The following is a 57,671-nucleotide window of genomic DNA, read 5'->3' as shown; positions in this document are numbered from 1 at the left end:
TCATCATCAATATTTTGAATTTGTGCATTGTCATCAAAGTAATATTGTGATAATGTATGTGCCACAATCACTTGTTCATCAATTTCTTTTAACATGTAGTAAGGATATACACCTTTATCAGTTTCTGACGCGTCGATATCCAAATGAAATGACTCACGTGTCACTTCATGACCCTGTACGTCAAACAAACGAACTGCTTTTTTATCAATAATTGCAACGTCACCATCTAATAATTCAATAAAATCTTGCGTCACATCAAGCATTGCTGCTGCATCTGATGTCACAACATTGCCCTGATCTGCCACACCAATTAACAATGGTGACTTTTTCTTAGCAGCATACAATAAATCAGGTGTTTCATTATCCATTAACAAAAATCCATAAGCAGAATTATCATCCAACAAAGAAATCATTTGACGAAAAGCATCAAATGTTGACATATTATTTTCTCTTGAAAACTTATCAATCAATTGAACAGCAATTTCAGTATCAGTTTGTGAGTGTAACTTCACTCCTTGTAAGTAGGTATCGCGTAATTCATCATAATTTTCAATAACGCCATTATGAACCAAGAAAAAGCGGCCATCTTCAGACATATGCGGATGCGCATTTTCGACAGAAACGCCACCATGCGTAGCCCAACGCGTATGTGCAATACCTGCTGTACCAGTGATATTTTTGTTTTTTGTTGCAGCTTCCAATACTGAAACACGACCTTTTTCTCGTACTAGAAAGTCACCAGCATCGCCACCGTTAACATAAACACCAGCCGAGTCATAGCCACGATACTCTAGTTTTTCTAAACCCCTTAACAAACTTGGTAAAACTTGATTCAATCCTGTAGCACCAACAATTCCACACATAAATATATCCTCTTTTTTAAATTGGTTAAAATTTCAATATCGCACTAACAACCACTATTTTAAAGTAAAACAGGCTATTTGTCAACGATATATATAAATTGGTATAGGTCTAATTAACAGCTTATTTTCTTTACTAGGCAACATCTATCATTCACAAACACTAAACTGTGGTAAACTATTAAAAAATGAAAGTGGGCGTTACCGTGACAAAAAACGTGACATGGCATATTATTAATGCCAAAATTTTAGATGTATTCAATCTTAAATTTGATGAAACAGAACTTTGGATAGACAATGCCAAAATTATTTATCGTGGCCATCGCTCAGATCTACAAGCCCTACATACATATGACGCTCAGGGGCAGTATATTGTTCCCGGATTAATTGATGCTCACGTGCATATTGAAAGTTCATTATTAGCACCTAGTGAGTTTGGTAAACTAGTCATCCCACATGGCATTACTAGAATTTTTGCCGATCCACATGAAATTGCTAGTGTTTCCGGCGTTTCAGGTATTCAATATATGTTAGAGGAGGCACGTCAATCGCCTCTCCACATACACTACATGTTGCCATCATCTGTTCCAGCAACATCATTTGAGCATGCTGGTGCAACACTACACGCAGACGCGCTTAAACCATTTTATAGTGTGCCAGAAGTTAATGGTCTGGCCGAAGTAATGGATTTCCCTGCTGTTTTCAATGAAGATAATGATATGCATCAAAAAATTATGGACGCACAGGCAGCCGGCAAACATGTCGATGGCCACGCTTCAGGATTATCACGAGAACAACTCGCAATTTATCGCAAATATGGTATTGATACCGATCACGAAAGTGAAAATGCGACACAAGCACTTGAACGTTTAAATTCAGGGTTTTCAGTATTTGTACGTGAAGGCACAGTTGAACGTGACGAAGTCGCTATTCTGCCGGCAATCAATGTTGCCAATCAATCACACTTTTCATTCGCTACTGATGATAAAACAGCAAATGACATACAGCATGAAGGTTCAATTGATTTCAGCGTCAAGTTAGCAATTAAAAATTGTATGGCTCCTGCCATGGCTTTCACAATTGGTAGTTATAATGCTGCCCAAGCACAGCATCTCCAAAATATTGGCGCATTAACTGACGGTTTTGTGGCTGATTTAGTCATAATCAATCAACTAGATGATTTTACTGTGAAAAAAACGATGATAAATGGCGAATGGTATGTTGAACCAGCAACCCAAGTGACACCAATAGCCAATCAACTTCTCAATTTTACTTTGACAGCATCAGATATTGAATTACCGATTGATCCTAAAAAGCCCGCACATGTGATTAATATCATGCCTCATCATATTACGACACAGCATACTATTGAAAACGTTCCAAGTGATAATGGCTATTTTATGCCAAATGATGCTTACGCAAAAATAGTTGTCGCAGAACGATACCATAATCTTGGGCACGGTATTGGTATCATCAAAGGATTTAATCTGACATCTGGCGCAATTGCTTCAACTATTGCTCATGATTCTCACAATATCATCATTGCTGGTACAAACGATTCAGATATTATTCTCGCTGCCGATACATTACGTGAAATTGGTGGCGGACAAGTTGTTGTCAATAATGGCAAGATAACAACTTTACCACTTGCCATTGGTGGATTGATGTCTGATCAGCCATTTCAAGATACAATTTTGACCAATAACAAATTACAACAGGCTTTTTCTGATATTAGCGACATTAAGTATGACCCCTTCTTAACGTTATCCTTCATGGCACTACCAGTTATTCCAAGTCTTAAAATTACAGATCAAGGATTGTTTGATTTCAACAGTTTTTCTTTCATTCAGGTTCAAGACTAATTATGAAAACACTATGTATCGCTCCAGAACAACTCCTAACAATTCTGCTAGGTAAACCAGTAACACTCCGCATTGATTATACCGGTCTATTATTACTAGCATCAGAAAAGAATAAACAGCGTAATTTACCATCTGAAATGGCTGCCTGCATTATTTATATTGATAATCACCAAATCACATTTGTTTCCCTAGTTCACCCATTCAAGTTACACACACATTTTGACATTTTCCAAACTGACGACAATCATATTCATCGTGAACCATACAATTGGTTTGGGCCTCAATCATTAGTCATTGAAAAAAAATTAAAAGATTTTTCAATGAGCTATGATGGCCCGTTGAATAGTGATGGCAATATTCCTAGAGAATTTATTCCAGATAATATTGCAGAACCAGTTATTTTATCCGATAAATATTGGCAGGATTATACGCAATTTGTTAATGATCCTGATCATAGTTTTGCTGCACAAATTAAACCCATGTTTAAACAGCAATAAAAATACACGAACTAAGACATATCTTAGTTCGTGTATTTTTTAATAACTCGTCACCCACGCTAAATACTAAAACTAATCATGTTCGATCCCTGAAGTGCCATCAGTAATATTGACATGACGTGGTCGTGATCCGTCAGCTGGACCAATATAGCCACCAGCTTCTAAATCATCAATTAATCGCGCAGCGCGATTGTAACCAATACGAAAACGACGTTGTAGTAATGATGTTGACGCTTTTTGTTGTTCAATAATAAATTGGATAGCCTCTTGAAATAGTTCATCTTCACTATCGCCTTGACTCACACCATTGCCATTATCTTGTGAAATTTCATCATCAGTTACAGTCATTGACTCTGAGTATTGGGCCTCTTGTTGTGCTTTAACAAACTCGACAACATTAGTGACATCAGTATTACTGATGAATGCACCTTGAACTCGTTGTGTTGGTTTTCCTGGTGGCGCAAAAATCATATCTCCTTTGCCTAACAATTTTTCAGCGCCATTACTGTCTAAAATGGTGCGTGAATCGATACCTGAAGCCGTTCTAAAAGCAATACGTCCAGGAATATTACTTTTAATTGTCCCATTAATAACTTTGACATCTGGCCGTTGCGTTGCTAGAATCATATGAATCCCTGCTGCTCGCGCTTTTGCACCTAAACGGGCAATAGATACTTCTATTTCTGAACCAACTGTACTCATCAAATCTGCAAATTCATCAACAATGGCTATAATATAGGGCATTTTCTGCATAACACTAGCACCAGATTCTTTTGCTTCAGCATTTTGCTTGTCAACTGCTAAGTTATATTCACTAATATTACGTTTACCAAATTGCGCAAGTAATTTATAACGATTTTCCATTTCATCTACAACTTTTTGCAAAGACTTGGCTGCTTTTCGCGGATCAGAAACAACTGGGGTCAATAAATGTGGAATACCATTATAAATTGATAATTCAACTACCTTCGGATCGACCATCATCAATTTCACTTCACTTGGTCTTGCTTTTAGGAGAATTGAAATAATGATACTATTTAAACCGACTGATTTACCTGAACCTGTTGATCCAGCAATTAATAAATGTGGCATATCTGCTAAATTAGCCATGATAATATTGCCTGTGACATCACGACCCAAAGGAACGTTCAAAAGATGTTTATCATCTTTAGGTGCTTGTTCAATCATGTCACGGAAACCAACTGTAGCCTGGGTATCATTTGGCACTTCAATACCTACATATGGTTTACCAGGTATTGGTGCTTCAATTCGAATAGACTTTGCTGCTAATGCTAATGCCAAATCGTCGGATAAATTAGCAATGCGATTAACTTTAACACCCTGCCCTGGTTTAAGTTCATACTGCGTCACAGTCGGTCCAAGAGACACACTAGTCACTTCCGCTTCTACACCAAAGCTAAGTAGTGTATCACGCACTAAGCGCGATTTTTCAGTCAAGCTTTTAAATTCCTTCGTTTGATCAGTTGGCGTGATTTGCGTTAATAAATCAATAGTTGGCAATTGATAGTCGGGATTCTCATCTTCTATTGTGCCTGTCGCCAACTCAATCAATTCATCACTAGTTTCGGTTTGCTCGCCTACATTTTTTGCCACAACATCATTTTGTATAGCTTCTTCTGTTACAGGTCCCTGCCACTTAATTTCAGGCTTTACAAAGTCCTCAGCATTTTGTGTGTGCTGATCAGTAACAGACTGTGGTTCTTCAGATATTACCGGCTTTGTTTCTTGATGAACACCTAATGGATCATCGCCGTAATCAGTCATACGCTTTCTTTGCCGATCACGTTTTTTAAAAAGTGGTGCTCGTGGTGGCATATTTGCATGTTGTTCTTGAACATATGCAACGCCTTTTTGCGCTTTTTCAATCCCTTTTTGCGTCAAATCACGAGCAGGAATACGGAAAAAAATAACAATCCCAGCAAACAATAAAATTACCGAAACTATCCACGTGCCAATATTTGACATCAGCGTAAATAATAACTGATAAATTATAGCACCTACGCTACCACCACCCACCGGTGTATTTGATGCCTTATTAACAAAATCCTGGCCTATTAAATGGCCTACCTCTTGCGTATAACCATTGCCATTTTTCAATGAGTATGTAAAAAATAGCAAGGAGGATATGGTAAGTAATGAAATAAAGACCATAATAGCCCCTATCCAGAAATGTCCCGCAATTTTTGGTAATTTTTTAAATACAAAATAATAAATCAAAACAGCCGTCAACGGGACTAAAAATCCAAGATATAAGTTACCAAAGAAGAAGCGAACGGCATTTGCCGTATACGCGCCTAATAAACCTAGTTTAAATATACCTAAAATACCAAATAATGCCGTCATTAAAATAACGATATTTTTACTAATATTTTTATTTGTGTTTTTTCGTGACGTCGGTGTACGACGCTTTTGTGGTGTTTTTCGAGTTGCCAATTATCTTCACCTTTATAATTAATTATTACCTAAACTTTATTTTACCATGAAAGCAAAACAAACACTTGTTCGCTTGTATTCTTAAAATTGTCTTACACAATATAAAAAGTCACAACCAAGGTTGCGACTTTTTATAGCTCGTGAGAGAATCGAACTCTCGATTCCGCCGTGAAAGGGCAGCGTCTTAGCCGCTTGACCAACGAGCCATGGTCAGATGCTATTTCATTATTGAAATAACTATACCATATTAACAATTATTCCAACCATTGTCAACCGATTACTTCAATTTATCTTGTTCATAGTTATGAATTGTATCTAAATTAGGAAAATGTTGTTGACGTAACGCTTCAAACAAAACAATTGCAACGGTATTTGACAGATTTAACGACCTAATATGTGTATCGTTTTGTGGAATACGGATGGCTTTTTCAGGGTTTTGACGCATAAATACTTCCGGTAGCCCAGTCGTTTCCTTACCAAACAAGAAGTACTGATCACCCTGCATTTGCATATAATTAGGTTGTGTGTAATCCATGTTAGCAAATTTTGAAACTAAATAAAGTTGATCTTTGTCAGTCAAAGTTGCTAGAAAATCAGGCAAGCTTGCATGTTTCACTAGTTTCACATGTTCCCAGTAATCCAATCCTGCACGTTTAACATGCTTATCATCAAGATCAAAACCTAATGGCTCGATTAAGTGTAAAATGGCATCAGTACCCGCCGTGGTACGTGCAATATTACCAGTATTTGCTGGCATTAATGGTTCAAATAATACAATATGATTAGTCATTTCTATATATCTTCCACTTCATCTTTATAAAATTCTGAATTGTTGCGCCACCACATATATATCCGTATCACAATAACCTTTACAACAGCATAAGTTGGTACTGCTAAAATGATACCTAAAACACCAAAAATGTGTCCACTACTTAATAATACAACAATTACTGTTACTGGGTGGATAGATAACGCCTCGCCCAAAATTTTTGGTGCAATAACATGTCCTTCAATTGGTTGCTCGATAGCTAACACGATAATTGCCAATACGAGCATTTTTGGCCCACCTGCTATTAGCGCCACAGTCCATACTGGTACTTGTGCAATAATTGACCCAACATAGGGAATCATGTTAAACAAACCTGCTATTAATGCAAGTAGAATGCCATAGGGCAACCCAATCAATGTGAAGCCAATACTAAACATAATCATAACTGCAAAAGCAACACCCAATTGTCCACGAATGTATTGTGCAATTTGTTTGCTAATATCTGTCAGTAACTGTTGTATTGATTGTTGTGCTTGAGGTGGAAATTTTTCAGCAATAAATTCAGAAAATTTATGGCCATCTAATAACATATAATATAAAATAAAAGGCGTTGCAACAGCTGTTATGCCAACAGTTGTTAATATTGATGCAAATGAACTGATGCCAGCTACACCAGTTGTCAGGTATTTTCGACTCCAATCAATCACAGTTTGGTTAATATTGGTGTTTGTATGATTTAAAAATTCTCTCACCGGATTGAATTGATCTGATTTAAATGTTTCGTTAATGAAATTCTGACTTGTGTGCCAATAGCTCGGCCAATTATCAGTAAAAGTGACGACCTGACTGCGCAATACAAAAACAACGGTCGTTAGAATCCCTGCTATTATTGCTAATAATAATACCAAAATGATACCAATTGATATGCCACGTGGCAATCGCGTGTATTTACTAATTAAATTAACCACTGGACTTAGCAAGTAATAAAGTACACCAGCAATTAAAATCGGCGCACCCACTGCTGTAAATAGCGCACGTACTGGTTCAAATATAAAACGCACTTGCCAACCCAAAAAAATAATTAATAAGATGAGTAAAATAACAAGCAAACCTTGTAATAAATCATTTCCTGAAAACAATCGACGATACCAAGACTGTTGTTCTTTGTTTTTAGCCATGAAATCCCTCCAATAATTACGCTACTAAAATACTAAAATTCTTTTTTTACATTTAATGTTGCATTTTTGTATTATATCTATATTACCATATTTCGCACAATCCTAAGCACACAATGTTTGCCCGTTTTATCAATGAATCCTGCCTAAAAAGATTAAATATGATAATATTAAAGTAACTCATATTTCAGAAAGAATCCTTATGTCCACAACTGCAACCGCACATACGAATATTGCTCTTATTAAGTATTGGGGTAAAAAAGATCCTATCTTAAATTTACCAACTACCAGTTCAATATCCCTGACACTTGAGCAATTTTACACGCAAACAACGGTCACTCCAAATACACATAGTGATCAATTAATTTTAAACAATTTATCGGTAGACACAACAAGGACGCACCATTTTTTAAATATTTTACGCGAACAGCTTGGTCATTTTAGTCCGTTAACAGTCACATCAACAAATCATGTGCCAACCAGTGCTGGGTTAGCTTCTTCGGCTTCAGCATTTGCGGCGCTCACAGGTGCTGTCACACGTGAGCTTGGACTTATAAGGTCAAATGAGTCCCTATCACGTCTTGCACGTCGTGGTTCTGGATCCGCTTCACGATCGCTTTATGGTCATTTTGCCGTGTGGCATGAAGGTGTAGATGACATATCGTCGTTTGCTGAGAGTCTGCATGCTCCTGATATGCCAATAGCCCTTGTAGTTGCTGAAGTGTCATCTGACGTTAAAAAGGTTAGCTCTAGTGAAGGGATGCGGCGCGCGATGACATCACCAAGCTATGGTGACTGGTTAAATCAGAGTAAAAATCAATTCGTTGATATGCAAGCTGCCGTAATGGCTAAAGACATTGAGAAAATTGGTAGTATTGCAGAAGACAACGCGTTAAGTATGCATGCATTAAATCTAACTGCACGACAACAAGCTTTCACTTACTTCACAAGTGAGACACAACAAATACTAAACATCATTCAAGATATCCGCCATCAGGGCTTGTTGGCTTTTGCAACCATAGATGCTGGTCCTAATGTCAAGATTATCACAACTTTAACCACTGCCCCACATGTTGTTGCAGCCTTACATGACAAACTACCGCAACTTCATATCGAAACTGCTACAAGCGGATCAGGTATAACTTATGACTAAAGTTTTCATCCCCGGTAAACTTTTTTTAGCCGGCGAATATGCTATAACACACCCTGGTAACACAGCAATAATTGCTGCTACAACTACTGGTCTAAGCGTTGAAATAACGCCCTCAAATACAAAATCAAGTGCCTATTCAAATACCCTACCTAAGCAGTGGCATTTCGAAATTAATCACACCGAAAATCAATATACTGATGACTGGCGTTATGTTAGAGCTGCAATTAAAATTATCCATGACTATGTCAAGATTAATACAAACAATAATCATTTCAACGAAGTCATGATGACAATTACAAGCAACTTAAATGGTCCATTTGGTAAAATTGGATTAGGATCTTCAGCCGCTGTTGTTGTTGGCGTTGTTGAAGCGTTTAATGATTTTTTCCAACTCAACTTACCAATTTTGACACGCTTTAAATTAGCTAGTTTAGCTCATCTACATGTACAAAAAAATGGTTCTCTAGGTGATATTGCCGCAATTACTTATGGTGGTGTCATTGCCTATCAAAGCCCAGATTTATCTGAGTTTACACAAACTGATAAGAATTGGCTAAACCCTACTATTGTCAATAAACCTTGGTCAAAATTAGCAATTACATCACTACCTTGGCCAACAGACTGGCAACTACTGCTTGGTGCAACGCATGAGTCTGCAGACACTAAATCTGCTATCAAAAATATTAACTTAGCGCAAGAATTTTTATCTGAAAGTCAATATATCGTTCAAAATATTATTAATACAGTCATTACAGGTAACTATGTTAATTTTTCTAAGGGTTTGCGTGACAATCAGCTGCTACTCACTCATAATTTACCTGCTGGTTATATCACACCAAAATTAGCCATATTACTGAAGAGCCTAAAAAATGTTGCTGGAAAAATTAGCGGCGCTGGTTTTGGGGACAATGGCTTTGCAGTATTTAATGACAATGTTGATAATCTCATCTATTTTTGGCAATTACATCAAATCGATACACAAGTCATTGTTATTTCACCACAAAAAGAGGTTAATTATGAGTGAATCTCAGCAAGCACATCGTAAAGATGAACATTTATCACTTGGTGTCAATATCTGGCGTCAAAATCAACGACTACAAGTTGGTGCTGGTTTTAACGATATACGCTGGTTACCTAACACTTTCCCAGAAATGTCAATAGCAGATGTGAACCTTAGTACAACAATTTTAAATCATCACTTTGATTGGCCTTTTTATATCGAAGCAATGACCGGTGGTTCACATTTGACTGGCCGCATTAATGGACAACTTGCCCAAATAGCCAAAAAAACGAATTTGGCAATGGCAGTTGGTTCACAATCAATTGCTCTAAAAGAATCTGACGCAGTACCCTCCTTTAAAATTGCCCGTCACAACAATCCTGAGGGGTTTTTAATTGCCAATTTAGGTGCAGACCATCCGATAGAAAATGTTCGTAATGCTATTGATATGATTGATGCTAACGCAATTGAAATGCACGTTAATGTCGGCCAAGAACTCGTTATGGCAGAAGGTGATCGTGAATTTTATTGGCTTGAAAATCTTGCAACAATCATTGCTAAATCACCTGTTCCAGTTATCATCAAAGAAGTTGGTTTTGGTATGAGTGACCAGGCTTTTGAAATAATCAATCAACTTGGACCTGCCGCAGTTAATGTTGGTGGCGCCAATGGCACCAATTTTGCAGTCATCGAACGGCGCCGTAATCGACAGCCAGATACTTTCAACATCGATCAATTTGGCTTATCCACAGTAGAAAGTTTATTATCAGCACAATTAGTAGCTAATCAAGTACCACTAGTTGCAACAGGTGGTATTCAGTCTGCAAATGATATTGTGACCAGTTTAATGCTTGGTGCCTCCTTAACTTCAAGTGCAGGATTTATGCTAGCAACGCTGATGGATAAAGGCGAAACTGCACTTATTCAACAAATTGAAGATTGGCAACGTGCTTTGCCACGTCTGTTTACGCTACTGGGTGCCAAAAATGTGGCATCCCTACAAACTGCACAACGGCTGTATTCACCTACATTACAAAATTTTATCAATCAACGTCAAAGCGCGACTCACTAGGAGCCGCGCTTTTATAATTTATTAAAATTTTATGATCAAAAATAACTATCAAACAACAAGAACACAACCTACTTAATTAAATCCAATTTATCAAAATCCACAACAGCAATAACTGGTAAATTACGGAAAAAGTTATTATAATCCATACCATAACCAACTAAAAATTCATCCGGCACATCTAAACCAAAATAATCAACTTCAAAATCAACCACACGAGCTGCTTTTTTATCAGCCAACGCTACAGTTGTCACTGTTGCTGCGCCTTTTAAATCAAAATAATTATGCAACCATTGCATCGTTCGCCCAGAATCAATAATTTCGTCGACAATAACGACATCACGACCCGTTAAATCCATACTCACATCATGTACAACTTTAACTTGTCCTGTTGATTCAAGACCAGAATAACTTTTAACATCAATGAAATCGAAATCAACATCAAGTGGCATTTTACGTAATAAATCTGTTGCAAAAATCACCCCACCTTTAAGTACAGCAATAAATACAGGTCGCTGTAACTGATCTTCAAATTTGACTGTTAACTCGTTTGCCACACGTTGCACTTGTGCCTGAATATCAGTTTCAGTTGCCAAGACTGATTTGATAGCTGGGTGATTAATTAACGACCTCATACTAAACCTACCCTCTTAAAAATTTCATCAACATGACGTAAATGATAATGATAATCAAAGGCATCATCAATTTGGACTTTTGTTAAGTGTGATGAAATTGTACGATCAGCATCAACAAGATCACGAAACATCAGACGTTCGTCCCAAGAACGAGCCGTCAAGGGTTGTACAGTATCATAGGCTTGTTCACGAGATAATCCAGCATCAATCAAACTTAACAAGAGACGTTGCGAGTATATCAAACCATATGTACGGTCCATATTTTTTTGCATTGTATCCGGAAAAACACCCAAATTATTTAAAATACCAGTATGTCGTGTTAACATATAGTCAATAATGGCAGTTGCATCTGCTAAAATAATGCGCTCTGCAGACGAATGTGAAATATCACGTTCATGCCATAATGTCACATTTTCTAGTGCTGTAACAGCATAGCCACGCAAAACACGTGCCAAGCCAGTAATGTTTTCATCACCAATTGGATTACGTTTATGTGGCATGGCAGAAGAACCTTTTTGCCCCTTAGCGAACCCTTCTTCAACTTCATGGATTTCTGAACGTTGTAGGGCCCGAATTTCAGTGGCCAGTTCTTCCATTTGTGTGCCAATTAAAGCGATAGTTTGAACATAATCAGCATGTAAATCACGTGGTAAAACCTGTGATCCAATAGGTTGTGCAGTCAACCCAAGCTCTTGCATGGCAACTTCTTCAACATAGGGTGGCACATTCGCAAATGTTCCCACAGCACCAGATAACTTGCCTGTTTCAACTTCTGAAGCCACACGATCAAAACGTTCAATTGCTCGCGTTGCCGAAGCATAAAAACGTGCCATTTTCAAGCCAAATGTCGTTGGCTCCGCATGCACGCCATGTGTACGGCCCATCATAACTGTCTCTTTATATTTTAAGGCTAGCTTTTTTATTGATTCACGCCATTCTTGTAAATCTTCTTTAATAATGACGTTAGCTTGACGCAAACGTAATGCTTGTGCTGTATCCACCACATCTGTTGAAGTCAATCCATAATGAATCCATTTACGTTCATCACCAAGTGATTCTGAGACGTTTCGTGTAAATGCAACAACATCATGACGCGTTGACAACTCAATTTCAGCAATGCGATCAGCATCAAATTTAGCATTGGCACGAATTTTTTCAAGGTCTGCAGCTGGAATATGTCCGGCGGCAACCCAACCAGCATCAACGGCAATTTCAACATCAAGCCAAGTTTGATATTGATTTTGCATTGACCAAATGTCACGAAGTTCTTGACGAGAATAGCGTTCTATCATTTTTAGATTCCTTTATGTTCTGTCTTTAACTATAATTGTACCAGTTAATGACGTATTTGCATTCGCCATTTTATGAATTTTATCTCACAAACAGTGTGCATCGTTCGTTAATTATAAACTATACTGTTATCTCAAAAAAAGTAAGTTACACATGAAAACGTTTTATTCAATTAATGTTTGTTTTGAATCTACGAGAGTAATTGAAATGATGAAAGCAACTGCATATAATACAGCAATTACAATAAATACCATTTTATAGTCCATACCCAAACCATGGACGATAAAACTAGCCAATTGGTTCCCCGATAGTCCTGCCGCTGCCCAAGCTGTCAGCGTCATCCCATGAATTTTTGAAATTGCATGCATACCAAACCTATCTGCTAACAACGGCGGTAGTGCAGAAAATCCGCCACCATATCCAGCATTGATTAAAAAAAATGTGGTAACAATGACAATTGGCATCAAAGTAGCCTGATCAGGTAACAAATAAGCGCTTAATGCCATGATGAGAGACATGATAAAAATAACACGATAAATTGTGTTACGATCTTTTAAACGGTCTGAAAAACTAGCAAATCCCACACGACCAGCAGCGTTGAAAAAAGCATCAACACTTACAATTGTCGTTACCGCTGCAACTGAAAATATAGCCGATCCACTATTTGTTTTGAGTCCCATTAAAATATCTTTTTCTTGCGAAATAATAGCTAATCCTGCCGTAATGTTAAGATAAAACATCAACCAAATACCAATAAAATTAGGCGTTTTTATCAAGTTTAGTGGCTTGAATTTATTCTCGAGCGGCTTTTCTTGCCAATCAGCTGGTTTTTTAATTAAAATTACCCCAATCAGCATCATTATGGCAAATACAACTCCTAAAATAACAAACATTTGCCATAAACCAACATTTAGTTGCAAACTGACCATAATGGGAGAAAAAATCATTTTGGCTAAGCCAAACCCAGCTACAGCTAATCCTGTTCCAAGCCCCTTATTGTCTTTAAACCAGAGCATTAAATTTTTAACTGGCGTTAAATAGCCGATCCCTAAGCCAATACCCATAATAACACCATAAAAAATATAAATACCCAGTAATGATTTTTGATGAATACTTATGCCGGTTCCAATCATACCAACCACAAAAAACAGCGTTGATAATAGCGCAGATTTTTTAATGTCACGTTCTACAAAATGTCCTAAAGCCGCTGCTGACAATCCTAAAAATAAAATGGCAATTGAAAATGCCCATTCAATGTTTGGCACAGTCGTGCCAATATCGTCTGCAATAGCTTGTTTAAAGACACTCCATGCATAAACTGTCCCAATGCTACCATGAATAAGTAAAGCTGGTAAGGCTGCCCGAACCCATTTATTTTCCACAATAATGATTTCCCCTTTTTGTTTTAGATTATCATTTAGCCGTTGCTTATTCTTGTTCTATTTAAGATAATCTTTTTTCTTTTTTGTAATTAATTGGTAACCATTCGAGAATACGTTCAATTTTTTTATCCCAATAGTACCAATCATGTTCACCCGGACTTGTTTCAAAAGTCACATCATATCCTAATGCTTTGATTTGTGATATTGTATGTTGATTATTTTCAAACAAGAAATCTTGTTCACCAATCCAAGCATACAGTTTTGGTAACTGCTGTTTTCTAAATGATTGCTGTTGTGCTAATGTAATAATATCGTTATCTGACCCCGAAAATTTTGTTAGATTCCCAAATATGCCTTGCCAATAGGCATCGTTTTGCCAGGCATCTCGACCTGGAAAATTTGGATCTCCTATTAACGCACCAGATAAAGATGCGGCATAACTAAATTGCTGACTACTAAAAGCCATTTTAAACGCACCGTATCCTCCCATAGAAAGACCTGCAATAAAATTTTTGTCACGTTTTTTTGAAATTTGTGGAAAAAGTGTCGCAATTTTTTGGGGTAATTCATCAATTAAGGCGTCAAAATAGTTCATCCCATATTGCGTATTGGTATACCAAGCTAAATCAGTTGAAGGCATTACAATTGCTACTGGTGTCTGTCGCACTAAACGTTCAATACTTGTTCGACGCGTCCATACTGCCTGATCTCCTGACATACCATGCAATAGATACAAAACTGGTATATCTTGTAAATCCGCAGCCGTCCAACTTGGATTATGATCAGATAGTTCTGGTAGAATAACATTCATCACACGATCCATACCCAAAGTTTGCGAATAATAATTTACCTGTAAAAGTGCCATAGTCTTTCCTCTCTATTTTCAAAATCAAATTTATTTTTAAAAAAGGCCAGTAATGATGCCATTCTTATCAATATCAATATCCAAAGCTGCTGGATGTTTTGGTAAACCAGGCATTGTTAAAATTGATCCTGTCATGGCCACTAAAAACCCAGCGCCTAGTTTAGGCACGAATTCACGAATATGAATCACAAATTTTTTAGGCGCGCCTAGTTGTTTGGCATCATCTGACAGTGAATATTGTGTTTTAGCCATAATAATCGGTAATTTATCCCAACCAAGTTGCTTAAATTCTAGTAATTGCCTCTGTGCTACTTGAGATAGTTCAACCCCCTGACCACCGTAAACTACTTGAACAATGCTATTAAGTTTGTTGATAGCATCATCTGACGATTGGTAAAGTGGTGTAAAGTCAGACTCTTGCGCGCTCTTTTCAATCACTGCCGCTGCTAATGCTTTAGCGCCAACACCACCTTTTGCCCAAACTTCTGTCGTATAAGCCGTTGCCCCAAATTGTTCAGCATAATTTTTAACAACCTGTAACTCAACTTCTGTATCAGCAGTAAAGCGATTAATCGCAACAATAACTGGTACACCATAACGACCCATTGCAGTTAAATGTTGCCCTAAATTTTTTAATCCCATTTTTAAAGCGTCAACATTCTCATTGTTCAAATCTTTCAGTGCCACATTTCCGTGATGCTTCAAAGCCCTAACTGTTGCGACAATGACAATTGTATCTGGTGTTTTACCCAGCAGCGGCACCTTGACATCTAGAAACTTTTCGCCCCCTAAATCAGCACCAAAACCAGCCTCTGTTACCGCATAATCTGCTAATTGCAAGGCGGTTTTAGTTGCTAAAATTGAATTAGTGCCTTGTGCAATGTTGGCAAAAGGCCCACCATGAATAATTGCTGGTGTGTGTGCCAATGTTTGTACAAGATTAGGTTTGATTGCATCCTTTAGCAACACTGTTAAGGCCCCAGCAACTCCTAAATCACTCACTGTCACTGGTTTTTTTGTATAGGTGTAACCAATAACGATACGTGCAATTCGAGATTTTAAATCCATTAAATCAGTTGATAGTGTTAGAATAGCCATCAGTTCTGAGGCTACCGTAATATCAAAACCATCCTCACGTGGCACCCCAGAAGTTGGTCCACCCATACCAATATTGATATGTCGTAAAGCACGATCATTGATATCCAACACACGCTTCCACAAAATACGGCGCGGATCAATATTGAGTGGATTACCTTGTTGCATACTATTATCCAAAATAGCGGCCAATGTATCATGTGCTGATGTCAACGCATGAAAATCACCCGTAAAGTGTAAATTAATATCCGCCATTGGTATTACTTGTGCGTACCCACCACCGGTAGCACCACCTTTCATTCCCATAACAGGTCCAAGAGATGGTTCACGTAAAGCAATCATAGTTTTTTTACCAGCCATCTGTAAAGCATCAGCTAAACCAACAGTTACTGTTGATTTTCCTTCACCAGCCGGTGTTGGGTTAATTGATGTGACAAGTATTAATTTACCAAGTGTCTTGTCTCGTTTAACCGTTGGATCTAACTTGATTTTTGCTTTGTCATAACCATATGGTTCAATTTCATGCGCCTTTAATCCAGCAATCGCAGCAATCTCTGTAATTGGCTTAACATCGGCCGCTTGAGCAATTTCAATGTCTGTTTGCATATCTTCATACTTCCTTTTTACACTTGAACATGATAATATTTTCAAAAAAATTCAGTTACTTGATAAGAAAAGGTTAATTTTCTTCATGATTAACCGCTTGATAAGCTATGTCATGTCGATATTCTAGGCTTGTATCTAAGAGATTGATTTTATTGTACACACTTTTTTGTGCCAAAGTCGCACTGATATCATGGGCAACAACCGTTGCCACACGTCCCCCATTTGCAACACCATTTTTGACACCAGCAAAATTAATAATTAAAGGTGTTACAGCATCTACTGTTGGCACAACTGCACCTTTAACAGGTGCTTGCGGATAACCTTCTGCGGCTAAAACAACGCCGACGTAAACATCATTTTTTTGCCACTGCACTGTCGGAGTTTGACCAATCATTAATTGACTGATTAGTTCATAAAAATCACCTGTGTATTGCGGCAAAACGACTTGTGCTTCTGGATCACCAAACCGAACATTAAATTCAATGACTTTTGGCCCCTCTCGCGTTAGCATGACACCAGTGTACAACACACCAGCAAAGGGCGTTCCTTCTTTTGTCAAAGCGCTAATTGTTGGTTCTACCAGTTCTGTAATCGCGCGATTTTTAATGTCATCACTAATCCAACGAACAGGACTATAGGCACCCATTCCACCAGTATTTGGTCCTCTATTCTGATCAAAACGACGTTTGTGATCTTGTGCTAACGGTGCATGTGTTATCATCCCATTTTTTCCAACAAGAGAAAAAATAGAAAATTCAACCCCTTCTAGGTATTCCTCAATAACTAATCTTGTCGCAGGGTCTTTCGTATACAAATCCGTCAAATACGTGTTTGCCGCTATTGGATTAGTTAAAATAGTGACACCCTTTCCAAGAGCTAAACCATCAAGTTTGAATACAATTGGTAGTCCGAACGCCTGTAATACATCCGTTGCATGTTCTAGTGTTTCCACTGTCACCGATTTTGCAGTTGGAATTGCATACTTTTGCAACAAATTCTTGGTAAAAGACTTTGATCCCTCTAACTGTGCCGCCACCATAGATGGACCAAAAATAGGTAACTTAGAAGCCTCAAACAAATCAACAATTCCTAATGTCAGCGGCTCCTCGTTGCCAACAAACGTTAAATCAACAGATTCAGATATAGCTAAATCACGAAGACCTAATAAATTCGTTGCTGAAATTGTCACACATTTTAATCCTGCATCGGTCATCCCATCATTTCCTGGTGCAACAAGCACTGTTGTCACTTGTTCACTACGCAAAAATGTTTGTGCCAAAGCGTGTTCACGTGCCCCAGAACCAATAATTAATACTTTTTTCATCACAGCCTCTAAAATATTTATTTTATGTTATATCTTATTTTATCAGATTTTTTCGCGTTTTTGTTCGTTAATAAATTATCTTTTTCTCACAAAAAAATATATTGTTCGTTATTAGAATGATATTTAATTTTTATTTGTACAGAACCGTTTGTTAACCAATACACATTTATAACAACGTTATCGTTCGTTCCCCCTGATATATATCACCTAGTGCAAGCTCACTAATTTCTAGTTCATCAAATACTGGTAACATGTCTAAAAAAGTTCGCGGTGTATCCATATGGCGCAACTCATCACGTGTCGTCCAAAATATATCACCTTCCCGTCCTGCTTGAAGTGTCCCATGGTATTGTGTTGCCTTAAACAACATCACAATATAGCGTGCACCTTCAGTCAATGGCCATTCTTTGATACCAACTAGTTGCGGATTTTCAATCGTTAATCCAGTTTCCTCATACGCTTCACGAATGGCACTGGCCACCACTGTTTCGCCAGATTCAATGTGTCCACCAGGAAAGGTCACACCCGGCCAATTTGGATTTTTTCGGTTTTCAACTAGAATTTCGTGTGTTTTTGAATTTTCAATCATAATCATATTAGTCAATTCGATTGGCATTGTCCGTGTCATTTTGATTCCTCTGTGACAAATTATAGCATACAAAAAGCGCTACACTCAGCGCTTTAAATTAATTTTTAATGTTTGAAATGACGTGTACCAGAAAATACCAACACAACTCCTAGCTCATCTGCTTTTGCAATTGAGTCTTTATCCTTAATTGAGCCACCAGGCTCAACAATTGCTTTAATACCATTAGCAGCCGCATATGCCACAGAATCATCCATTGGGAAAAAGGCATCTGACGCTAATACTGCCTCGCTATAACCTGTCTTGTTTGCAGCTTTTTGTATCGCATAAACAACTGAATCAATGCGATTGGGTTGACCTGCGCCTACGCCCAGTGTTTGACCATCGCGTGCCACAACGATTGCATTTGATTTCACATGCTTGACAACTTTTTGTGCAAAGACCATTGCGCGCAATTGCTGCGCTGTTGGTTGCGCTTTTGACACAACTTCGAAGTTAGCTTCTGATTCCCCAATCAAGTCACGTTCTTGTATAACGACACCACCCAAAACAGAAGTCACTTCCAAATTTTGTGAAATTGTATTTGTAAATGGTAATGTCAACAAACGCAAGTTCTTTTTTGCTGATAAAATTTCAAATGCTTCAGGTGTGAAACTAGGTGCAATAATAATTTCCAAGAAAATACTGTGCATTTTTTTAGCCGTTACAGCATCAACTTGGCGATTCAAGGCCACAATACCACCAAAAATAGAAATATCATCAGCAGCAAAGGCCTTATCCCATGCTTCTTCTAAGTTTTCTCCTTGTCCGATACCAGCTGGGTTCATGTGTTTAACTGTGACTACAGTCGTTTCCTCAAATTCAGCAATAATACGCAAAGCGGCATCTGCGTCACGAATATTATTATAAGATAACTGCTTGCCATGCAAAATCTCAGCATTTAATACTGAATATGATTCTGATAAGGCAGTCGTGTAGGCTGCTGCTTTTTGATGTGGATTTTCACCATAACGCATATCATCAAACTTTTCATATGGCAATGTTAGATTTGTTGGAAACTCTGATACCGTTAGATAATCAGCAATTAACGCATCATAAGCAGCAGTATGTTGAAATACTTTAGCTGCCAATGACTTACGAAACGCTTGATCAACTTGATTAGTTTGCAATTTTTCAATCACAACATCATAATCAGTTGGATCAACAATTGGTAAAACTGATGCGAAATTTTTTGCGGCTGAACGTAACATTGATGGACCACCAATATCAATATTTTCAATCGCTTCTGCCTCCGTTACACCACTTTTTTGAATCGTTTCCTTAAATGGATATAAATTAACGACAACCATATCAATTGGTGTAATATTAAATTCAGCCAATGTTGCCATATGTTCTGGTACATCGCGTCTTGCAAGCAAACCAGCATGGACACGGGGATGTAATGTTTTGACACGACCATCCAGCATTTCTGGAAAATCAGTCACGTCGTCAATTGCAATCACATTTAAGCCTGCTGCCTCAAGCACTTTATGTGTGCCACCAGTTGAAACCAATTCATAACCAAGTTCAACTAATTTTTGGGCAAATGGGACAAGCCCATTTTTGTCAGAAACACTAAGTAATGCACGTGTCATTTTAAAAATACTCCTTCATTAAGTAACTGTTCTAGTGTGTTTGGATACAAAACATGTTCAACGTTATGCATGCGCGTTTCTAAATCCTGTAAGGTGTCATTAGGTAATCGGGGCACTTTTTGTTGCGCAATAATTTTACCTGTATCAATGCCATTGTCAACAAAATGTACGGTTACGCCTGTCATATCAACGCCTGCTTCATAAGCATCTAAAATACTGTGCCTACCTGGGAAATTAGGTAACATCGCTGGATGTAGATTAATAATCTTACTTGGATAAGTGTCAATTAAAGTAGGTGTTAAAATACGCATATATCCAGCGAGTAAAATACCATCGACCTCATCTGTTTTTAACTGATTCAAAATAGCTTGTTCAGCTTCTGATTTGGTTTTATACTCTGAATATTTGATGAAAGTTGCCGGAATGCCAAATATTTTTGCTAAATTCAACGCCCCAGCAGCAGATTTATCAACTATCAAACGCACAATTTTAGCATGCAAATGTCGCTGTAAAATAGCATCGTGCAATGCTTGAAAATTCGTGCCTGTCCCTGATGCAAATATAGCTAGGCGGACTGACTTTACCATGGTGCTACACCTTTAAAGACAACCCCTGCCTCTTGACGTGCAGTCATTTCACCAATGAGATAAGCCGGTTGATTCGCTTGAGATAGCTGCGACATCACCTGCTTACTTGCTTCGGCCTTAACAACGAGTACCATACCTAAGCCATTGTTGAAGGTTAATAACATATCCTCAACTGACAAGTTACCTGCTTTTTGTAGGGTATTAAAAATAGGTAACACAGGCCATGAACCCCAATTAATCTGGGCAGATAATTTATTCGTATACGCACGCGGTAAGTTTTCAATTAAGCCGCCACCTGTAATGTGTGCCATTGATTGAATGATACCTTGCGCAACTAATGGCCAAACAGGCTTAGCATATAAAGTAGTTGGTGTCATCAGTGTTTCTTGTGTCTCAGCATCCAAGTGGTTAAAATCAGTATCAGTTTGAATACCTAAAACATGGCGAACCAAAGAGTATCCATTTGAATGAATACCTGAAGACGGCAGACCAATTAAAACGTCTCCTGATTTGACATTTTTTGGCGCCAATAACTGATCACGTTCTGCTACACCAACCGCAAAAGCAGCTAAATCATAGTGATTTGGCGCATATAATCCTGGTAACTCTGCACTTTCTCCACCAATGAGAGCCATTCCAGAGGCTTTGGCCGCTTTTGCGATACCAGTAACAATTGTTGCAACAACTTCTGGTCTCATTTTATCAACTGCCAAATAATCTAACATAAAGGCCGGTTTTGCGCCTTGTGCCAGAATGTCATTAGCAACCATAGCCACTAAATCTTGACCAATTGTGTCGTGTTTATTCGCAGCAATCGCGAGCAGTAATTTTGTGCCCACACCATCAGCGCCTGACACTAAGACCGGATTTTTATAGTCTGATCCAAGTGCAAATGCGGCACCAAAACCACCAAGACCGTCTAAAACGTTGTCGGTATACGTATCAGATACTGCGTCTTTCATCAGTTCAACGGCCTTTTCACCTGCTTTAATATCAACGCCTGCTTGCTGGTATGCGTTTTGCTCAATCATTATTCTACTCCCTGAATTGTTTGTGAATCTAAATGAATTGTCCCATCTGCCAACGTTTCTTCATTGCGTAATGACGCTACTTGGCGCGGGTGATAAATTGTCATGGGTTCAGGGGCAAAATCAACAAGATCTTTTGCCACAAAATTTGACAAACTGGCTGCATAGTCATAAATTGGACTTGGATAATGACCATCAAAATAGGCAGTCGTTAATCCAGTACCTTGGCCATCATAAGGTAAATCAATTGCCTTGACAAGTTGATCAACAGATAAGAAACCAAGCGAGTCGGCCTCTATTTTTTCACGCATTTCCTCTAAAGAATTGTTAGCCCCCATCAATTCTTTGGTTGTTTGCATGTCAATCCCATAAAAAGACGGAAATTTAAAAATTGGGCTAGCAATACGCACATGGACTGATTTTGCGCCCGCCTCTTTTAGCATACGCACAATAAACATTGAGGTCGTTCCGCGAACAATGGAATCGTCAACTAAGACCACATTTTTGTCACGCACAACATCTTTAACTGCACTCAATTTCATTCGGACGGCACGCTCACGTTTGTCTTGCGTTGGTTCAATAAATGTTCGCGCAATATATTGATTTTTCACGAGACCCATCTCATTTGGTAAACTTGTCGCTTCAGCAAATCCAGCAGCTGCGGACAAACTTGAGTTTGGTACACCAACGACGATATCAGCATCAGGGACCGGTTGCTCTATAGCAAGTGCAGCACCCATACGTTTGCGTGCTTTATGCACGTTGACACCATAAATTGTAGAATCGGGACGCGCAAAATAAATATATTCCATTGAATCAATATGCAATGCTGTATTTCTTGTATAACTATCAATGGTCAGCCCATTGTCATCAATTGCCAATAATTCACCAGGTTGTACATCACGAACAAAGCGGGCGCCAATCACATCTAGTGCTGCTGTTTCGGAAGTAACAATATAATTTCCCTCAGGCATCTGTCCAACAACAAATGGTCGAAATGCATGCGGATCAAGTGCTGCATATAGGCCATGAGGTGTTAACAATAAGTAAGCAAAACCACCATGTACAATATTCAGTGCCTCTTTTAACTTGTCCACAAATGTACTTGCTTTTGATCGTCGAATCAAGTGTAACAAAATTTCAGAATCAGATGAACTTTGGAAAATAGCACCTTCTTCTTCTAAGTCTTTTCGTAAGGACATGGCATTTGTTAAATTACCATTATGTGCCAGAGATATTTGCATATCGTGAAAATTTACCATAAGAGGTTGAATATTTTCAACACCGTGAGAGCCCGCTGTCGCATAACGTACATGACCAATTGCAGCTGTTCCAGCTAAAGCGTCAATACGTGCAGGATCTCTAAAGACATCGCTCAGTAACCCCAAACCACGTTCCTGCCAGAGATGACCATTGTTGTTGGAAACAATGCCTGCACCTTCTTGACCACGATGTTGCAAAGCATGCAAACCGTAATAAGTGAGTTGTGCGGCATCTTGTCGCCCCCAAACACCAAAAATACCACATTCTTCATTTAGGCTACGTACGTTTACACGTGTTTTTTCAGTTTTCTGGGCTAATCTTTGTGCGATTTGTTGTTGCTCTATCCCTTTAATTGCCATGAAATGCTCTCCTGATAAACTGTTTGAATTTCTTCGCGTGATAAAACAATCGTTTGTGTTAGTGTATTAATGACAACATCTGACTCGCTTGTTACTAAACCAATTTTTGTTGCCTGTTTTCCTGCCATATGTTCAAAATCAGCAGCTTTAGTCTGAGGAACACTCACAATAAACCGACTAGGCGTTTCAGAGAACAAATACTTATCCGACTGTTTCGTAGCAATATTAAAACTCAGATCACCAGCAAAACTACTTTCTAACAAACTAACAATCATGCCACCCTCTGAAAGATCATGTGCACTAGCAAGTAGATCTTTGGCAATAGCTTCACGAACTAATCCTTGTGACGCTAATTCTGCCTCATCATTAAATTCAAACAATTGACCACTGATTTGTCCTAACTGTAGTTTCTGAATTTCTGAACCATTGAAACTATCGGTTGTTTCACCAATTAAGTAAATGGTATCACCAGCATGTTTGAAAGCCATTGTCGTTGCCTGACTAACATCATCTAACAAGCCAACCATGCCAATCATGGGTGTGGGATAGATCGCTTGACCATCAGTTTCATTATAAAGTGACACATTACCAGAAATAATTGGCGTATTAAGCTGTTTAGCCATTTCATTAATACCAGCGACTGATTGATCTAGCTCATAATATACTTCGGGGTTGTCAGGTGATCCAAAATTCAAACCATCTGTAATGCCAATTGGTGTGGCACCAGTGGCTACAATATTTCGTGCCGCTTCAGCAACTGCCATTTTTGCACCAATACGTGGGTTAAGATATAAATAACGCGCATTGACATCTGTCGTCATTGCTAAGGCCTTTTTGGTTCCACGTACACGCACCAAGCTTGCATCCCCACCAGGTTTTATGACTGTATCAGCACGCACCATGGCATCAAAATGCTTAAACAACGAAGCTTTGGAAGCAATAGTCGACTGTGCCATTAAGGCCTTAATTGTTTCCTTAACTTGCGACATATCGGGTTGATATTGTGTATCTGAAAATTCGGACAATCTTTTAGGTACAATCATAGGTAAATCTTGCTTTGGTGCATGTGTTAGAAAATTAATAGGCACATCTGCAACAGTGTTACCTTCAAATTCTAAGATATAGCGACCATTGTCTGTTACTTCACCAATAATAACAGCATCCAAATCAGCCTCTTGAAATAAATCAATGATTGGTTGTTCTTCTCCGTGTTTAACAACCAACACCATGCGTTCCTGTGATTCTGAAAGCATTAGTTCATATGGTGTCATATGTGACTCACGTTGCGGTACAAGATCCAAATTCAATGTAATACCCATACCAGCTTTAGCCGCCATTTCTGAACTTGACGATAATAGACCTGCTGCGCCCATGTCTTGAATGCCAACAATAATATCAGAATGATCTTTGACAGCCTTAAGTGTCGCATCCATCACTAATTTTTCTAAAAATGGGTCACCAACTTGAACAGCAGAACGATCGGATGCTTGTTCTGTTGAAAATTCAGCAGATGCGAATGATGCACCATTAATGCCATCACGACCTGTTTTTGCCCCAACATAAATAATTGAATTGCCAATACCTTTGGCCTGACCAACTTGCATAGCCGTTTGATCAATTAGTCCAACGGCCATGACGTTGACCAATGGATTACCAGCGTAAACATCGTCAAAACTGATTTCCCCACCAACTGTGGGAATGCCAATAGCGTTCCCATACCCTGCAATACCTGCAATCACACCATCAACAATATGTTTAGTATGTGTATTATCTAATTCACCAAAACGCAGTGAATCTAAAACAGCAATTGGCTGAGCACCCATTGAAAAAATATCGCGTAATATACCACCAACACCTGTTGCAGCACCCTCATAGGGTTCAACGAAGCTCGGATGATTATGACTTTCCGCTTTAAACACGACAGCTTGACCATCACCAATATCTAAAATACCAGCACCCTCACCAGGCCCTTGTAATACACGTTCATTGGTTGACCAAAATTTGCGTAAAATTGGCTTGGATTTTTTGTAAGAAACATGTTCAGACCACATACCAGAAAAAATACCAGCTTCAGTAAAATTGGGTAAACGTTTTAACTCTGCCACAATGAGATTGTATTCTGTCTCAGTTAAACCCCACTGGGTATAAATTTTAGAATCACGTACCTGCTCAGGTGAGAGCTCGCTATTTATGACTGTTGTCATTTTTTTGCCTTTCATAACTGTGTTTTCCCTACCATACATGTGTTTTATAAATAATAAGCATTATACTTTTGTTAAAATACCTGAAAGGATACTTTTAAAGAAGTTTTGTCCATCAATATTTCCAAGAACTGCATCAACTGCACGCTCTGGATGAGGCATCATGCCAAAAACATTGCCTTGCTCGTTCATAATACCGGCAATATCATGTGCTGAACCATTTGGATTATTTACGTAGCGGAAAACAATTTGACCATTTTTTTCAAGTTTATTCAAAGTTGTTTCATCGGCAAAATAATTTCCTTCAGCATGTGCGATAGGGATTAAAATCGTTTCATCAACATCATATGCACTGCTGAACGCTGTTTCACCGTTTGCAACATGCAACGCCACTTCATCACAGATAAACCCTGGTGTTGCGTTAGGCAACAACTGTCCTGGTAACAAGCCAGCTTCTGTCAAAATTTGAAAACCATTGCAAACACCAACAATTAATTTACCCGCGTTTGCTGCCTGCGTAACGGCACTCATAATTGGCGAAAAACGTGCGATAGCACCTGTTCTCAGATAATCGCCATAGGAAAAACCACCTGGCAAAAAAATAGCATCAAATCCTGTTAAACTATTTTGTTTAGCCGAAATAATTTCTGCATCAACACCAAAATCTTGTAACGCATAGAGCATATCAAAATCACAATTTGATCCAGGGAAACTAATGACAGCCGCTCTCATACATCCACCTCATCTGGTACCAAACTTAGATCAAAACGATAAGTTTCTGTATTTTGATTAATCAACAAAGCATCCGTAAAGCTTTCAACTTCAGCAGTTGCAGCATCAACGTCTTTGGCATTTAATTTCACTTCAAAATACTTGCCTTGCGCAACTTGCTCAATACCAACGTAATCCATACGCTTCAGTGCTGCCTTAATGACCTCACCCTGTGGATCTAAAATTGATGGCTTATAAGTCACATAAATTTTTGCTAAATACATCATTTTTCTCCTTAAATGATCTGCTGTAATCGTGTTAGAACTTCCTGATAACCAACCGTGACATCACCTGAATGTTTACGGAAAACGTCTTTATCTAATGAGTTACCAGTTGCTATATCAACCAAACGCATATTATCAGGTGATAGCTCATCAGCCAACAATATATCGCCATTTTTTGTACGACCAAACTCTAACTTAAAATCAATCAACCAAATATTAGCTTGTCGAAATAAATCCATTAAATGGCGATTAATAATTGTCGACTCATCCCTAAGTTTGCTTAGTTCATCGGTTGTAGCGTAATTTAAAGCCAAAATTTGTGAATCATTTATAAATGGATCATCTAACGCGTCTGATTTATAATAAAATTCTTGGACAATAGGTGTCAATTTTTGCATAGGTGTTGCCGCAAACTTGCTCACAAAATGGCCAGAAGCATAATTTCGTGTGACAACTTCAATTGGCAAAATGTCCAAACTTGTAATTAGTTCATCGGTTTTTGAAATTGAATGCAAGTAATGATTTTTAATGTTGTTTCCAGTTAAATAGTTAAATAACAATTGACTAATGGCACTATTGAGTTCGCCTTTTCCACTAATTGTTTCTTTCACTTTGCCATTTAATGCTGTAGCTTGATCAAGGTAATGCACCCACAATATATCAGGGTCATCTGTCGTGTATACCTGTTTTGCTTTACCTGTATATTTCAATGCGCCACGTGTGATTGTACGTTTCTCATACTCAATGCTGTCCATGTACTTGACTCCATTCATATAATTTTTTAATATTGTCTTCGCCAACTACTGTGATGTGTCCCATCTTACGATTGCGTTTTATCGCTGCTTTACCGTAATCATGGAAGTGCCATTCTGAATGGTTCACCAAATCATTTCTAGCTTGCTGGATCTCATCTCCTAATAAATTTAGCATTAATGCTGGCTCTTCTAGCGTAATTTCAGGTATTGTTAAACCTGTAATACTACGAATGTGGCCTTCAAATTGTGAGACATTCGTTGCTTCAATACTGTAATGCCCAGAATTGTGTGGCCGTGGTGCAAGTTCGTTCACCCAAACATTGTCATCACTGACGAATAATTCTATGCCCAAGACACCTCTTAAATCTAATGCATTCGCAATTTCAGTTGCAATTTGTTGTATTTTTTTTGTGAGAACTGCACTAATATTAGCGGGCACAAGACTCGTTTTCAAAATGTGATTAATATGCACGTTTTCAGAAATTGGCCACATCGTCACATAATTTTGTAGATCACGCGTCACCATGATGCTAAGCTCTTTTTGAAATGGCACTTTTTGTTCTAATATGAGCGTCCCTGTTGGAAAATTTTTTACGATTTGATCAACATCATTTTGATTATCCACATGCCATTGACCATGACCATCATAACCACCACTCACAGTTTTAAGAATTGCAGGAAACATTATTTTTGCTACCGCTACTTTAAATTCTTTAGCATCATGAATCGCTATAAATTTAGCCACAGGTACTTTGGCAATATTTTGCACAAATGTTTTTTCTGTTAATCGATTACTTGTTATTTCAAGTAATCGCGTACCTTGAGGCAAGCTTTTTTTTTGTTTGGCTAAGGTAACAATATCAACATTTTCAAATTCATATGTCAAAACATCACTACGTTCTGAAAGTTCAGTCAATGCTGACACGTCATCATACTCAGCAACAATTTGAAAATCTGATACCTGCCCAGCTGGTGATGCCACAGTTGGATCCAAAACACCAACTTTATATCCCATCATTTTTGCAGACAATGCCATCATTTGTCCTAATTGACCACCACCAATAATACCAATCGTTGCTGGCGGCAAAACAATATTTGTCATACTAATTCAGCCTCACTATCAATAGACTTTTGTGTTTGTTCCTTTCGAAATGCGACTAATTTTTCTCTCACCTCTTCATGATGTAAAGCAATAATTTGTGCAGCTAGAATGCTGGCATTTTTTGCTCCTGCATCACCAATAGCGACAGTAGCGACAGGAATTCCAGCAGGCATCTGCACAATTGATAGTAATGAATCCATACCGTTTAAAGCATGTGACTGCATAGGAACCCCAATTACTGGAACAAGTGTGTTCGCTGCAATCATACCAGGTAAATGAGCTGCACCACCTGCACCTGCAATAATCACCTGTAAGCCGTTTTTTTGTGCCGCCTGTCCAAAGGTTTGTAACTGTTCAGGCATTCTATGGGCAGAAATAACATGCTTTTCATACGTTATGCCGAGCTTCTCTAATAACAAAGTTGTTTGTTGCATAGCAGGCCAATCACTTGTTGATCCCATAACTACAGCGACTTGTGTCATATCATTCTCCATCGTTCGTGTTTTGTTCAAAATCACAAATACTATTCTTCTCTTGTTCGTTTACTATTCCAATTTAACAGAAAATGACATAAAATGCTTCGCTTTTAAATAAGAAAATTCACACAAATAAAAAAAACGTTCGTTATATACGAACGTTTTTATACTTTTTATACATATTTACGAACGTTTGCTTTGTAAGCACTTTCATAAATCCAAAATCTTAATATTCGCTTCTCACTCATATTGTAAATTTAACGGCTACTACGTGCCATACGCTTTTCGGCATAACCTAATGCACGACTAATACTAAATGTTAATACAAAATAAATCAATGAGGTGATTAGTAATGGGAAGAATGGCTGGAAACTAGCGCCCTGTACCACTCCAGTTTGGAACATTAATTCACCAACACCAATGACTGACACAACGGATCCTTCTTTAATAACCGTCACAAATTCATTACCCAACGCTGGTAAAATATTTTTGATGGCTTGCGGTAAAATAATGTACCGCATAGATTTACCCTTAGATAAACCAAGAGACCTTGCTGCTTCTGTTTGACCGTAGTTAACTGAGTTAATACCTGAACGGATAATTTCAGCAACATAGGCGGCGGAATTTAATCCCATTGCCAACGCACCGGCGGCAAAAGCTGATAAATTCAATCCGATAACTTGTGTGCCAAAAAATACCATAAATGCCTGAACTAACAAAGGTGTCCCACGTACATATTCAATGTATATATTGCCAAGTGACTTCAATATGAAGTTTGGTGACAATTTAAATAGTGCTAACACTGTGCCAAGTACAGCACCAATAACAACTGCAATTGCTGCTAAAGCAAGCGTAATCAACGTACCTTTAATAAACAAATTACCATATTTTGCCCAAAATGATTGCTTGGCAAACATTAACGTATTTGCCTCTTTTTGGTAGGCTTTTAATTTGCCAGATGACACAATGCCATCTATGGAAGCGTTAATTTTTGACTGCAACACGGGTGAATTTTTCCGCATTGCAATTGAGACAGCCCCTTCAGATTCATTTGGCTTTGGGTAAATCACTTGAAGTGCCTTATTTTGTTGTGCATAGGCTTCAGAAATTGGATCATTTAGAACGACACCCGAAATTTTACCAGCTGATAATTGGGAGACTAAATCCGGTACCTTCTGAATACTAACTAATGTCGATGAAGGCATATTATTCTGTACAAAAGTTTCCTGCGTTGTTTGTCGTTGTGCGCCTACCTTTTTACCAGAAAACGAATCAACATTAGTTGTAAACTGTGGGGCATTCTTTTTTAAGATTAATATCGTTTGTTTGGGTGACATGTAAGATTTTGAAAAATCAACAACTTTTTCACGTTCAGGCGTTGCATTAATACCTGAGATAATCACATCAATTTTACCAGTTTGTACGGCACCAATTAACCCATCAAATCCCATCTCTTTAATTTGAATTTTCACACCCAAATCTTTAGCAATTTGTTTTGCCATGGACACTTCAAAACCAACGATTTGATCGCGACCGCCCACTGTGGCATGAAATTCAAATGGTGCATAATCAGCTGACAAACCAACAATTAAAACACCACGTTTTTTAATCGCAGTATAGGCTGGATCAGTATCTGCTGCCTGTGTTTGCGGAACAAACACTAGGAACATTGGCAGCAATAATATCAATCCCATCGCCGTCATGACTAGTTTTTTTACAATCTTGTGTACCATATCTTCAATTCTCCTATATCCTAATTAACGTAATTAATCATAACCTGCTATGAATTTTTATGCAATGTTTTCAAGCTAATATTCACCAATAGATTGTATATTGAATTAATCAATGCATAAAATCTCATAAAAAAAACGCCACAAAGTGACGTCTCCTGTTGTAAGTATCTGTAGGCCATGTTTTGTTCCAGTAATATGCAGGACCATATTACCTTCGGTAATCATCTATCTAAGTTTGTTGCCAAACCATACCGATCATCGCTTCAATTTGCTAGATCAGCCGCCCCTACCAAAAGTTTGGGTTGCCCACTTGTGGGGTTTACCTCGTCTCAAACGTTAACTTTCATCAACGCATACGTTTCTATGGCACCTTCGAGCCTATTAAGGCATAGCCGTAACCTTAGCCTTTTCGACTGCCGTGGCATCTCTGCCCCTGGGTTTATTTTTTATCCCAGCACAAACACTACAATCATCTCAGATTGTGTGAGCATGGACCTTCCTCACGCTAGAAATATAGCGCGCAATTACCCGATACTTACAAATTATTGACACATATCATTGATGGCTCATTAACCAGCCAAGTACGTTAAATATTCTCAGCGTCATGTCCGAATACAGCGCGTTCTAAATTAGCAACACGCTTAATTAAATCTAAATTAGTCACCACTTGTGCAGGCTTTGGTGTTTCAACTACAGGTGCCACATATGGTGCTTCAGGAATTACCGTAGCAGCTGGTATCACTGTCTGAGGTTGTTGTTTCACAGCCACTAATTGTTCCTGTGAGGCTTTCAATGCCGTCTGTAAACGTGCCACTTCATTTTGCAATTGGTCTATACGACCCGCATAGGCACCATAATCCTTAATAATATCATCTAAGAAATTATCAACATCAGCTGGATCATATCCAACACCCATACGTTTTTGTTTGAAAACACGTTCTAGAATATCTTTTTGCGTGTACTTTACTTGTTCCACAAGTTCACACCTCATTTATTTTTTTACTCATTTAATATTACCAATAAATAACTAAAATTACAAGGTAATTGCCCTCTTATTCATAAAAGTTAGACTTTTCTTCATGTATCTCTTCATATTCTGTTGCATAATCCTGTAATTGATCCATATCAATCGTTGTCAACGGATATGGCACGATACTTTGCTGTTTTTGAATCGCACGATAATCGTAAACAGGCTTTCCTTCAAAATCTAAATCATATACCAAAATGGCACCATCAGTATGTGTAAGCATAAATTGCTGATAATTTTTAAGTTGCTGGGGACCTTCATATGGTGCTTGTGATACACTCTCGCAAAAATCACTTTTTGAAATTAGTGACTGAAGGCGCGCTTGATTATCAGGTTTCCATTGACTACCAAACTTTTGAAACGGCAACATCATAGCAACTTTTAAAGCCGGAAATTCTCGTTTCAAATCTGAAACAACCGCCACTGTCCATTGTTCAATACCCATTTGACCACCAGTAATTACCCACTCAAGACCGTTATCTATCTGTTCTCTAAGGGTACGGTTTAAAGCGTATTTAATCACTTCAATTTTTGGATCCTTATCACCAAATGTGCCAATCTCGTAATTACGATATCCTGTGACCCATAACCTTGACATTTCATTCACCTCCAAAATAAAAGTCTTGCCTACGCAAGACTTTTATCGTTCAGACTAATTATTACCTGTTGTTGCACCAACAGCTGCAGATCCTGAAATACCTGCTTCTGCTGGGGTTTCACCAGATTGTGGTAATGAATTAACCAATGGTAAACCACCATTACTCCATTTTTCACCCTTAACTTCATACTCTACAATATTGCCTCTGACTTTTGGCGTTACCGTATCTGGTGCTGTCCAATCAGTATTTGCTTTATTTTGCATGGCATATGACATGACTCTCTGATAATATTGCGCCGGTAGGTCTTGATAGGTCCAAGGAATATAATTTTTAGCAGGCCAATCATAACCAGTCCATACTGATAACGCATATGCTTTTGTGAAACCAGTAAACCACGCATCCTTAATAGCTTGGTCTGGCATGTTTTCATTATCGCCATAAGCTACCAATCCTGATTTCCCAGCCTGGTGTAGTCCTGGAATGATTGCATCACTGGCTGTCGCATTTGGCTTGATTACGCCTTTCATCATATCAGTTAACATGAAAGCTGTACTCGTTTTCATTGCTCGCTTACCAGTAGTATTATAATTATGAGTTGTCCCATCAGCCGTTACAATCTTAGTAATATAGCTTGGTTTATAATAGGTACCGCCATTAGAAATGGCGCCATAGGCCCCTGCCTCTTGCTCCGTTGAAGCATCTAAATTAATTGCATCCTGTCCACCTGGTATATGATTAGTTGGTATACCAAGATTATTAACAAACTTCCCAGCGCTTGCACCACCAACTTCTTCCAAAGTTCGTGCTGCCGGAATATTACGTGACTGGGTCAACGCTGAACGCATTGTAATGTTCCCCATATCCTTGCGATCCCAATTATAGACATCAGTATTGGTTCCAGGGTACTTATATTTTTTATCTTCAACTGTACGATATGTTGGCCAATTCAAGTATTCAATAGCTGGTCCATAATCTAGTAGAGGCTTAATTGAAGATCCGGCTGATCGTCCAGTTAGCGTAGCATGATTTGTCGCCTGTAAAATTTGGGTATTACGATTACCGATTTGTGCAACAACTTTTCCGTTACTAGGGTCTGTCATAGTTGCCCCAATTTGCGCATCTTCTGAAGGAAAGGCTATACTATTGCCATTAGCAGTATCATACATGTACTGTTGCATAGTCGAATCCATATTTGTATAAATTTTCAATCCGGATTTTGTTGTATCGTAACCTAATGCCTTGGCTTCGGCAATTGTTGACTTCACATACGCATCTGTCACTTGTCGATTATTATTTGCTAACTTGGCTTTAGTAGTTAAATCTTGTAATCCATCAGTTACCGATGTTTTAGTGGCTGCAGTTGCTTGATTTTGTGTAACTGCGCCATACTTAACCATGGCAGACAAAACAGTGTTACGCCGTTCTGTAGCACGTGATGTGTCTTTTAAATACGGGTCATAGTTAGTTGGCGATTGTGGCATGCCAGCTAATAAGGCAAGTTGAGCCAATGACAATTGTGTTAATGGCTTACCATAAAAATATTCAGATGCCGTTTTCATACCTGAGACACCATGTCCCATGTAAACCTTGTTCATATAGAAAGTTAATATTTCATCTTTTGAGAAATTCTTTTCAACACGCATTGCTAATACTGCTTCTTGTGCCTTACGCTTGATCGTTTGATCAGCTGTTGAGGTACTAAAAACTGATAGTTTAACTAGCTGTTGCGTTAAAGTTGAACCACCCTGCATGCCTAATGATGAACCGCGAATATTAGCTAACAAGGCGCCAACAATACGAATAGGGTCAACACCATTATGCTTATAAAAACGTCGATCCTCAGTTGCAACAACTGCTTGTTTTAATTGTTTTGGAATTTCATTTGAATTTGCATAATCACGATCTACTGTTGATAATTTCCAAATTGCATTTTCTTGATTATCATAAATACTACTCGATGTTTCAGAAGCTAAATTGGCTTGCGTAATGTTAGGCGCATCGTTTGCATACGTCACAAATACCGCTGTCCCAGCTAGGCCACCAATGATTCCTAAAACAACTAACCACAAAAATATTGCTAACACCCAACGTCGTTTTTTTCTTGGCTTTTTAGGACCACCATTACCATTTTGTTTTGGCATACGTGGTGGTTCAGTTGCCGGATGGTTATCGTACATATTGCGATTGCGATTCACACGCGACCATTGATTTTCGTTTGCCATAATGACTAGAGTACTCCTAATTGTTAGTTTAAATGTTCAAAATACTGATCGACAGCCTTTAAATAATCTAGACTCGGATTGAGACTATTTGGCACAACGAAACTATCACGCACAATTTCATGATATGCAATTGATTGCTTCCCTTTCAGTTTTTGCCACTGTGCAATCAAGTGTTGGGCTGGATATACATAGGCTTCATCTAAACTTGTAAATTTAATAATCACAAACCCAACACCATGCTGCGATAAAATACTTGCCAAATGAACAATTTGATGCTCATGGAAGTTTTTTAACGGAAATGATGTTTTGTTTTTAGTTTCTTTTGCATCAAAATCAATATAACGTCCCTGATACACACCATTATAATCAGTTGTTGAAGCTTGTTTAAAATAAGCCTCAGTAATTTTTGCCGCCGAACGTGCTGGATAATCAACTTTCACAATTGTTATTGGGGTTGGTTTTTTATGGATGACTGCTAAATGATTTGCAAGATAGTAGTCATTTGCAAGGTTAATTTCCTCCTCCAAACCCATCCCTCGTTTACCGAAGGTTAACGCCTTTTTAGTTGTTTTACCTGTACGTATTGTATTTTGAATTTCTTGGACACGATGAGTCCCTGCAGGATAATTGATTGCCATTAATCCTCTCAACCTCAAATTTTAAACTATATAATTACTATTTTACCATAAAATAAAAGATGACAAGCTAAAACTTGGCATCTTTTATTTTGTTTATAGCTTAACAATTGTTGGTACTACTTCAACTATTAATCAAAAAACTTTGCTTGGCAATTTCTCAAGACAGTAATGCTATAGTGCGTCATTTACGATTAACAAGCTAATACTTATTTAAAACTATTTTTTATTGTATGCTTCGATTTCTGCATTGTGAATTGCCTACCAGTCTTTGCACACCCAGTGGTTGTATATATCTGATTATCCTATATATAAATTATAATAGCAAAATGATAATTCAATATCACACACAAAAAATTACGATAAGAGTTAACCTCATCGTAATTTTTTTTAGATACAACTTCTCATGTCCCCACAAAGCGCTCTAAACTGCATTATGAAATAATCTATTTTATTCCCACTCAACAGTTGAAGGTGGCTTAGCTGTAATGTCATACACGACACGGTTTATATGACCAACCTCGTTAACAATACGTGCAGAAATTTTTTGTAATAGTGACCAAGGTAATTGTGCAAAATCAGCTGTCATTCCATCAACTGAAGTGATGGCTCGAATAGCAATGGTATAGTCATAAGTACGAAAATCACCCATAACACCAACTGAACGAACACCAGTTAATACCGTAAAGTATTGCCATACATCAGCTTCAAGACCAGCTTTAGCTATTTCGTCACGTAAAATCCAATCAGAATCACGCACAATTTCAAGTTTGTCTTCTGTAATATCACCGAGAATACGAATGCCTAACCCTGGACCTGGAAATGGTTGACGCCAAACCATCTCATGAGGCATATTTAATGCTTCACCAAGTTCACGGACTTCATCTTTGAAAAGGGTATTGAGAGGTTCAATCAGCTTAAATTGCAAGTCCTCTGGTAAGCCGCCCACATTATGATGTGACTTAATTGTTTGTGCTGTATCTGTACCAGATTCAATCACATCAGTATATAGTGTGCCTTGTGCTAAAAATTCAATGCCATCCAATTTAGTTGCTTCATCATTAAAGACTTGAATAAATTCATTACCAATAATTTTACGTTTCTGTTCAGGGTCTTTAATGCCTGCTAATTTAGATAAAAAACGTTCTTGTGCATCTACTTTAATAATGTTCAAGCCAAATTGCTTACCCATCATTTCCATAACTTGCTTCGCTTCATTTTTACGTAACAAACCATGATCAACAAAAATTGAGGTCAATTGATCACCGATCGCTTTATGCAATAAAACGCCAACAACTGATGAATCTACACCACCAGAAAGACCTAGCAAAACTTTTTTATCACCAACAACTTCACGAATATGTGCAACTTGTTCATCAATAAAGCCACTCATATCCCAATTCGCTTCAGCACCAGCAATGTCAAACACAAAATTTTGTAAAATTTGTTTACCATGCTCTGATAGTGTCGTTTCAGCATGGAATTGTACACCATACAAACGACGGTCTTCATTAGCAATAGCAGCTATTGGTGTTGATTCTGATCCCCCAGCAACAACAAAGCCATCAGGTAAATCAACAACATTGTCCGAGTGGCTCATCAAAACTGTCTGAGACACCGGTGTGTTGGTAAATAGACGACCGCTTTCTTCGGCTTTCTTTAAAATAGTCTGCCCAAATTCACCGTTGCCAGTGTTCGCTTCAACTTTTCCACCAAGATTTTGTGCCATTAATTGCATACCATAGCAGACACCAAGAACAGGTACACCAAGGTTAAAAATCTCATTGTCAATTGTGAAAGCATCTTTTTCGTAGACCGATTTTGGGCCACCCGATAAAATAATAGCTTTAGGGTTGTATGCCTTGACCTCTTCAACCGTCATATTTCTTGACTTTAATTCAGAAAAAACACCCATTTCACGGATACGGCGGGTAATTAATTGATTATATTGACTACCGTAATCTAATACTAAAACTTTGTCGGCATTTATGACATCGGCCATCTGTTACTCTCCTCTATATTCAAAAATAAATATCATGCAACTAAAAAGTTTAATCAATTGTCAATTATAAAAATTATTTTGCATAATTAGGCGCAATTTTAGTAATTTCAACATCATGTGGATGTGATTCACGCAAGCCATTATCAGTAATTTGAACAAATTGAGCCGTTAATTTCAAATCTAATATCGTTGATGACCCAGTGTAACCCATACCAGCTCGCAAGCCACCATCAGATTGGAATATTGCATCATCAATTGACATATCCCCACCAGCAAAAGTGCCATCTGCTTCTAAAACTTCACCTTTCAGTAAATCTGTCACTAACGTTGCGTCAGCCCCAGCAGAAATAGTTTTAACCACATCACCCGAATAATGTACGCCACCTGTTGAAATAACTGCTTTATCAAATTCAGTTGCTATTTCGGCAATGGCCATTGTTGTTGTTAAAAATGGATACAAAGTATTATTTGGTAATTTAGAATTGACTGAACGTCCAGCAATTACAGCATCAACCCCATCTTGAAATAATGCACCAGCAATCCCTTGTTCTTCAATCACACCAACTGCTAAAAAGATTGATGGAAATGCCTTGCGAACTGCTTTTACAATATCATTTGTTTCCTTATTGAGTTCATCATGTAAATAAAAGAATATCGCATCTGCACCAGCCACTATGAGTTTTTCAACTCTTGCTTGTGCACCAGTTGTTAACCAAACTTCTGCTGCAATTCTAACACGGCCTTTCAAGTCCAAAAAAGCGTTAGGATACTTTTCATGGTCAACATCTACTGACTTGGCTGCAGCAATAGCAGCCATCTGAGCTGAAATATCTTCTTGCTCAGCAATAACTCCCAAACCACCGTTTAATGCCGTTGCTGCAGCACGTCCATCAGTTGCTACGCCATTTGCTTCTGCAATAATTGGTATGTTTAAAATAAAATCATCAGCTAGCTTTGTTGCAAGTGACACGGTGTGAGGTAATACATTTGAAGCACCTGGTACAAGCAAAACTTGATCATAACCAAGTCCTTGATTTTCATTATTTTCAGACATGTTTTTTCTCCGTGAATTTATTATTAAAATGTTGGAATGACAACTTGTTTTTTAACTTTTGACAATTTTGCTTCATAATCAATGCTGTCGATGTCGCGAACAATGTGATTGTCTTGCATTAAATCAGTGATTGTTCGAGTACCCATTTTAGCCATATCTTCACGAACATTTGTCATGATTGCCGTTAAGATAGCAATCAATGCACCTTTGTATTGCACACGTGCCTCAATACCCTCTGGTACCATTTTCTTTGCTTCATTAACTTCACCTTGGAAGTAACGATCTTTAGATCCAGCTTCCATGGCCGCAATAGATCCCATACCACGATATGTTTTGTACTTTTTACCATTATCTTCAAAAACAGCACCTGGTGTTTCTTCTGTTCCCGAAAACATTGAGCCTAACATTACCGCGTTTCCACCAGCAGCAAGTGCTTTAACAATATCCTCTGATGTTTTAGCGCCACCATCAGCAATGATAGATTTGCCGCGTCTGGCAGCTTCAATAGCTGCATCGCGAACAGCTGAAATTTGTGGTACGCCAATACCTGCAACAATACGCGTTGTACAAATCGACCCTGGTCCAATTCCTACTTTAACCACATCAGCCCCAGCATCATACAACGCCGCTGCACCATCTGTTGTCGCAATGTTTCCCGCAATAATATTGAGATCAGGGAAAGCGTCACGAACTTCTGACACTTTACGTAAAACACCCTCTGAATGGCCATGTGCTGAATCTAATACAATAGCATCTACACCAAATGCGACCATTGCTTCGACGCGCTTTACTGTATCAGATGTTACACCAACTGCACCAGCAACTAGCAAACGGCCTTGTGAATCAATAGCAGCATTAGGATATTTCACAGCATCAAACTCTGCCATCTTAACTTGTTTAATTTCATCTGCCTGTTCAGCAATCGTCATATTTTTATGGACGACCCCTAAACCACCAAGTTTTGCTAACGCTATGGCAAAACGTGATTCTGTCACAGTGTCCATTGCTGCTGAAAGTAAAGGCAACTTTAAATTCAATGTTGGTGTAAGACTAGTTCCAACAGTCACTTCATCAACCTTGACAACTCTTTTTTGATCATAAACCAACTTGATATCATCAAACGTTAAGCCCATTTTTGCAAACTTATTACGTGAGCTGAATTTAGGTTTTTCATCATCTAAAAAAAATTTTTGCATGAGATCCTCCGATTTTAAAAGCAACTTCTAATAAGCTAAAGCACCTCAGACATTCAGAAATATCATCGATACGTTTGTGCCATTATTTGTCGCGGTTTGTCTAGTTGGCCTTTTTGTTAACACGATTGTTAACTGATCCGCCGAAAGATAAATAATAACATTTAAATACTTGGTACAAAAAAAGCACTTGGGATACACAGATCCACAAATGCTTAGGCAATATCATAGACATTGCCTAACATCTGCGAATAGTCACGAATTTTGGGACGTGGTAGAAACTGCCGGCCATTTTCCAGCGATATATCTGCAAACAAATGATTTAGTTGTTGGTATTACTTTACCGGTTTTTATGAGAAAAATCAACCCTTAATTTGCAAGATATTTCCTGTCAATAACATTAAAAAAAACCAGACATTAAATGCTTGTCTGGCTTTCTTACATTTTCTCTAAACGCGCAATACGTTCTTCTATTGGTGGATGGGTATCAAACAAATGTGCCTTTTTCTTTAATGGGTTACTAATATATAAAGCCGCTGATGAGGGGTCAACATTTTGCATGGGCTTTGCTGAACCCAACTTACGTAGCGCAGAAATTAACTCTTCTGGGTTACGCGTTAATTCAACACTACCAGCATCTGCTAAATACTCACGGTTACGTGAAATAGCCATTTGTATCATAGCAGCAACTAATGGTGCTAAAATCATCACCGCAATGGAAAAGACAAAAAGTAATATTTGCAAGCCACCGCCACTGCTGTTATTGTCACGGTTATCGCGGTTACGATTACCACTACCAAAAAACCACCAATTACTGCCTAAATTAGTCAACAACGTAATTGCTGCGGTCAGTGCTAACGCAATTGTTGAGATACGAATATCATAATTACGGACGTGACTCATCTCGTGCCCAATAACACCCTCAAGTTCATGACGATCCATAATTGCTATCAGACCCGTAGTGGCTGCAACGGCAGCATTTTTGGGACTATTACCAGTTGCAAAAGCATTAGGACTTGCATCTTCAATGATAAATACACGCGGCATAGGCAGTTGTCCAACCATTGCCATATCTTCAACAGTATGCCACAATTCCGGTGCTTGATCAGCTTGGGTAATTTCTTTACCATGATTCATTGCCATGACAACATTAGTAGAATTACTAATCATAATCACAGTATAAATTGCACCAATGATTAACGCCCCTACGATTCCCATAGTAAGCGAATTTAATAGCATGTACCCTACCGCTGCGCCTACAATACCAACTAGAATGAGAAAGCCAACCAAAAGCACAATGGTTCGGCGCTTATTTGATTGTATTTGCTCATATAACATTAAAATTTAACCGTAGGTACGTCTTTTTCAGTTTCTGGTACAGCAATAAATTCACTTGGTTCAAAATGGTGTATTCCCGCGATGATATTGCTAGGAAATGATTGTAGCTTTGTATTATAGCTCGCCGTTGTCGTATTGAACAATTGACGGGAATACGCAATTTTATTTTCAGTGTTAGTTAATTCTTCTTGCAATTTTGTAAAATTAGCACTTGCCTTTAAATCAGGATAGGCTTCAGCAACAGCAAATAAGTGTGTCAATGCACCTGATAATTGATCTGAGGCTGCCATAGTTGCAGCTGGTCCTTGCGCACTATTAACACTTGTTCGTGCGTCAGTAACCGCTTGTAAGGTTGTCTTTTCAAAATCAGCATAACCTTTAACTGTGTTCACTAGATTAGGAATCAAGTCATTTCTGCGCTTCAATTGCACATCAATTTGGCTCCAAGATTCCTTAGTTTGCATGCGATATTTAATCAAACTGTTGTAAATGCTAATCCAAATAATCGCAATTACTGCAACTACGGCAATAATAATAAGTAATGTCATACGTGCTACCTCTTTCTATTATGGGCGGTTTAAGACTGTTGAACGTTCTACGCAGTTAAACTAAAAACGTCTTATGCTATTTTCTCATAATATGTGTCAATCTACAAACACTTCACGCTTATCTTTTAAGCCAACTACTGTTAAGTGATCACTATACCACTGATAAAAAAATGGCAATTGTTGAAATAATGTGTAAATTGTTACGTTTCTATTATCATCTATAATATCATAAGTCCATTGTTCATGCCCATCATTTATGTGATGTGTCGTTAATTTAAGTGATACCTCACCAATTGTAATGATAGCACCAGATTTTTCACCTGTCATACGTTTTAAAATAAATTGTTGTTTAGCGCCAAGTACAAATAAACTATCCAAAATATTTGTAGACAAATCCTTTCGAACCATTTCCAAATCAACTTGTTTTTGTGCGTCAATACCAGGCAAATCAATATCATATGCTATCTCAATGAATTGTGAGGCAATCGCAGTTAAACGTTTTTGAAATATGTCTAAAGCATCCAAACCAGCAAGTTGCACGGCTTGTGTTTGAACCAGTTTCGCAAACTGGTTTGTATCTAAATAAAAGCGTTTATGCGCTATATCCCAGTACAATACTCTTAAATTTTGTGCCGTTTCTACTAAATAATAACCACCCGCAGCAAGTGGGGCTTGCACAAAACGAAAAGCCGCATTTGGCCACTCCGAAAAATGTAATTCCGCAACTTTTTGCGCGTTAGGCAAAACAACTTTAGTTGGTGACAATGATGCTTGATCAGAAATTTTTGCAAACGCAATAGTTACCCAATGTGTACTTGGAAACCAATAATCATTGTCAATCCGGACCATCTTAGACTGGTGACTATCGAAAGCTAGAATTTTTTGCAAAATAGTAAGTGATTCTGGCATATTTTCGGTCGTACTTAAAGCATCAATTAAAATTTGCAACTGATTAAACAAATCTAAATCTGCTTTTAATTGACTACTATATAATTGTGTCTTAAACTTATCCATTATTCACTATTTCTGATCTAATTTTGTCATATATGAAACATATATATGCTGCAATTCTGTGATAAATGTTGGCACATCAACATAATATGCTGAAATTGCCTGTAATTCCAATTGACGCAGTGCATCCTCTTTTTCAAACCTTAACAAATACGCTTGTTGTTTGTTAAGCTTTTCTTCAACTTCTGGCATACGCTTTTGAGTTGCAATCAATAACTCTTGTTTTTTCTCTAGTGCTTCTCGTGTCACTTTGTCACTACGCCCAAATAATCCTGATTTATTAGCAGATATTTCTGCTAATTGATCTTCAATGACTTGTAACTCTAATGAGCGCTTTGTGTTGTCAGCTAAAAAAGACTCTAACCCAGTAATCACTTTTTTTACTTCTTGAATTTTAGTTGCATTAAGTGTTTCCTCGTCAGAGAGCTTAGCTGTTTCTATGAGTTCAGAAGTAATCGAGTCATCACTTGTCAGCACAACTGTTAACACATTCAAAGTTCCTAATTGCCGATGATCCCACCAGTCACCTATGTAAACATCATAAAGAGTTGTATCATCGGCAACAGGTTCCAATGTCAAAAAATCAAAATTTGTGACAACATAGTTAATTAATTCAGGTGCCAAAAATGCTGCAATATCTTTTTTTATATCGGCGACTAAACTATCTAGCTGTGCCACAGATGTTTCAGATAATATTTTTTGTAAATTGTCATTAAATTTGTGCGGATCTAATAACTGATAAACTTGCGAGATTTGGTTATTTTTAATAGCAGACTGCAAATCGCTTAAATATGAAATTTTACGTTCCAATCGATTAACAAGTTCTGGTTGCAATATTGTTTGAATGTCTTGAATTGTCATTTTACGCCTCCACTACGCACAAATCTTAACTTTAGCATACACTAACTAGATCCTTAAAAATAGCCTGTTAATAGTTTTTTATCCAATTATTATATAAAAAAACGATGATCATCTCATCGTTTTGGCCGTAATTTAGCTGGTATATGTCGTATTTTATTACCTAATAAATCATCACCAAATCCCATACGTAAATACAAAACTCCCACAACAATGCCACCAATCGCAGCACTAATCAGAGCAGTGATGGTAACCGAAATTTTTGTATCCATTGGGAACAAAAAATTACTCATCAAAAATACAATCGCATAAGAAGTAATTGCCATAGCTACTGCGCCAATAAATAATTGCCAAAGTTCTTGACCAACAGAGGACAATGATACGCCATAGGCCTCTTTAAGGTAATCGAGCATGTAAGCTATCGCAATTGCCATCCCAATCATACTTGCTATCAAAGCCCCCATACCCTCAAAATACCGAATACTAGGCACTTGAAGTGCAATTTTGACTAACAATCCCAAGACAAAAGCCTTAATAACAATTGACACTTCCGATAATGCTTGAAGTACAAACGCCAATAACATAAACAAACTAAATACAATGGCCAATATCGTTGAAAATTGTAACAAGTAAATTCCTTCTTGGTTTGATACGTCAATTGGATAAAACATTTTGTAAAGTGGCGTTGCGATGGCAAACATCCCCAGTGCACTTGGAAACATAACCAATGCAAACAATTTAATCACTTGTTTTAACTGGTCTTGAATATTTTCTCGTGTCAAAGTTGCTTTACTCCCGGAAAGCATTGGCAATGCTGTCGCTGCAATACTTGTTGAAAAAGGTACAATAATCATAATTAATTTATTAGGATTCGCGCTAAATAAGGCAAACTGAGTTTGTAGTTGCATATTAGTATTCGCAAAAAAATGATTCATGATATTAAAGTAAGTATACTGATCGACTAATTGGAATAATGTAATGGCCGATCCAATAATAATAAATGGCCATGATTCTTTTAAAATATTAAAAATTAAACTTAACGTTGGCTTTTTAACATGCTGTGCATTTGGATATAAAGGTTTAATCAACATATATCGATATTTGAACCATCCCCAGATAAGCACCAACATACTAAATATAGCACCAATAAATGCCGCAAAAGTAGATTGTACAACAACACCACTCCAATTACCAGGGTTAACCCGCAAAATAATAACGGCTGTGACTAGCATGTAAATCACACGCGCAATTTGTTCTACAACCTGTGACAATGCCGAAATACTCATGAGCTGATAACCTTGAAATATACCACGAAGCATAGACATCAACGGGAAGATAGCAACAGCTGGCGCTAGTGAATGTAAAACTGGAATAAAATTGGCGTTTCCCATAGAAAGTATTGGTGTTAAAAGATAGATTGCAGAACCAAATACAATTCCTAGTATGACACCTAATATCATAGACTGACGCATCAGTTGCCGAGATTGATATACATCATGCCTTGCATTAAATTCTGCCACTAATTTTGAAATTGCAGCAGGCACGCCAAACGTCGCAATAGCCAAAAATATCGCATAAATTGTGTATCCTTGTGCAAATAAACCATTAGCACGGTTAGAATTAGAACCAAGTAATGCCATCCAAGGCACAATATAAATGGCCCCCAATATACGAGATACAATATTACCAGCAGACAACCAAGCTGATCCTTTTACTAGCGTTGCTTGATTACTATCTTTTTCTTTTTGTTTCGTATCTAATGTAGGTACTTTTTCAGAAAAAGGATCTGATTTTTGATTCTGAACAAGACTTGGTTTTTTCTTAATAATTTGCTGACGAGATTGATTGTTTTTAGCTTTAATTGCTGCAATTTCATCAGGCGTTAACAGCCTTTTTTTTAGTGTTTGTTGGTCTACTGGTTGTTGCTTCTTTTGAATCCGTTGCTGTGCACGTGCTAATATTTCATCCGCGCTTAATATTTGACCATCAACATTAACTTTATCAACGTGTTGACTTCGCATTTTCAGATCACCTGGACGCTGTTCATCCGCCATTTGTGTACTCCTCTTAAATTATGTACGCTGGCCAAAAGAGCCAGCATTTATCACTCTAATTATTCATAATAATTCATTTATCCAACAACAATATTGACAAACTTGCCGGGTATCGCGATGACTTTACGAATCGTTTTTTCTGCTATGAAATTTTGAACATTATCATCTAATTTTGCAGCGGCAATCATGCTGTCTTTATCGAGATCGCGTGCCACTGTCGCCTTACCACGCACTTTACCATTCACTTGAAATATAATTTCGACAGTGTCATCCACCAATTGCGCTTGATCGTATTGCGGCCAAGTCACATAAGATATGGAGGCCTTATTTCCTAATCGCACCCACAATTCTTCGGCTAAGTGCGGCGCAATTGGTGCTAATAGCTGAACAAAACCTGTCATATAATTAATTGGCAACGCCTCGGATTTATAAGCTTCATTAATAAATACCATCATTTGAGAAATGGCTGTATTAAAATGCATATTCTCCAAATCTTCCGTTACTTTTTTAACAGTTTGATGATAGATTTTGTCTAAATCACCGGAATTATATGTCGATACAGCCTCACGAACTTGTCCCTCATCATCAATTAACAAACGCCAGACACGATCAAGCCAACGTCTTGATCCAGTAATACCTTCCTCTGACCAAGGCTTGTTTTGTGTCAACGGTCCCATGAACATTTCATATACACGCAGTGTGTCCGCACCAAATGCCGTAACAATATCATCAGGATTCACAACATTCCCTTTTGATTTTGACATTTTTTCATGATTTGAACCCAAAATCATACCTTGATTTACCAATTTTTGGAACGGTTCTTTGGTTGGCACAACGCCCAAATCATATAAGAATTTATGCCAAAAACGCGCGTACAATAAGTGTAACACAGCATGTTCTGCACCGCCAACGTACAAGTCAACATTCATCCAGTATTTCAACTTATCTAAATCTGCTATTTTTTCTGCATTACGTGGGTCAATATAACGCAAGAAATACCAAGAAGATCCTGCCCATTGTGGCATTGTATTTGTCTCACGACGGCCCTTCACACCATCTTCACGGGTGATTTCCAACCAATCAGTTAAGTTAGCTAATGGCGATTCGCCACTGCCAGAAGGCCTTAACTCTGTCGCATGTGGTAATAGTAGTGGCAACTCTTTTTCAGGTACCAAAGTTGTTGTGCCATCTTCCCAATGGATCACCGGAATTGGTTCACCCCAATAGCGTTGTCGTGAAAATATCCAATCTCGTAATCGAAAATTAGTTTGTGCATGTCCTGATTCTTGTGTTTCAAGCCATGCTATGGTTGTATTGATGGCCGTTGATTTGTCTAAGCCGTCCAAAAAATCAGAATTGATATGTAGCCCATCACCTGTGTATGGCTCTTTTGTAACATCTCCGCCTGCAATGACTGGTTTAATTTCTAGGGCAAATTTTTGTGCAAATTCAAAGTCTCTGTCATCATGTGCAGGAACAGCCATAATAGCCCCCGTACCATATGAAGCCAAAACATAATCTGCAATCCAAATTGGTAACTTCTCACCATTAATCGGATTAACACCATACGCGCCAGTGAAAACCCCCGTTTTATCTTTGTTTAAGTCTGTACGTTCAAGATCTGTCTTAGCAGAAATGATAGCACGGTAATCGCTAATTGCTTGTTTTTGCTGTTCTGTGGCAATTTCATCCACTAATTGATGTTCTGGTGCCAAAACCATGTATGAGGCGCCAAACAATGTATCAGGACGTGTGGTATAAACTTCAATTTTTTTATTTGAATCTGCGACATTAAAAAATACTGCAGCACCTTTTGAACGACCAATCCAATGACGCTGTTGTTCCTTAATTGCTTCTGGCCAATCTAAATCATCTAAATCATCCACTAGACGATCCGCATAGGCCGTAATTTTAAGAACCCATTGACGTAAGGCCTTACGTTCAACTTTATTACCTGAACGTTCTGATTTACCATCAATAACTTCTTCATTTGCCAAAACAACACGATCAATTGGATCCCAATTAACCATCATATTTGACTCATATGCCAAACCTTTTTCATACAATTTTTCAAAAATCCATTGCGTCCACTTATAATATGCTGGATCAGTGGTGTTTATTTCACGATTCCAATCATATGATAAGCCAAGTGATTTAATTTGTTCACGAAAATGGTCAACATTTTGGCTTGTAAAGTCTGCTGGATTATGCCCAGTTTTCATCGCATATTGTTCAGCTGGTAAACCAAACGCATCCCACCCCATGGGATGCAAAACATTAAACCCATTCGCCCGTTTAAAACGACTCATTATATCTGTCGCAGTGTAACCTTCTGGGTGTCCGACGTGAAGTCCTTGGCCCGATGGGTACGGAAACATATCCATTGCATAGTACTTTGGCTTGCTTGTATCATCAGTTGTTGCAAAAGTTTGGTTTTCATCCCAATACTTTTGCCATTTTTGTTCAATTTTTTGATGTTCGTATGGCATATTATCTTTAATGCAGCCGCTGTCTGGTATGGCACAACTGCATCTCCTCCTGATTCATTTTTACTTGATAATTAAAAAATTCGCCCTATGTCACACTAAAAAAGTGTGACATAGGGCGAATTTTCGCGGTACCACCTATGTTCACGTATTACACGTCTCAAATGTCTTAACGCGACAACACGTTGAAAACTACTATTAGTTCACTTTCAATTTTTCTGACCGAGTTCCACTTGTTGATTGATAAACTTGCAACACCGTTTATTTTCTAATGCCTCGCGAAAGTGTACTATTGTCAAATATATTGTCCTAATTATATCACGTTTCAGTCAAATCAGGTATACTATATACTATGATTATAAAACGTAAAATTCGATTTTTCTCTGTCATTTTAGCCTTTAGCGTATTTATGAGCTTTTTAATAGGCGTTAAATTTCAATCACAATGGCTAAACAATTTAAATTTGGCTGGGCAACAGCTGATACAACATCGTTCTGTTTTTGCAGATGTTTCTTTTACATATATTACACAACTTGGTAGTGTCACATTTACATTGATATTAACAGTGCTACTATCATTATTTTTTATTTATCATCAACAATATCGTTTATTAGCTTTTCTACTGGTAAATGTTATTCTCTTTGCTGGCGTTGTGACACAACTTATTAAATATCTTGTTCGTAACCCTCGGCCAATACCACAATTACTTTCTGAGCATGGTTACAGCTTCCCATCTGGACATACAATGATAGCCATCTTATTATATGGCACCTTGATAATTATCATACAGACCAAAATGCAAAATTCTTTATTAAAGTATATCACAATTATGATGTTTTTGATTTTAATTATTGCTATTCCAACAAGCCGTATTTACGTTAATGTCCACTATCCTAGTGATATTTTAGCTGGGTTAGCATTAGGCTACGGTTTACTCATCATATCACAACATCTATTTCAAATTGGAGGCAAACACACATGATTCCGACAACACAAACATTGGTTCACCAATTAATCGAACAAACGGTTCATATTGGTGACATAGTCATTGATGCAACCACTGCCAATGGTATTAATACACGTTTCTTGGCTACAAGAGTTGGTACAACAGGTCATGTGCTCAGTTACACGGCCACGAAAGATAACGCGAACGCAGCTGCCACATCTCTGTTCATGAGTGGCCTTTCAGAACGCGTCACATTACTTGGTAAAACCATTGATTCCAGTTATGTCACAGAATTAGGCATCCAAAATCAAGCAAGGATTGCCATATTTGATTATTCAAGTGACGCACAAAACAACAACGATCTTTCAGAAAGTTATATTGATCAAATTGATCATGTTTTACCTCGTTTAACACACGGCGGTTTGCTAATTATCAAATTTAATAAAATACCAGTTGGTTGGCAAACTTACACTCACAGCTTGATGCATGACGATTTTAAACAGGCAACGTATATCACAGAAACTGTACAAGCACACATCATTGAGCGTATATAAAGGATAGCAGCATGAATAAAGAAAAACAATATATCATACTCGCAGCAACAGGCACGATATTACTCACATTAATTATTGGCATTTTGATGATGACTACACATCAGACAACTGATAACGATGAAGCCACAACAGCGACTTCGTCATCAACACAAACCAAAAAAGATCCTGAATTAGATAAAGTTGCCTTACCTCAGTTAGAGAGTAAAGTTACGACCAATGAAAGTGAAATAAAAATGACAACCACAGCTGGCGAAATAACGTTAAAATTATTTAATCAGTATGCACCATTAGCAGTCGAGAACTTTCTGACACATACTAAAAGTGGTTATTATAATAACACGTCATTTCATCGTGTTATTGCAGGATTTATGATTCAAGGAGGTGATCCCAAGGGAAATGGCACAGGCGGTACTTCAATATGGCACGATCGCAACAAAAGTATTGACAGTGGTCATGGATTCAAAAACGAAATCAGTCAATCTTTGTACAACATTCGTGGCGCTTTAACTATGGCAAATGCAGGTCCAGACACAAACGGATCGCAATTTTTCATTAATCAAAACCCTAAAAAACCTACGCAAGATTTTAACAAAAATAAATACCCCTCTAAAATAGTTGATGCTTACCAGAAAGGTGGTAATCCGTCACTAGATGGCAGTTACACTGTATTTGGACAAGTTATTAAAGGTATGAACGTTGTTGATAAAATTGCATCAGCAAAAGTTAAATCCGGTGGTGAAGGTTCAACCCCTGTTAAACCAATTAAAATAACACAAATCACCATTCTAAAACAAGCAAACTAATCAAATCAGTATTATTTAAAAGGCCAAGAAATTTTATAAAATTTCTTGGCCTTTTAAATAATACTGATTAATTTTTTCCCGTACGCATAATAAGCACGTCGGTCGTTGCTGTATGTGTTACAAATGATGGTATCGTTCCAGCCATCGCACGTTGTAACCGACTAAGTCCAGTTTCTCCAACCACGATTAAATCATTTTTATGATCTCTCGGAAAATCACGTGCAATAACTTGCTTAGGTGCGCCAAAACGTACATGAACATCCGTATCAGCATGCCCTATTGATTTAGCATAGTCATACGCTTTATTAATTACTTTTTCAGCATCCTGTTCCATCTGATAAACAATGTCAGCATTCATAACAATTGTGCCGAAATACCCACCACTTGTATCTACTACAATCAAAATATCAATATGTGCCTCAGGCACAAACTCATGAACTCTTTTGATTAACAAGTTTGACACTTCTGATCCATCAACTGCTATTAAAATATTATTGTATGCCATAATCAGTTATTATGCTACGCATTTTTGCGTGACAATCTCCTCCGCATGATTTATTATTACAAGTTCATTATACCGCTTCTGAATTTATAATGTAAGCGCTTTTAAGTCTACTTTCATTTATTTCTGTAAATCACTGCGAAACAAGTACTCGACACCAGTAGTGGTACCAATAATTATTTCATCCGCTATATCTAAAAATAAGCCATGCTCTACAATACCAATTTTCCCATCCAGGTAACGCGCCAATTCATATGGTTGATCAATTGTCTTTAAAGATAAATCAACAATATAATGCCCCATGTCCGTAACAAGAAGTTTTCCGTCTTTTTTTCGCCATGTCGGATATAAATGTTGTTTAGTCAATTCTGTCATCAACTTATCACTCCCAAATGGTACAACCTCCAGCGGTAACGGCATCAAACCTAATTTTAAATGCACCTTTTGACTATCAACAATCCAAACAATACGTTTTGAATTGTTTGCAACAATTTTTTCCATTAAAAAAGCTGCCCCACCGCCCGTAATGCCATTCATATCATAATCCACTTCATCAGCACCATCTATAGTTAAGTCAATAGTTGCCACATCATCTATGTCAACTATTTTAATGCCAAGATTTTGTGCAATTATTTCAGTTTTAAAAGAGGTTGTGACACCTGTAATTGATAAATTTTCTCGTCGTATACGTTTGGCAAGTGCATTCAAAAAAAATGTAACTGTTGATCCTGTTCCTAATCCAACTGTCATGCCATTTTTTATAAGCAACGTTGCTGCAATAGCCGCATGTTGCTTTTCTAAACTAATATTATCCATACTGTTATAATAACAAAAAAAGAGCTAATTAGCTCAAATTTCAAAAATTTATAGTATTTTGTTCAAAAAATCTTTAGCACGTTGTGTTTTAGGTGCACTAAAAAAAATTTCTGGTTCTGATATTTCTTGAATACCACCATCGGCCATGAACCAAACTGTATCAGCAACTTCTCGTGCAAATCCCATCTCATGTGTCACAACTAACATAGTCATACCATCTTCTGCCAACTGCTTCATAACATTTAATACTTCACCAACCATTTCTGGATCTAATGCACTCGTTGGTTCATCAAACAATAATACGTCAGGAGACATCGCAAGTGCTCTTGCAATCGCCACACGCTGCTGCTGTCCACCAGACAAACTAACAGGATAAACACTTTGTTTATCCACTAAGCCAACTTGGTTTAATAGTTTTTCTGCCAATTGTGTTGCTTCGGCATCAGACAGGTTCTTAACTTTCATTGGTGCCAACTTAATATTTTCAATAACAGTCAGGTTAGGAAATAAATTAAAACTCTGAAATACCATTCCGATTTTTTCACGCAAAATATCCAGTTCTTTTTCAGCCAAATTGGTTAATTCATTTCCTTCAAATATAACCTCACCAGCAGTGGGTGCCTCCAACAAATTAATTGCTCGTAAAAAAGTTGATTTTCCAGCACCCGATGGGCCTAATATTGCAATGACTTCACCCTGCTTGACTTTTGCATTGACTTGGTCAAAAATAATTTTATTACCATATTGCTTCTTTAAATTAGTTATCGTTAATAGTTCAGTCATTTAATCGCTCCCTTTTATACCTATATATAAGTATACATGAAAATATATTATATGCACATATTATACATATAATTTTTGAATATTTGCATATAATTGCATATAAAATGCGTTATACTATCAGAAATGGAGGTATATTATGGCAAAAATTGTTAATCAAGAAGAACAGTTGGTAAATTCATTCGATGATCTAATTTCGTTACCAATTGAAGATACTGCTGAAGAGGCACGCGCTGCTGCTCTAGGCCGTGAATCAAAATCAGATACCGAAAAGAAATAGAAAAAACACATGATACTTGATATCATGTGTTTTTTAATTTGAAAAATTATCGCATAAAAAAAGCACGCCAAAGCGCACTCTTAAAAAATAATTAATCTTCGATTTCTGTAACTGTGCCGGCACCAACAGTATGGCCACCTTCACGAACAGTAAACTTCAAACCTTGTTCAATAGCAACTGGTGAAATCAATTCGATTTCGAATGTCACTTGATCACCAGGCATAACCATTTCTACACCTGCTGGCAATTCAACAACACCTGTAACATCAGTTGTATGGAAATAGAATTGTGGACGGTAGTTTGTAAAGAATGGTGTATGACGTCCGCCTTCTTCCTTAGAAAGAACATAGACTTCAGCCTTAAACTTCTTGTGAGTCTTAATTGAACCTGGTTGTGCCAAAACTTGACCACGTTCGATATCGCTACGATCAACACCACGCAACAATGCACCGATGTTATCTCCAGCTTGAGCTTCTTCCAAAGTTTTACGGAACATTTCAATACCTGTAACAGTAGTCTTTTGAATTTGTTCTTTCAAACCAACGATTTCAATTTCAGTTCCAGTAGTCAATACGCCACGGTCAACACGACCAGAAGCAACTGTACCACGACCAGTAATTGTGAATACATCTTCAACAGGCATCAAGAAAGGCTTGTCAATTTCACGCTTTGGTTCTGGAATATATGAATCAACAGTATCCATCAATTCTTCGATAACCTTAACTTGTTCAGGGTCACCCTCAAGAGCTTTCAAAGCTGAACCCTTAAGTACAGGAATATCATCACCAGGGAAGTCATATTCTGACAATAATTCACGAACTTCCATTTCAACTAATTCAATTAATTCTTCATCGTCGACTAAATCTGTCTTGTTCAAGAACACAACCAAATAGTCAACACCAACTTGACGTGCCAACAAAATATGTTCACGTGTTTGTGGCATAGGACCATCAGTTGCAGCAACAACCAAGATAGCACCATCCATTTGAGCAGCACCAGTAATCATGTTTTTAACATAATCGGCGTGACCAGGGGCGTCGATATGAGCATAATGACGTGCTTCTGTTTCATATTCGATATGCGAAGTGTTGATCGTGATTCCACGTTCTTTTTCTTCAGGAGCATTATCGATTTCAGCAAAATCAGTAGCTACGATACCTTGCTTTTCAGCCAATACCTTTGAGATTGCGGCTGTTAAAGTCGTCTTTCCATGATCGACGTGTCCAATAGTACCAATGTTAACGTGGGGCTTAGTGCGAACGTAAGTTTCCTTAGCCAATGTAGTTTCCTCCAAAATTCATTTACCAGTAATCTGGAAAATGTTTATAAATATATTTTACAACGCAAGCCATCAAAAGACAACAGTTAATTGCGTTTTTCCGGCTATTGAAGCCAAAAATTATTATACCGAGTTATTAAGAAAATGTAAACAGTTTTCTTAATTAATTTTCAAAAAAATTTTCAGTAAGGCTTCTAACTTTTTCATGCCATTTTTTTTGCATAACAGTTTCAGTTATATTTTTATGTTCATAGTACCGATCAATACTTGCTTCCACCCAACCTTCTGGATCTGTCACAACCTCTTCGACACGTGGATAGAGTAAGGTTAATTCAAACCGGACTTGTTGCGCCAGCATATCCATAGCAATTGGATCCTCATTGCCTAATTTTTCGTCAAGAAAATCAGCAATATCTTCAAAAATTTTAGAATTTGTCAGCAATGGCAACTCACTTAATTTAATCGTGTATAATTCATCATCCAGCCAACGATATTGTATGCTTTCAGAGACTCGTAATTTTTGCAAGTCTTCAAGCAATGTTGCTCGAATAATTGGTGTCGCATAGGGATCTACGAGCAGATATTTTGCACCAATAACAAATTGTGACACCGGCAGATGTCTTGCCGACTCATATCTATCGCGTTGTTCAATAATACTATAATCACTAAGATGATAAAACTGTCGCGAAATTGTTTGAAATGTTGTAGCCATTGTTTCCACTGCTTTTGCTTCAGCATCACGTATTTCTTGTGATACCTTTTTCTGTGTATCTAAGTTATCCCACAACATTGCCAATTGTTGTGCGTAAACAAAACTTTGGTTTTGAATCGCCAGTGCAACGACCATTCGAAAATCGCTTTCTTCTTCAAGGTAGTTCAATAGAAAATCATCTGCATATGAAGATGCTAATTGATACTGTTCATCCATAAATAATGACGTTACTAAGCGATAATTCACCTCGAATGTAGACAAGGAATCATACAATTCTGTCAAAGTCTCTGCAGCATCATGCCAATTTTCTTGTTTCATTTCAGTATGTGCACGATCAATCATGCTTCTTAGCTTTGGTGATAGTTGATTTTCTTGTGTCATAAAACAAGTGTGGCTTTGTGTGTATGCTGATCAAAGACACATTTCCTTTCTAGATTTATATTTAAATAATCTTGAATTTTTGGTGAAATAATTTTAAATTTCATCACTTTACAGTCTTTGCTGTAGGTTTAGTATTTTGCTTTTTAGATTGTTTATTTTCTATTTTTGACATTTGCCGATTACGTTGCTGTCCGGCTATTTGCACCGATTTATGAGCTGCTGGTCGTCTGTTTTGGTTGACCTCCATTACAACAGGCATAACCATTGGACGACGACGTGTTTGTTCAAATAAGTAGCGCGATACAACTTCTCGTACACCATTCTTAAGTTCATTCCAATCGAAGCTCTTAGTCGTGGTGAGGTAATTTTCTATCTGCTTAACTGTTAAATCAGAGGCTTCTTTCATCAAATCACGATTTGCCTTAACATAAACAAAACCACGTGATGTCAATTTAGGCTTAGAAACAACTTGTCTTTTCTTTCGATCAATTGTTACAACAGAAACGAAAATACCGTCTTCTGATAAAATACGGCGATCACGTAAAACAACATTACCAATATCACCAATGCCTGCGCCATCAATCAAAGTTTCCCCAACTGTAAAGGAATCTTGCAATTCAAAATGATCTTTTAACCATTTGAATTGATCACCTTTCATAGCCATCATAATATGATCTTCAGCAATATTAACTTCCTCAGCTGCAGCTTTTGCAGTTGTCATGACACGATATTCTCCCTGAACTGGCATGAAATATTCGGGTTTTAGCACATTAATCATAATTTGTAAATCATTACGTGATGCATGACCGCTTGAGCGCAAATCACTACTAATTTGTTTAACATCTGCACCTTGCTTAAAAAGCATATCTCGTGTCTTTGCTACGACACTTTCCATAGCTGTTGACGGCGTTGTTGTAATAAATACCAAATCATCTTCGCCAATACGAACATACGGATCTTCCCCATTAGCCATACGATTTAAATGTTTAATGGGCTCTCCCATTCGGCCTGTTTCAAGAATAACAGTTTCTGAAGCAAGTAAGTTTTTAGCATTTTTAAGATTGACAAATAATTTATTTTCAGGCACTGGTAAATTCAATTTACGTAAGCGTATTGCAGTTCGAACAACATTTTCAATATCGTTGCCAGACAAAACTAACTGTCGTTTGGTTGCCACAGTTGCATCTATGACCTGTTGAATACGTTGAATATTTGATGCAACAGCCGCTACAATAATACGCTTTTTATTATTTTCTCTAAAGGTTTCAAGAATATATTCACTAATTTTTGACTCATTGACAGAATTCAGTTCATTACCTGTCCCAGCTGCATCTGCTAATAAAGCTAGCACTTTCCCTTGTCCTATTTCGACTAAACGTGCGATGTCTGTACTGTAATACGAATTTGCTGTTTGATCAAATTTAAAATCGCCAGTATACACAACTTGCCCATAAGGCGTAGCTAGAACAATGCCTAATGATTCTGGTATGGAATGTGTTGTATTAAAAAACGACACTGTAACCTGTCCGAAATCAATTTCTGTTTTCTCATTAACAACATGATAATCATCATAATCTTCAAGTGCGTGCTGATCTTTGATAGCTAATTTCGCTAATTCAACGGTCAATTCTGAACCAAATATAGGCGCTTGTACTTGTTGCAAAAAGTATGGTAGCGCACCGATTGCATCAGCATGCCCATGTGTCAAAAAAACACCCGCAATTTTATCACTATTTTTAATAAAATAGTCAAAATCAGGGACTACCACATCGACACCTAACTGGTCTGTCTCTGGATATTTTAGTCCTGCATCAAAAATAAAAATTTGATCATTTACAGTAATTGCATACATGTTTTTACCATTTTCGCGCACACCGCCAAATGGAATAATACTTAAATCCGTCATAATTCTTTCCTCTATAAATAGACCTATTTATAAGTCATTATTTTTCGTAAATATAACAAGTGGACACTGCTGGTTTCTAAAACGCTGAGGTTATCCCATTTTTTGTCTCGATACGTAATTATATCTATTTTAACATACTTTACATCTTTTCTGGTATCATATTGTTAGGAAAGGAATATGTAGACGCTACTTATCTGCATGTAATTTATTATGCAACGTAAACCATTTAAAAAGTCACACAAATTACGCAATACGCTCATTGCGTTTTTAGCCTTTATTATTGCAGTGCTTATTATTTTTGTTGTTTTAGGTCGCAACAACCAAACAACTGCCAAAAATAATGTTTCTGAATCCACGTCAATAAAAAAACATAAAAGCAGCAAAAAGGCATCTTCAACAGTCGCTGGATCCAGTACATCTGAATTACAAGCAAGTGAATCAACTACAGTCACTCAAGCACCTGTAGCAGCCAGTTCGGCTGCTTCTTCTGCCATTAGCATTGCCACAAATGATGCGACACAAACACCGATCACAGACAACACAACAACAGAAAGTTCGATTACCTCCTCCTCTACCGCTTCAAGTGTAGTCCAACAGCCTAATGCATCAGCAGCGCCTGTGTCATTTGGCAAATGGTCAGCAGCAACCTATAATTCAGTTAGTATAGGTTCTGCAACTTACGATCAAGTACATGCCACTTATGGTCCACCAACCTACATGATAGCCAGTGATCAATTATACGCCACATGGCAAAGCACAAGTGGCATCAAAGTCTCCATTGTATTCACTCCAACAGGAGATGCAGATAATCTCAAACTCATTGCAAGTAGTAAATTGCAAACTGGTCTTCAATAATATTAACGAATAAGTGTACATCTTTAGCACTTTTTAACCTATCCATATTAAAAAGTCGTAAACTACTCTAGACAG

At 37.7% G+C, this 57,671-nt stretch carries 51 protein-coding genes, 1 tRNA gene, 1 other RNA gene and 1 riboswitch (1 of these 54 running past the window's edge); of the genes, 10 read left to right on the top strand and 43 right to left on the bottom strand.

Features of this window, described 5'->3' with window-relative positions:
* Nucleotides 1–863 carry the 5' portion of a glutamine--fructose-6-phosphate transaminase (isomerizing) gene (gene glmS / locus EUI_RS0108125; RefSeq protein WP_010017362.1) on the bottom strand. 943 nt of this gene lie to the left of the window's left edge, so only the first 863 of its 1,806 coding nucleotides appear in the window; it begins with the start codon at nt 861–863; the stop codon falls past the left edge of the window.
* Between the two features lie 203 nt (nt 864–1,066).
* Between glmS and ade the strand changes: the two genes are divergently transcribed.
* Nucleotides 1,067–2,722, top strand: coding sequence for an adenine deaminase (gene ade / locus EUI_RS0108120; RefSeq protein WP_029508545.1), 1,656 nt, complete (start codon nt 1,067–1,069; stop codon nt 2,720–2,722).
* A gap of 2 nt (nt 2,723–2,724) precedes the next feature.
* Nucleotides 2,725–3,219: a hypothetical protein gene (locus tag EUI_RS0108115; RefSeq protein WP_010017359.1), complete on the top strand. Its 495-nt coding sequence runs from the start codon at nt 2,725–2,727 to the stop codon at nt 3,217–3,219.
* A 72-nt stretch (nt 3,220–3,291) separates the two neighbouring features.
* Here EUI_RS0108115 and EUI_RS0108110 read toward each other — a convergent pair whose 3' ends face one another.
* The 4 genes from EUI_RS0108110 to EUI_RS0108095 form a co-directional block, all read right to left on the bottom strand.
* Nucleotides 3,292–5,673 (bottom strand): FtsK/SpoIIIE family DNA translocase, encoded by a 2,382-nt coding sequence (locus EUI_RS0108110; RefSeq protein WP_010017357.1) that lies wholly within the window; start codon nt 5,671–5,673, stop codon nt 3,292–3,294.
* Nucleotides 5,674–5,807: 134 nt separating this feature from the next.
* Nucleotides 5,808–5,879: transfer RNA gene (locus tag EUI_RS0108105), tRNA-Glu, on the bottom strand.
* Between the two features lie 71 nt (nt 5,880–5,950).
* Nucleotides 5,951–6,463 carry a tRNA (cytidine(34)-2'-O)-methyltransferase gene (locus EUI_RS0108100; protein WP_010017356.1) on the bottom strand — a complete coding sequence of 171 codons (513 nt, stop codon included), beginning with the start codon at nt 6,461–6,463 and terminating at the stop codon, nt 5,951–5,953.
* A 2-nt stretch (nt 6,464–6,465) separates the two neighbouring features.
* The gene (locus EUI_RS0108095; RefSeq protein WP_010017355.1) at nt 6,466–7,620 is read right to left on the bottom strand and encodes an AI-2E family transporter; all 1,155 of its coding nucleotides are present in this window, start codon (nt 7,618–7,620) and stop codon (nt 6,466–6,468) included.
* A 199-nt stretch (nt 7,621–7,819) separates the two neighbouring features.
* Between EUI_RS0108095 and mvaD the strand changes: the two genes are divergently transcribed.
* From mvaD to fni, 3 genes are read left to right on the top strand one after another with little or no spacing between them, the layout of a single operon-like run.
* Nucleotides 7,820–8,770: a diphosphomevalonate decarboxylase gene (gene mvaD, locus EUI_RS0108090; RefSeq protein WP_010017354.1), complete on the top strand. Its 951-nt coding sequence runs from the start codon at nt 7,820–7,822 to the stop codon at nt 8,768–8,770.
* Complete coding sequence (locus EUI_RS0108085) at nt 8,763–9,794, top strand: phosphomevalonate kinase (RefSeq protein WP_010017353.1); 1,032 nt, start codon at nt 8,763–8,765, stop codon at nt 9,792–9,794. Before mvaD ends, EUI_RS0108085 begins: the two co-directional genes overlap by 8 nt.
* Nucleotides 9,787–10,842, top strand: coding sequence for a type 2 isopentenyl-diphosphate Delta-isomerase (fni, locus tag EUI_RS0108080; RefSeq protein WP_010017352.1), 1,056 nt, complete (start codon nt 9,787–9,789; stop codon nt 10,840–10,842). Before EUI_RS0108085 ends, fni begins: the two co-directional genes overlap by 8 nt.
* Nucleotides 10,843–10,910: 68 nt before the next feature.
* On the opposite strand, the gene hpt is transcribed toward fni, so the two are convergent.
* From hpt to leuS, 32 genes are all read right to left on the bottom strand, one after another.
* Nucleotides 10,911–11,474 carry a hypoxanthine phosphoribosyltransferase gene (hpt, locus tag EUI_RS0108075; protein WP_010017351.1) on the bottom strand — a complete coding sequence of 188 codons (564 nt, stop codon included), beginning with the start codon at nt 11,472–11,474 and terminating at the stop codon, nt 10,911–10,913.
* Nucleotides 11,471–12,766: an adenylosuccinate lyase gene (gene purB, locus EUI_RS0108070; protein ID WP_010017350.1), complete on the bottom strand. Its 1,296-nt coding sequence runs from the start codon at nt 12,764–12,766 to the stop codon at nt 11,471–11,473. Before purB ends, hpt begins: the two co-directional genes overlap by 4 nt.
* Nucleotides 12,767–12,928: 162 nt before the next feature.
* Nucleotides 12,929–14,146 (bottom strand): OFA family MFS transporter, encoded by a 1,218-nt coding sequence (locus EUI_RS0108065; protein WP_010017349.1) that lies wholly within the window; start codon nt 14,144–14,146, stop codon nt 12,929–12,931.
* A gap of 61 nt (nt 14,147–14,207) precedes the next feature.
* Nucleotides 14,208–15,011 carry an alpha/beta hydrolase gene (locus EUI_RS0108060; RefSeq protein ID WP_010017347.1) on the bottom strand — a complete coding sequence of 268 codons (804 nt, stop codon included), beginning with the start codon at nt 15,009–15,011 and terminating at the stop codon, nt 14,208–14,210.
* 36 nt (nt 15,012–15,047) lie between these two features.
* A complete protein-coding gene (locus EUI_RS0108055) occupies nt 15,048–16,712 on the bottom strand; it encodes a formate--tetrahydrofolate ligase (protein ID WP_010017346.1) in 1,665 nt (554 codons plus the stop codon).
* A gap of 73 nt (nt 16,713–16,785) precedes the next feature.
* Nucleotides 16,786–18,036 (bottom strand): phosphoribosylamine--glycine ligase, encoded by a 1,251-nt coding sequence (gene purD / locus EUI_RS0108050; RefSeq protein WP_010017345.1) that lies wholly within the window; start codon nt 18,034–18,036, stop codon nt 16,786–16,788.
* Between the two features lie 166 nt (nt 18,037–18,202).
* Nucleotides 18,203–18,664: an 8-oxo-dGTP diphosphatase gene (locus tag EUI_RS0108045; RefSeq protein WP_010017344.1), complete on the bottom strand. Its 462-nt coding sequence runs from the start codon at nt 18,662–18,664 to the stop codon at nt 18,203–18,205.
* A gap of 65 nt (nt 18,665–18,729) precedes the next feature.
* Nucleotides 18,730–20,256, bottom strand: coding sequence for a bifunctional phosphoribosylaminoimidazolecarboxamide formyltransferase/IMP cyclohydrolase (gene purH / locus EUI_RS0108040; RefSeq protein ID WP_010017343.1), 1,527 nt, complete (start codon nt 20,254–20,256; stop codon nt 18,730–18,732).
* Complete coding sequence (gene purN / locus EUI_RS0108035; RefSeq protein WP_010017342.1) at nt 20,253–20,843, bottom strand: phosphoribosylglycinamide formyltransferase; 591 nt, start codon at nt 20,841–20,843, stop codon at nt 20,253–20,255. The genes purH and purN overlap by 4 nt, the downstream gene beginning before the upstream one ends.
* Nucleotides 20,837–21,874 (bottom strand): phosphoribosylformylglycinamidine cyclo-ligase, encoded by a 1,038-nt coding sequence (purM, locus tag EUI_RS0108030; RefSeq protein WP_010017341.1) that lies wholly within the window; start codon nt 21,872–21,874, stop codon nt 20,837–20,839. Before purM ends, purN begins: the two co-directional genes overlap by 7 nt.
* Nucleotides 21,874–23,493, bottom strand: a complete 1,620-nt coding sequence (gene purF / locus EUI_RS0108025) for an amidophosphoribosyltransferase (protein ID WP_014947651.1) — start codon at nt 23,491–23,493, stop codon at nt 21,874–21,876. Before purF ends, purM begins: the two co-directional genes overlap by 1 nt.
* Nucleotides 23,475–25,697, bottom strand: coding sequence for a phosphoribosylformylglycinamidine synthase subunit PurL (purL, locus tag EUI_RS0108020; RefSeq protein WP_029508544.1), 2,223 nt, complete (start codon nt 25,695–25,697; stop codon nt 23,475–23,477). The genes purF and purL overlap by 19 nt, the downstream gene beginning before the upstream one ends.
* A 60-nt stretch (nt 25,698–25,757) precedes the next feature.
* Nucleotides 25,758–26,426 (bottom strand): phosphoribosylformylglycinamidine synthase subunit PurQ, encoded by a 669-nt coding sequence (gene purQ, locus EUI_RS0108015; RefSeq protein WP_010017337.1) that lies wholly within the window; start codon nt 26,424–26,426, stop codon nt 25,758–25,760.
* Nucleotides 26,423–26,689, bottom strand: coding sequence for a phosphoribosylformylglycinamidine synthase subunit PurS (gene purS, locus EUI_RS0108010; RefSeq protein ID WP_010017335.1), 267 nt, complete (start codon nt 26,687–26,689; stop codon nt 26,423–26,425). The genes purQ and purS overlap by 4 nt, the downstream gene beginning before the upstream one ends.
* A gap of 11 nt (nt 26,690–26,700) precedes the next feature.
* Complete coding sequence (locus EUI_RS0108005; protein ID WP_010017333.1) at nt 26,701–27,444, bottom strand: phosphoribosylaminoimidazolesuccinocarboxamide synthase; 744 nt, start codon at nt 27,442–27,444, stop codon at nt 26,701–26,703.
* Nucleotides 27,431–28,546 carry a 5-(carboxyamino)imidazole ribonucleotide synthase gene (purK, locus tag EUI_RS0108000; RefSeq protein ID WP_010017332.1) on the bottom strand — a complete coding sequence of 372 codons (1,116 nt, stop codon included), beginning with the start codon at nt 28,544–28,546 and terminating at the stop codon, nt 27,431–27,433. The genes EUI_RS0108005 and purK overlap by 14 nt, the downstream gene beginning before the upstream one ends.
* Complete coding sequence (gene purE / locus EUI_RS0107995; protein WP_010017331.1) at nt 28,543–29,028, bottom strand: 5-(carboxyamino)imidazole ribonucleotide mutase; 486 nt, start codon at nt 29,026–29,028, stop codon at nt 28,543–28,545. Before purE ends, purK begins: the two co-directional genes overlap by 4 nt.
* Nucleotides 29,029–29,279: 251 nt before the next feature.
* Entirely contained in the window at nt 29,280–30,755 is a 1,476-nt protein-coding gene (locus EUI_RS0107990) for an ABC transporter substrate-binding protein/permease (RefSeq protein WP_010017329.1), read from the bottom strand.
* A 166-nt stretch (nt 30,756–30,921) separates the two neighbouring features.
* Nucleotides 30,922–31,291: RNase P RNA component class B (rnpB, locus tag EUI_RS10420), an RNA gene on the bottom strand.
* A 50-nt stretch (nt 31,292–31,341) separates the two neighbouring features.
* Nucleotides 31,342–31,731, bottom strand: a complete 390-nt coding sequence (gene gpsB / locus EUI_RS0107985) for a cell division regulator GpsB (protein WP_010017327.1) — start codon at nt 31,729–31,731, stop codon at nt 31,342–31,344.
* A 76-nt stretch (nt 31,732–31,807) separates the two neighbouring features.
* A complete protein-coding gene (locus EUI_RS0107980) occupies nt 31,808–32,380 on the bottom strand; it encodes an SLOG family protein (protein WP_010017326.1) in 573 nt (190 codons plus the stop codon).
* Nucleotides 32,381–32,434: 54 nt separating this feature from the next.
* A complete protein-coding gene (locus tag EUI_RS0107975) occupies nt 32,435–34,603 on the bottom strand; it encodes a transglycosylase domain-containing protein (RefSeq protein ID WP_010017325.1) in 2,169 nt (722 codons plus the stop codon).
* Between the two features lie 23 nt (nt 34,604–34,626).
* Nucleotides 34,627–35,241, bottom strand: a complete 615-nt coding sequence (gene recU, locus EUI_RS0107970) for a Holliday junction resolvase RecU (RefSeq protein ID WP_010017324.1) — start codon at nt 35,239–35,241, stop codon at nt 34,627–34,629.
* Nucleotides 35,242–35,689: 448 nt separating this feature from the next.
* Complete coding sequence (gene guaA, locus EUI_RS0107965; RefSeq protein WP_010017323.1) at nt 35,690–37,240, bottom strand: glutamine-hydrolyzing GMP synthase; 1,551 nt, start codon at nt 37,238–37,240, stop codon at nt 35,690–35,692.
* A gap of 73 nt (nt 37,241–37,313) precedes the next feature.
* Nucleotides 37,314–38,294 (bottom strand): IMP dehydrogenase, encoded by a 981-nt coding sequence (locus EUI_RS0107960; RefSeq protein ID WP_010017322.1) that lies wholly within the window; start codon nt 38,292–38,294, stop codon nt 37,314–37,316.
* 23 nt (nt 38,295–38,317) lie between these two features.
* Nucleotides 38,318–39,490 carry an IMP dehydrogenase gene (gene guaB / locus EUI_RS0107955; RefSeq protein WP_010017321.1) on the bottom strand — a complete coding sequence of 391 codons (1,173 nt, stop codon included), beginning with the start codon at nt 39,488–39,490 and terminating at the stop codon, nt 38,318–38,320.
* A 229-nt stretch (nt 39,491–39,719) separates the two neighbouring features.
* Nucleotides 39,720–39,816: riboswitch (purine riboswitch) on the bottom strand.
* A 109-nt stretch (nt 39,817–39,925) separates the two neighbouring features.
* On the bottom strand, nt 39,926–40,825 hold the full coding sequence (gene htpX, locus EUI_RS0107950) for a zinc metalloprotease HtpX (RefSeq protein WP_010017319.1): 900 nt from the start codon (nt 40,823–40,825) through the stop codon (nt 39,926–39,928).
* Nucleotides 40,825–41,373: a LemA family protein gene (locus EUI_RS0107945; RefSeq protein WP_010017318.1), complete on the bottom strand. Its 549-nt coding sequence runs from the start codon at nt 41,371–41,373 to the stop codon at nt 40,825–40,827. Before EUI_RS0107945 ends, htpX begins: the two co-directional genes overlap by 1 nt.
* A gap of 96 nt (nt 41,374–41,469) precedes the next feature.
* Complete coding sequence (locus tag EUI_RS0107940; protein ID WP_010017317.1) at nt 41,470–42,387, bottom strand: hypothetical protein; 918 nt, start codon at nt 42,385–42,387, stop codon at nt 41,470–41,472.
* A 6-nt stretch (nt 42,388–42,393) separates the two neighbouring features.
* Complete coding sequence (locus tag EUI_RS0107935; protein WP_010017316.1) at nt 42,394–43,245, bottom strand: hypothetical protein; 852 nt, start codon at nt 43,243–43,245, stop codon at nt 42,394–42,396.
* Between the two features lie 113 nt (nt 43,246–43,358).
* Nucleotides 43,359–45,296 carry a putative polysaccharide biosynthesis protein gene (locus EUI_RS0107930; protein WP_010017314.1) on the bottom strand — a complete coding sequence of 646 codons (1,938 nt, stop codon included), beginning with the start codon at nt 45,294–45,296 and terminating at the stop codon, nt 43,359–43,361.
* Nucleotides 45,297–45,373: 77 nt separating this feature from the next.
* The gene (leuS, locus tag EUI_RS0107925; protein ID WP_010017312.1) at nt 45,374–47,785 is read right to left on the bottom strand and encodes a leucine--tRNA ligase; all 2,412 of its coding nucleotides are present in this window, start codon (nt 47,783–47,785) and stop codon (nt 45,374–45,376) included.
* Between the two features lie 349 nt (nt 47,786–48,134).
* Between leuS and EUI_RS0107920 the strand changes: the two genes are divergently transcribed.
* The 3 genes from EUI_RS0107920 to EUI_RS0107910 are packed head-to-tail and all read left to right on the top strand — an operon-like array spanning nt 48,135 to nt 50,085.
* A complete protein-coding gene (locus tag EUI_RS0107920) occupies nt 48,135–48,764 on the top strand; it encodes a phosphatase PAP2 family protein (protein WP_010017311.1) in 630 nt (209 codons plus the stop codon).
* Nucleotides 48,761–49,282, top strand: a complete 522-nt coding sequence (locus tag EUI_RS0107915) for a hypothetical protein (protein ID WP_010017310.1) — start codon at nt 48,761–48,763, stop codon at nt 49,280–49,282. The genes EUI_RS0107920 and EUI_RS0107915 overlap by 4 nt, the downstream gene beginning before the upstream one ends.
* An 11-nt stretch (nt 49,283–49,293) precedes the next feature.
* A complete protein-coding gene (locus tag EUI_RS0107910; protein ID WP_010017309.1) occupies nt 49,294–50,085 on the top strand; it encodes a peptidylprolyl isomerase in 792 nt (263 codons plus the stop codon).
* A 67-nt stretch (nt 50,086–50,152) separates the two neighbouring features.
* Here the strand turns inward: EUI_RS0107910 and EUI_RS0107905 are convergent, their stop codons facing one another.
* The 3 genes from EUI_RS0107905 to EUI_RS0107895 all read right to left on the bottom strand — a co-directional run bounded on the left by EUI_RS0107905 (nt 50,153) and on the right by EUI_RS0107895 (nt 52,186).
* Nucleotides 50,153–50,590 (bottom strand): universal stress protein, encoded by a 438-nt coding sequence (locus EUI_RS0107905; RefSeq protein WP_010017307.1) that lies wholly within the window; start codon nt 50,588–50,590, stop codon nt 50,153–50,155.
* Nucleotides 50,591–50,707: 117 nt separating this feature from the next.
* Nucleotides 50,708–51,403 (bottom strand): ribose-5-phosphate isomerase RpiA, encoded by a 696-nt coding sequence (gene rpiA, locus EUI_RS0107900; protein ID WP_010017305.1) that lies wholly within the window; start codon nt 51,401–51,403, stop codon nt 50,708–50,710.
* A 48-nt stretch (nt 51,404–51,451) separates the two neighbouring features.
* Nucleotides 51,452–52,186: an amino acid ABC transporter ATP-binding protein gene (locus EUI_RS0107895; protein WP_010017304.1), complete on the bottom strand. Its 735-nt coding sequence runs from the start codon at nt 52,184–52,186 to the stop codon at nt 51,452–51,454.
* Between the two features lie 136 nt (nt 52,187–52,322).
* Here EUI_RS0107895 and EUI_RS10655 point away from each other — a divergent pair, with 136 nt between their 5' ends.
* The gene (locus EUI_RS10655) at nt 52,323–52,463 is read left to right on the top strand and encodes a hypothetical protein (protein WP_010017302.1); all 141 of its coding nucleotides are present in this window, start codon (nt 52,323–52,325) and stop codon (nt 52,461–52,463) included.
* A gap of 91 nt (nt 52,464–52,554) precedes the next feature.
* Here EUI_RS10655 and tuf read toward each other — a convergent pair whose 3' ends face one another.
* The 3 genes from tuf to EUI_RS0107875 form a co-directional block, all read right to left on the bottom strand.
* The gene (gene tuf / locus EUI_RS0107885; RefSeq protein ID WP_010017300.1) at nt 52,555–53,742 is read right to left on the bottom strand and encodes an elongation factor Tu; all 1,188 of its coding nucleotides are present in this window, start codon (nt 53,740–53,742) and stop codon (nt 52,555–52,557) included.
* 163 nt (nt 53,743–53,905) lie between these two features.
* Nucleotides 53,906–54,835 (bottom strand): hypothetical protein, encoded by a 930-nt coding sequence (locus EUI_RS0107880; protein WP_010017297.1) that lies wholly within the window; start codon nt 54,833–54,835, stop codon nt 53,906–53,908.
* Between the two features lie 103 nt (nt 54,836–54,938).
* Entirely contained in the window at nt 54,939–56,741 is a 1,803-nt protein-coding gene (locus EUI_RS0107875) for a ribonuclease J (protein WP_010017296.1), read from the bottom strand.
* Between the two features lie 210 nt (nt 56,742–56,951).
* Between EUI_RS0107875 and EUI_RS0107870 the strand changes: the two genes are divergently transcribed.
* Nucleotides 56,952–57,596, top strand: a complete 645-nt coding sequence (locus EUI_RS0107870) for a hypothetical protein (protein WP_010017295.1) — start codon at nt 56,952–56,954, stop codon at nt 57,594–57,596.
* The last annotated feature ends 75 nt before the right edge of the window (nt 57,597–57,671 follow it).

The organism is Leuconostoc gelidum subsp. gelidum KCTC 3527 (assembly GCF_000166715.1).
GTDB lineage: Bacteria > Bacillota > Bacilli > Lactobacillales > Lactobacillaceae > Leuconostoc > Leuconostoc gelidum.
This window is presented reverse-complemented; position numbering and strand designations above follow the sequence as displayed.

What these genes read in the sequence shown, in the direction of transcription:
- EUI_RS0108115 (WP_010017359.1), top strand. Translation starts at nt 2,725, where the DNA reads ATGAAAACACTATGTATCGCTCCAGAACAACTCCTAACAATTCTGCTA.
- EUI_RS0108100 (WP_010017356.1), bottom strand. Translation starts at nt 6,463, where the DNA reads ATGACTAATCATATTGTATTATTTGAACCATTAATGCCAGCAAATACT.
- EUI_RS0108095 (WP_010017355.1), bottom strand. Translation starts at nt 7,620, where the DNA reads ATGGCTAAAAACAAAGAACAACAGTCTTGGTATCGTCGATTGTTTTCA.
- mvaD (WP_010017354.1), top strand. Translation starts at nt 7,820, where the DNA reads ATGTCCACAACTGCAACCGCACATACGAATATTGCTCTTATTAAGTAT.
- EUI_RS0108085 (WP_010017353.1), top strand. Translation starts at nt 8,763, where the DNA reads ATGACTAAAGTTTTCATCCCCGGTAAACTTTTTTTAGCCGGCGAATAT.
- fni (WP_010017352.1), top strand. Translation starts at nt 9,787, where the DNA reads ATGAGTGAATCTCAGCAAGCACATCGTAAAGATGAACATTTATCACTT.
- hpt (WP_010017351.1), bottom strand. Translation starts at nt 11,474, where the DNA reads ATGAGGTCGTTAATTAATCACCCAGCTATCAAATCAGTCTTGGCAACT.
- purB (WP_010017350.1), bottom strand. Translation starts at nt 12,766, where the DNA reads ATGATAGAACGCTATTCTCGTCAAGAACTTCGTGACATTTGGTCAATG.
- EUI_RS0108060 (WP_010017347.1), bottom strand. Translation starts at nt 15,011, where the DNA reads ATGGCACTTTTACAGGTAAATTATTATTCGCAAACTTTGGGTATGGAT.
- EUI_RS0108055 (WP_010017346.1), bottom strand. Translation starts at nt 16,712, where the DNA reads ATGCAAACAGACATTGAAATTGCTCAAGCGGCCGATGTTAAGCCAATT.
- purD (WP_010017345.1), bottom strand. Translation starts at nt 18,036, where the DNA reads ATGAAAAAAGTATTAATTATTGGTTCTGGGGCACGTGAACACGCTTTG.
- EUI_RS0108045 (WP_010017344.1), bottom strand. Translation starts at nt 18,664, where the DNA reads ATGACACGGACAATGCCAATCGAATTGACTAATATGATTATGATTGAA.
- purH (WP_010017343.1), bottom strand. Translation starts at nt 20,256, where the DNA reads ATGACACGTGCATTACTTAGTGTTTCTGACAAAAATGGGCTTGTCCCA.
- purN (WP_010017342.1), bottom strand. Translation starts at nt 20,843, where the DNA reads ATGGTAAAGTCAGTCCGCCTAGCTATATTTGCATCAGGGACAGGCACG.
- purM (WP_010017341.1), bottom strand. Translation starts at nt 21,874, where the DNA reads ATGATTGAGCAAAACGCATACCAGCAAGCAGGCGTTGATATTAAAGCA.
- purF (WP_014947651.1), bottom strand. Translation starts at nt 23,493, where the DNA reads ATGGCAATTAAAGGGATAGAGCAACAACAAATCGCACAAAGATTAGCC.
- purL (WP_029508544.1), bottom strand. Translation starts at nt 25,697, where the DNA reads ATGACAACAGTCATAAATAGCGAGCTCTCACCTGAGCAGGTACGTGAT.
- purQ (WP_010017337.1), bottom strand. Translation starts at nt 26,426, where the DNA reads ATGAGAGCGGCTGTCATTAGTTTCCCTGGATCAAATTGTGATTTTGAT.
- purS (WP_010017335.1), bottom strand. Translation starts at nt 26,689, where the DNA reads ATGTATTTAGCAAAAATTTATGTGACTTATAAGCCATCAATTTTAGAT.
- EUI_RS0108005 (WP_010017333.1), bottom strand. Translation starts at nt 27,444, where the DNA reads ATGGACAGCATTGAGTATGAGAAACGTACAATCACACGTGGCGCATTG.
- purK (WP_010017332.1), bottom strand. Translation starts at nt 28,546, where the DNA reads ATGACAAATATTGTTTTGCCGCCAGCAACGATTGGTATTATTGGTGGT.
- purE (WP_010017331.1), bottom strand. Translation starts at nt 29,028, where the DNA reads ATGACACAAGTCGCTGTAGTTATGGGATCAACAAGTGATTGGCCTGCT.
- EUI_RS0107990 (WP_010017329.1), bottom strand. Translation starts at nt 30,755, where the DNA reads ATGGTACACAAGATTGTAAAAAAACTAGTCATGACGGCGATGGGATTG.
- EUI_RS0107980 (WP_010017326.1), bottom strand. Translation starts at nt 32,380, where the DNA reads ATGTCAAGGTTATGGGTCACAGGATATCGTAATTACGAGATTGGCACA.
- EUI_RS0107975 (WP_010017325.1), bottom strand. Translation starts at nt 34,603, where the DNA reads ATGGCAAACGAAAATCAATGGTCGCGTGTGAATCGCAATCGCAATATG.
- recU (WP_010017324.1), bottom strand. Translation starts at nt 35,241, where the DNA reads ATGGCAATCAATTATCCTGCAGGGACTCATCGTGTCCAAGAAATTCAA.
- guaA (WP_010017323.1), bottom strand. Translation starts at nt 37,240, where the DNA reads ATGGCCGATGTCATAAATGCCGACAAAGTTTTAGTATTAGATTACGGT.
- EUI_RS0107960 (WP_010017322.1), bottom strand. Translation starts at nt 38,294, where the DNA reads ATGTCTGAAAATAATGAAAATCAAGGACTTGGTTATGATCAAGTTTTG.
- guaB (WP_010017321.1), bottom strand. Translation starts at nt 39,490, where the DNA reads ATGCAAAAATTTTTTTTAGATGATGAAAAACCTAAATTCAGCTCACGT.
- htpX (WP_010017319.1), bottom strand. Translation starts at nt 40,825, where the DNA reads ATGTTATATGAGCAAATACAATCAAATAAGCGCCGAACCATTGTGCTT.
- EUI_RS0107945 (WP_010017318.1), bottom strand. Translation starts at nt 41,373, where the DNA reads ATGACATTACTTATTATTATTGCCGTAGTTGCAGTAATTGCGATTATT.
- EUI_RS0107940 (WP_010017317.1), bottom strand. Translation starts at nt 42,387, where the DNA reads ATGGATAAGTTTAAGACACAATTATATAGTAGTCAATTAAAAGCAGAT.
- EUI_RS0107935 (WP_010017316.1), bottom strand. Translation starts at nt 43,245, where the DNA reads ATGACAATTCAAGACATTCAAACAATATTGCAACCAGAACTTGTTAAT.
- EUI_RS0107930 (WP_010017314.1), bottom strand. Translation starts at nt 45,296, where the DNA reads ATGGCGGATGAACAGCGTCCAGGTGATCTGAAAATGCGAAGTCAACAC.
- leuS (WP_010017312.1), bottom strand. Translation starts at nt 47,785, where the DNA reads ATGCCATACGAACATCAAAAAATTGAACAAAAATGGCAAAAGTATTGG.
- EUI_RS0107920 (WP_010017311.1), top strand. Translation starts at nt 48,135, where the DNA reads ATGATTATAAAACGTAAAATTCGATTTTTCTCTGTCATTTTAGCCTTT.
- EUI_RS0107915 (WP_010017310.1), top strand. Translation starts at nt 48,761, where the DNA reads ATGATTCCGACAACACAAACATTGGTTCACCAATTAATCGAACAAACG.
- EUI_RS0107910 (WP_010017309.1), top strand. Translation starts at nt 49,294, where the DNA reads ATGAATAAAGAAAAACAATATATCATACTCGCAGCAACAGGCACGATA.
- EUI_RS0107905 (WP_010017307.1), bottom strand. Translation starts at nt 50,590, where the DNA reads ATGGCATACAATAATATTTTAATAGCAGTTGATGGATCAGAAGTGTCA.
- rpiA (WP_010017305.1), bottom strand. Translation starts at nt 51,403, where the DNA reads ATGGATAATATTAGTTTAGAAAAGCAACATGCGGCTATTGCAGCAACG.
- EUI_RS0107895 (WP_010017304.1), bottom strand. Translation starts at nt 52,186, where the DNA reads ATGACTGAACTATTAACGATAACTAATTTAAAGAAGCAATATGGTAAT.
- EUI_RS10655 (WP_010017302.1), top strand. Translation starts at nt 52,323, where the DNA reads ATGGCAAAAATTGTTAATCAAGAAGAACAGTTGGTAAATTCATTCGAT.
- EUI_RS0107880 (WP_010017297.1), bottom strand. Translation starts at nt 54,835, where the DNA reads ATGACACAAGAAAATCAACTATCACCAAAGCTAAGAAGCATGATTGAT.
- EUI_RS0107875 (WP_010017296.1), bottom strand. Translation starts at nt 56,741, where the DNA reads ATGACGGATTTAAGTATTATTCCATTTGGCGGTGTGCGCGAAAATGGT.
- EUI_RS0107870 (WP_010017295.1), top strand. Translation starts at nt 56,952, where the DNA reads ATGCAACGTAAACCATTTAAAAAGTCACACAAATTACGCAATACGCTC.